The sequence below is a fragment of the Xanthobacter sp. AM11 genome (genome assembly GCF_047444035.1).
GTDB lineage: Bacteria > Pseudomonadota > Alphaproteobacteria > Rhizobiales > Xanthobacteraceae > Xanthobacter.
Genome location: NZ_JBLAOA010000001.1, coordinates 1498299 through 1552729 on the forward strand (window position 1 = coordinate 1498299; position 54431 = coordinate 1552729).

Genomic DNA, 54431 nt, shown 5'->3' on the forward strand with positions numbered 1-54431 from the left:
AAGGTGACGACGCTCAGCCCGACCGACCTTCCGGCAGAAAGCCATGCGATCCGGATCGATCGCTTCAATATCGTGCTGGGCATCCTGCCAGACGTCCCGGCCATGGAAGCGGTGCTTGAGACGCTGCGGCGCTGCCGCAACCAATGCGTCGTCGCGCGATCGTTTCTCGGGACCAACGAGACACTCGACCTGCAGTTGATGCTGATGGGGCCACGCTCGAGCGAGCGGCAGGAAGCCTGGCGTGCGATGGCCTTGATGGTCGAACGAGACGACCGGGTCGCCCGCAAGCTCGCCTGGCTGCGACCGGAGGATCCGCTCAACGACGAAGAGAGCTTCGCCGATTTCCTCAAGCGCACCTTCCTCGCACGGCCGTGGGTGCATGCCGAAGGCCAGTTCGAGGACGTCGCGCTCGATCAGTTGAGCGCGGCCGGCGCGACCGCGCCCGGATTGCCGCGGACGACGGCGGATGAATGGGAGCGCATCGCGCTCGACGAGAAGAAATCGCCGGACGATATTGTCGCGGCACTGGTCAAATCCTGGGAGCGGAGAGGACAGGCGTGAGCGATATCTTCCTCTCCCGCATCGCGATCCGTGATTTCCGGACCTTCGGCGACTTCGCGATCGATATCCCTGCGGCACCCGGACTTCTCCTGCTCACCGGGACCAACGGCCTCGGGAAAAGCAGCTTCTTCGACGCGATCGAATGGGGTCTGACCAACAAGATCCGGCGCTTCGAGCCCTATATCAACAAGGGCCGCAAGAAACTGGTTGAAAAGGATTATCTTACCCGCCGCGGCGCGGAGCCGGGGTCGCACAGCGTTGCGCTGACCTTTTCCGACGGGGATGCCATTGAGCGCAACGCGGCCGGCGGCACGGCGATGGCGGAAATCGTCGCGCAGCTCGCACGTCCCGACCGCCGCACGATCAACGATCTGGGGACCTATCTCGCCCTCACGCACTTCCTCGGGCAAGCAGCGCAGCAGCGCTTCACCAGCCGTGATCCCCAGGACCAGTGGCAGGCGCTCAAGGGTCCGAGCGGGATCGACCGACTCGAGCGGATTCGCGTCGGATTGCGCGGCCGACCCACGATCACGGCGTTCACGCGCCGGCTCGACGCCGAACAGGGCGTGGTGGCGACGCTCGATCGCCAGATCGCCGACTGGCAGGGATGGATGACGCGCCTCGAGCGGCTCCGCGCGGCGGCACGGGCCACCGGCGTTTTGACCACCGACGAGGTCATGGCGCGGATCGACCAGCTCGAGACCGATCTGCAACAGCTTGTGACGGGCCAGCCGCTGGGCGTGACCGGCGAAGGCGTCGGGCAGCGCCTCGCCGCACTCGGCGATCGGATCGGCGATGCGCTTCGCACGACCGGCGAGCGCAAGACAGCCCTGGAAGCGCTCTCGGACATGCCCGCGCAATTCGCGGTCAGCCAGGCGGAGGGACGGCTCGACCATCCGAGCCTCGTCCGGCTACGCAGCGTGGTGAGCGACGCCCAGGCGAGCCTCGATCGGGCGGCCCCGCTGGTGGGATCGGCGAACGACGCGGTGACTGCGCAGACTGCGGCGATCGCCACCATCGACCAGAACATTGCCGTGCTCGACGCCGGGCGCACCGATCTTGCCCGCCGTGCCCAGCTCGCCGGGCTAGTGTCGACCGAACAGCAGGATCGTTCGGCGCTGGTCGAGGCGATTGCTGCGCACCGCACAACGATTGCGGACGCTGACGCGACGATCAGTCAGCATGGCGAGGCCAGTGCCGAAGTCGCGCGGTTGCGCAGCCTTGCCGCGTCGGCGCGCGCGCTCAACGAGGCGATGGCGGATTGTCTCGATCTCGAAGCTGCGTCCGGCGCCGCCGATGCCGCGCTGGCCCAGGGCCGCGAGGCCGCCGCCCGCGCTGCCGCGGAACTGGTTCCACTCGAAACGCGATTAGCCGATCTCGATGGCAGGATTGCCGACGCCGAGCGGGAACGGGCGGAAGCTGATCGCCATGCGTCAGCGATCAGCGCGGCCTTGTCGCAGCTGGCGAGCCATCTGCACGAGGACGATACCGACTGTCCCGTCTGCCGGACACCGTTCGAACCAGGCGTGCTCAAGACGCTCGCCGGTGCGGCGGCGTCCGGGAGCGACAAACGCCTCGCGCAGGCGGATGATGCCCTGGAGGCATTGCGGAGTGCCCGTCCCGCGCTCAACGACGATATTCGTCGCCTGCGGGGCGTGGTAGCTGCGGTCGACGGGCTCGAGCGGGCGGCGGCCGCGGCGGCCGGTGCGGTGACCAATGCGCGTGCCAGCATCGCGAAGACGCTCGCGACCGCCCCCGATAGCGATCTCACCACGCTTGCGGCGGCACGCGCCCGAGATGCGGACGCGGCCGTTGCCGCAGCCGAGGGGGCCGCTCGAAGCGCTGGCGGCGAGCGCGGCGGCGGCGACCGAGCAGCGATCGACCGTTGCCGCCGATCTCGACGAGCTGATCGCGCGTGAGAGCCAGCTGGGAGCCCGGCTGGCCCGGTTTCAGGCGGAAGACAAGGCGTGTGCCGACCGGATCGCGGCGCGCAATCTGTCGAACGCCACGATCGGCGAAATTGAGTGGCGTCTGACGGCGGAACGCGAGCGCGGTGAAGATGCGCGTGGCCGTCTCGCCCAACTGACCGAGGCGGCGAGCAACGCGGCGGCGGACGTTCAGCGGGAGCAGACGGCGCTCGACATCGCTCAGCGCGACCTTGCGGCGGCCGAGGTCGCTCGCGGAACCTCCGAACAGGCGGCGCGGCGGATGCAGCAGCGCTGGACGCGGGCGGGTCTCGCCGACATCCCGAGCCAGGCGGAATTTGACCGCGGCCTTGCTGGCATCGAGGCGGTGCTGACGGGTCTGCGATTGCTGGCCGAAAGCCAGCTCGTGCTTGCCCGCGACAATGAGGATGCGCTGCTCCAGGGTGAGATCGACGAGATTGTCGCGTCGATGCGCAAGACCGGGGGCGACGATGCCGTCGGGGATCCGGCAGCCTATCTTGCCGGTCTCAAGGCCAAACACGAGGCGGCGCGGGCGGCGGTGAAGCTCACCATGGCGGCGCGCAGTGCGGTGAAGCGCTATTCGGAAGATCTTCAGGCGCAGGCCGACGATTTCTCGGCGCGTGTCCTCGATCCGCTGAATACGGTGATCGACGATTTCAACGAAGCGATGCTGAGCACGCCGGGCGAGAGCATTCAGTTCAAGGCGGATACGCGGGTCGACGCGACCAGCTTCGGCATGGCGCTGCGTTACCGTGAGAAGGTGGCGAATGCCATCGAGACGAAGAAGGACCTGCCGCCACAGGTCGTGCTGAGCGAAGGCCAGCTCGCCGCGAACGGTTTCAGCATCCTGTGCGCGGCCAGCACCGCCTATCCCTGGTCGCGCTGGCGCGCGCTGCTGCTCGACGATCCGCTCCAGCACAACGACATCATCCACACCGCCGCCTTTGTCGACGTGATGCGCAACATGGTCGAACTCAACGGCTATCAGCTGATCATGTCGAGCCATGACCGTGGCGAAAGCGAGTTCATCGCGCGAAAATTCGATGCGGCCAGTCTGCCCTGCTCCACGGTCCTGTTAACGGCGCCATCGGACAAGGGCGTGGTCTGGAACTCACCGGAACATAACCAGGCAGCGACACGGATATTGCGCAAGGATGCACAATCCCCGAGCGTCAGCAGCGCCTGACGCAATTTAAACAAAGGTGACTACGGCTCTGGGTTAAGTGCGGTCAGCTTGTCGAATAGGACCTGCATTCGGCCTGATGCATGTCTGCGTCAATTCGGCGACAATGCCGGTCGAACGCTCGCGGTTGCGCTGCGCATTGATGAGCAGAATATCTCGGATGATCGCGCAGCGGCCCATGTTTTAACTAGATGCGAGAATATTGTCCACTTTTGGGGCAACTCCGAAAGTGCTTAAACGTCCGACTTGGGGCGCTTTGCTGACAGACAGCTCCGGGGCCGGTGGCAGACAGTCCGCTATTGGGAACTTCGAACGAGAAGCGGACATATCGCCGACGAATGTCCGGGGCCGAGATTGACCCCTAGCCGACGTCGCGGACGTCCGCTTCTAGGCCCACGACGAAACTGCGGCGGAATGGCTGAGATGCGCCCGCTGCGCCGTTTGCAATGCCTAAGTTCGGATCTCCCGTGAGCGTGCCCGCACGATTTCGGCGCCCATCGATGTCGTTCGGCTGATCAACTGCTACTTCGTCCGAGAATGCCGGGTGGCCTGCTGATCGAGTTCCACGATCGGGCGTATCATCAGTCGCCTCGACCGGTGAGGTGCAGTGATGTGCAGCACGTGCTCACTGCACCTTCGCAAGCTCCCGCCGAATATTCGGCAGGATCACGTCCATGCGTATGGCGATCAGGCGACGTTGCTTGAGCTCGATCGTCATGCCGGCGAGCATCGGCGTCGGGGCGAGAGGCCGCGGAGACAGAAAAACCTGAGAAGGCCGACCGCAATCAACTACCAGCCCGCCGCTCAATCCGCGCGGGTAGAAGGCGTTGTCGATTACACCGCTCTCTCGACGGACCCGCTTATCGTACATCAGCTGTAGGTGATACTCGCCGGCACCCGTGAGCTTCTTTGACAGCCACGGCACCTCCTTGTGCACGGAGGTGAAGGAATAATCCTGGGCTCGCACGGCAAGCTTCTTGCTGTCGAAATCCTTGTTCTTCGAGTTGGGAAATCCGATAGCCGTAAAGAGACGTCCGGGCTCCCGGCCTACCGTATCGCAAAGCGCGCGCTCCGGCACGAATACGTCCCCGAACGCCTCGATCAGTTCCGAGGACAGTTTCGTGAAGGCGACATCGAAGTGGTCGAGTGCCCGCCCGCGTAGCTTCTGGGAAACAAAGAAGTCCCCCGTCAGCGGCATGAGTTTTCCGCCCGCCGCCACATACAAGTTTGTCTTCACATGCTCGTCGATAATGTGCGCGGCGGTCAGAAGGATGCGGTGGCCATCGATCTCCAGCAGCGCCGAAGAGCCGAGATGCGTCGGCTTGAGATTCTCTTTGACGGCGTAGATCGAGGCGACGCTACGACGGAAATGGTTGCCGCCTGCATCACCCAGCGTCTTCGAGATCATTCTCAGCCTCAGGAGATCGGCTTCGGTTAGTACAGCCGGCGTCGTCATGAGCGCTTCGCGTCCACTAGGGCTCGCACCCGACCCTGCCTGGCCATCGCTTCAAGTGCGAGGAACTCGCGACCATTTGCGATCTGCGCCTCGCTGACATCCAGACGCTGGCTTTGGATCGCTCGCATCTTCACGATCAGATCGGTCATCTTGCGGGAGATCTCGGCGTCCTTGACGTTCGGCTCCATCCTTTTCCGAACCGCGATCAAGTCGGGCGTCGGCTTGGTGCGCTGGACGAGCCACAGGAGCAGGTCCGTCGCTTGGAGACCGAAAGAGGTCGACGACGACGGCATAGTGAATTCGGCCAAGTCGTACTTCGCGATCTCCATCTCAGGGATCGCGCCCATCTTATCCTCCTTGTAGGTCATCTTTCCGAAGGTCTCGTATGCCTTTCGCATCGACTTCTTGAATTCCTGCTGCTGGTCGTGCACGAACGCGATCGGCGGACTGTTGTGCTCGGCCGCGAACTCATGGATCGCGCCGAAAACAGACGTGAACGCGATCATGTTCGGCGTGTGGCCGTGATAGCCCTCCCGCCTCTCCGCCGCCAACAACGTGAACTGCTCGGGGTGTTTGAGCACGAAATCGAAGGCCTCGCGCATCACCTCGCGGATGCGCCAGTCCGTCACCTTTCGCGGGACGTAATTCCGGATCGTCCGAACGCAGGCCTGGATTCCGGCGATGTCGTCCTTGAGGTAGGCCTCCCAGAAATCGGCCCTCGTCTTTTCCCTCATGCAGTCGTCGACGGCTTGGCAGATGGCGTGACGGAATAGCTCCAGGTTGTACCACATGGCCGGAACGGCGAGGTTCTCGCCGCTGTCGAAGACAGTATCGACGAACTTCGTCGTGGGCAGATAGGGCTTGTGGATACCGTACGTCCAAAAGGTCCATGGACCCGCGGCGTCCAGCGCGTCGCAGATCGCATTCGCGGCCTCGGCTACCTCGACCGGCTGCATGTCCTTCGCGTGCAGTCGGTTCTTCTGGAGCTTCGTGAGGATCGGCGTCATCGCCGCCGAAAGGTTCGGCTCGACGTCTGCGGCCGACATGATCGCACCCAGGCGATACCACTCCTGCGCGTCATCGATTTTCTTGCCGGAATTGCCCGTCTCGTCGGCGTAGATGAACATCTTCCCCCCGAATCCGCGGCTTCTTTGCGCCGCGTCTGGCCCATTCGTTTCTCAGATTCGCCGCCGAGACAATCACCGGGATCGCAACCGTCACGGGAGATCCCTGTGCACCTTGCTCTGCTGGCGGGATTGCTCAAGCATGTCCGGTGTAGGTCGATTTTGGCCGTGAGGCGTGTGGCAACGTAGGTCCGCTTTCGGGCGAAGCACCAACTTCCGCTTATGTGAAGGGTTTCGGATGCCGGCCCGATCACGATGGTGGGGCTGATCGCGCGGGCCGGCGTCGGAAAGCCTCCAGGGGAGGAAACCGCGGTCCGACGTGGGCGACGGTCGAGGTCGTCGCGGGGCTATGGGGATTTTGGGTCTGGGCTGGGGGCTGTGTGGTCTTGCTGGTGACGGTTGCCAGAACACCTGACAGTCCGGAACAGTGCCGTGGGGCTGCCAGCGCCCGTTGATGAGTGCGCGGCCGGGTTCCATGACGAGACTGAGCGCGGGATGGTCGGCGCGAGGACGAAGCTATCCTTTGCGCCTACGACGCGGCCTGCCGGATGCAGTTGGAGTTCGAGAGAGGTGGCGCCGCTCATGAGGTGTCGATCCTGATGGAGGCACTGGCGGGCCAGGTCTTCGGCGCCGAGCCCCGGGCGAATGTCTCGATGATGGTCATGATGCCGGCGCAGCACGGGCAGCGCAGCGTGGCCTCTGGTCGTATCGTTTCGGCAGGCGTGGCTCCCTCCGGCGAGGCGCGCACCTGCTGGTCTACGAGCAGCGCGCGGACCCTCTCGATGTTGGCGGCGCGCACCGCGCTCGCAAACAGGCCGTAGTGCCGGATGCGGTGGAAGCCATCGGGCAGGACATGGAGCAGGAAGCGGCGGATGAACTCATCCGCCGGCAGGGTCATCGTCTTGATCCAGCCGTTGCCCGTGGCCTTGGCCCGGGCGCGATAGTCCTTCCAGCGGAAGGTGACCCCGCGCTCATCCATGGCGAGGAGCCGGCTGTTTGAGATCGCCACGCGGTGCGTGTAGCGCGATAGATAGGCGAGCACTGCCGCAGGTCCCGCGAAGGGGCGTTTGGCGTAGACCATCCACTCGGCCCGGCGTAGGGGCGCAAGCATCGCCTCGAACTCACGCGCATCCACCAGCGGAGCGATGTCCCCAAAGAGGGTGAGCCGGCCGGCGGCATGGAGCGCCCGGAGCCCCTCGAGGAAGAGCCGCCGGAACAGGCGGGACAGCACCCGCACCGGCAGGAAGAAGCGGGCCCGGCCGGCGATCCAGCGGGAGCCATCGGTCGAGAGCCCGCCGCCGGGCACCACCGCATGAATGTGGGGGTGGTGGGTGAGCTCCGAGCGCCAGGTGTGAAGCACGGCGGTAAGGCCGATGCGGGCGCCGAGATGCCGCGGATCGGCGGCGATGGTGGCCAGCGTCTCGGCCGAGGACTTGAACAGCAGGTCGTAGACCGCCGCCTTGTTCTGGTAGGCGACGGCGCCAAGGATCGCAGGCAGGGTGAAGACGAGATGATAATAGGGGACCGGCAGAAGCTCGGCCTGCCGGGCCGCGAGCCATTCCCGTGCCGTGGCTCCCTGGCACTTGGGACAATGCCGATTGCGGCAGGAGTTGTAGGCGATCTCCAGATGAGCGCAGTGGGCGCAGCGCGACACATGCCCGCCGAGCACCACCGTGCGGCAGGACCTGATCGCCGACATCACCTTCATCTGGCCGCGGCTGAGATGCCCGGCATGGGCCCTCTCATAGGCATCGCCATGGGCGTTCAGGATATCCGCGACCTCCAGCGCAGGCCGCGCCATGGACCGGTACGGACTACAGAGGTGGTGGCGTCAGCAGGGAGAGCGGGCTCTCCACCTCGCGTAGGGTCTTCAGCGCGACGCGGGTATAGACGGCCGTGGTGTCGAGCTTCCTGTGGCCGAGCAATACCTGGATGACGCGGATATCGGTCTTGCGCTCGAGCAGGTGGGTGGCGAAGCTGTGCCGCAGGGTGTGCATGGAGACGCGCTTGTCGAGCCGGGCGGCGGAGGCTGCCGTCCTGCAGGCCCGGTCGAGCTGGCGGGTGGTGATGGGCTGGCCGGGATCGCGGCCGGGGAACAGCCAACCCTGCGGCCGGCGCTCCTTCCACCAGCGGCGCAGCAGGTCGAGCAGATCAGGCGCGAGCATCACGTAGCGGTCCTTGCGGCCTTTGCCCTGCTCGACGCGGATCAGCATCCGCGCGCTGTCGATATCGGCGACCTTGAGGTGGGCCACCTCCGACACCCGCAGGCCGCAGCCATAGGCGATGCTGAGAGCGGCGCGGTACTTGAGGTTCGGCGCATGGGCGAGCAGCAGCGCCACCTCCTCGGTGCTCAGCACCACCGGCAGGCGTTCGGGCGTCGGGATGCGGGCCATGCGATCACCGAAGCCGGCCCGCCCCAGCGTGATGTGGAAGAAGAAGCGCAAGGCCGTGCAGGCAAGGTTCATGCGGGCATAGCTGGCACTGAAGCTCGCCAGATGAAGCTGGTAGCGCCGCAGATCCTCGGGCTCCGCCTGGTCCGGCGCCCGGCCGAGGAAGGCGGTGAACTCGGCGACCTGGCGGACATAATCGCGCTGGGTGTGCTCGCCGAACCGACGGATCGTCATGTCCTCGATCATCCGCTGCCGCAGCGGGCTGACGGCCGGCCGTGTGCTGGTGGGGTGCTCCTGATGGTCCATGGGGCTCTCCTGTCCGAAGAAACCCCGTGATGGTCCGCCCGCCTATGCCGGGCGCCACATGGAAAGTACCCAACCGCCCGTCATGCAGGGCGCCTACCGCGGCAGCGGTTTAGTCCTATGTGAAGGGTTTCGGATGCCGGCCCGATCACGATGGTGGGGCTGATCGCGCGGGCCGGCGTCGGAAAGCCTCCAGGGGAGGAAACCGCGGTCCGACGTGGGCGACGGTCGAGGTCGTCGCGGTGCTATGGGGATTTTGGGTCTGGGCTGGGGGCTGTGTGGTCTTGCTGGTGACGGTTGCCAGAACACCTGACAGTCCGGAACAGTGCCGTGGGGCTGCCAGCGCCCGTTGATGAGTGCGCGGCCGGGTTCCATGACGAGACTGAGCGCGGGATGGTCGGCGCGAGGACGAAGCTATCCTTTGCGCCTACGACGCGGCCTGCCGGATGCAGTTGGAGTTCGAGAGAGGTGGCGCCGCTCATGAGGTGTCGATCCTGATGGAGGCACTGGCGGGCCAGGTCTTCGGCGCCGAGCCCCGGGCGAATGTCTCGATGATGGTCATGATGCCGGCGCAGCACGGGCAGCGCAGCGTGGCCTCTGGTCGTATCGTTTCGGCAGGCGTGGCTCCCTCCGGCGAGGCGCGCACCTGCTGGTCTACGAGCAGCGCGCGGACCCTCTCGATGTTGGCGGCGCGCACCGCGCTCGCAAACAGGCCGTAGTGCCGGATGCGGTGGAAGCCGTCGGGCAGGACATGGAGCAGGAAGCGGCGGATGAACTCGTCCGCCGGCAGGGTCATGGTCTTGATCCAGCCGTTGCCCGAAGTCTTGGCTCGGGCGCGATAGTCCTTCCAGCGGAAGGTGACCCCGCGCTCATCCATGGCGAGGAGCCGGCTGTTTGAGATCGCCACGCGGTGCGTGTAGCGCGATAGATAGGCGAGCACTGCCGCAGGTCCCGCGAAGGGGCGTTTGGCGTAGACCATCCACTCGGCCCGGCGTAGGGGCGCAAGCATCGCCTCGAACTCACGCGCATCCACCAGCGGAGCGATGTCCCCAAAGAGGGTGAGCCGGCCGGCGGCATGGAGCGCCCGGAGCCCGTCGAGGAAGAGCCGCCGGAACAGGCGGGACAGCACCCGCACCGGCAGGAAGAACCGGACCCGGCCGGCGATCCAGCGGGAGCCGTCGGCAGACAGTCCCCCGCCGGGCACCACGGCATGGATATGGGGATGGTGGGTGAGCGCCGAGCCCCAGGTGTGAAGCACGGCGGTGATGCCGATGCGGGCGCCGAGATGCCGGGGGTCGGCGGCGATGGTGGTGAGCGTCTCGGCCGAAGCCCTGAACAGCAGGTCGTAGACCGCCGCCTTGTTCTGATAGGCGATGGTGCCGATCGCGGCCGGCAGGGTGAAGACCAGATGATAATAGGGCACCGGCAAAAGCTCGGCCTGGCGGGCGGCGAGCCAGTCCCGCGCCATTGCTCCCTGGCACTTGGGGCAGTGCCGGTTGCGACAGGAGTTGTAGGCGACCTCCACATGAGCGCAGTCGGCGCAGCGCGACACGTGCCCGCCGAGCACCACCGTGCGGCAGGACCTGATCGCCGACATGACCTTCATCTGGCCGCGACTGAGACGTCCGGCGTGCGCCCTCTCATAGGCATCGCCATGGGCGTTCAGGATATCCGCGACCTCCAGCGCAGGCCGCGCCATGGACCGGTACGGACTACAGAGGTGGTGGCGTCAGCAGGGAGAGCGGGCTCTCCACCTCGCGTAGGGTCTTCAGCGCGACGCGGGTATAGACGGCCGTGGTGTCGAGCTTCCTGTGGCCGAGCAATACCTGGATGACGCGGATATCGGTCTTGCGCTCGAGCAGGTGGGTGGCGAAGCTGTGCCGCAGGGTGTGCATGGAGACGCGCTTGTCGAGCCGGGCGGCGGAGGCTGCCGTCCTGCAGGCCCGGTCGAGCTGGCGGGTGGTGATGGGCTGGCCGGGATCGCGGCCGGGGAACAGCCAACCCTGCGGCCGGCGCTCCTTCCACCAGCGGCGCAGCAGGTCGAGCAGATCAGGCGCGAGCATCACGTAGCGGTCCTTGCGGCCTTTGCCCTGCTCGACGCGGATCAGCATCCGCGCGCTGTCGATATCGGCGACCTTGAGGTGGGCCACCTCCGACACCCGCAGGCCGCAGCCATAGGCGATGCTGAGAGCGGCGCGGTACTTGAGGTTCGGCGCATGGGCGAGCAGCAGCGCCACCTCCTCGGTGCTCAGCACCACCGGCAGGCGTTCGGGCGTCGGGATGCGGGCCATGCGATCACCGAAGCCGGCCCGCCCCAGCGTGATGTGGAAGAAGAAGCGCAAGGCCGTGCAGGCAAGGTTCATGCGGGCATAGCTGGCACTGAAGCTCGCCAGATGAAGCTGGTAGCGCCGCAGATCCTCGGGCTCCGCCTGGTCCGGCGCCCGGCCGAGGAAGGCGGTGAACTCGGCGACCTGGCGGACATAATCGCGCTGGGTGTGCTCGCCGAACCGACGGATCGTCATGTCCTCGATCATCCGCTGCCGCAGCGGGCTGACGGCCGGCCGTGTGCTGGTGGGGTGCTCCTGATGGTCCATGGGGCTCTCCTGTCCGAAGAAACCCCGTGATGGTCCGCCCGCCTATGCCGGGCGCCACATGGAAAGTACCCAACCGCCCGTCATGCAGGGCGCCTACCGCGGCAGCGGTTTAGTCCCCTGGCGCAACCAGGACCTCCGGAACTGTAAGGCGCAAGTCTGCTTTCAGGAAATAGCCAGTCTGATCTCTACGACCGAGATGGGGGCGCAAAGCGGACGTCGCTGTAAGGCAGTCGGAGGTCGGTAAAGGGTCACGACTGCCCGTCGCTCGCCGTTCGTGCTCAGCCGACGGGGAACAGACACTGCTGATGTGTTAACGACTCCTGCCGGATCTGGCTACCTTGAAGGAGTGGGGTTGGGTTCCTCCGCCACCGGTTGTCCTGAGACGTCGTCCGGGATCTCATGCAGAAAGTTCTGTCCCTTCTGAAGTCGCTTGCCGAGCGTTTCGACGAATCCCTCGTAGCGTTCCCGCCCCTTGATCTGCGCGGCGGCCTGGGCATCGCTCGGCAGCGGCGGGGTGATGGTGAGCCAGAAGCGCACGAAGAGCGCCAGCGTGTCGGCGGTGACCCGTAGATCGCGTTCGATGCGAGACGTTTGGCGGGAGAGCCGATCAAGGCGGCGGGCGAGGGCAGCCTCGCGTTTGTCGGCGCCCTCTGGCGAGAGAAAAGAGGCAACCGCCGCCTCGACGATGGCCGAGCGGGACAGCTTCCTCCGTTCTGCGAGTTCCGAGATCTCCTTGAGCATCTGCGGCGGGAAATACACATTCATCCGGTCACGCATGGCCATCCTCACAGATTGATGCCGTCATGGGGGTCAAGCGCCGCCTGCCTTGCGACGCCGCGCATTTGCTGCCGCAGGACACGTGCTTGCTGGACTATGTCGTCCGGCTCGTCGTCGAGGACGATCGCGAATTCGTCGGCCGGGCCCTGCGGTGTCGTCTCCTTGGCGATGGCGACGTGGTCCGGGAAGCTCCGGCTCTCGGCGCAAGCCGCTGTTGGCTGTGTCCGCCTCGGCCTTGGCCAGTTCGGTGACGAGACCGGCATCCGGCTTCTGTGGCACCAGGGTCGACCAGCCATCTTCCCGGCTGGTCCTGGCGGTCCGGGAGGGGGCGGGCGGCGACAGGACCCGCTCGGTGAAACGGTGATCCTCGTAGTACCGGGCTTTCTTTGCCTTGATCGGAGGTGTGCCGGCCACCATGACGATCTCGTCGGCAGGGGGAAGCTGCATGACCTCGCCGGGGGTGAGGAGCGGCCGTGCGGTCTCCTGCCGCGACACCATGAGGTGCCCGAGCCAGGGGCTGAGGCGGTGGCCAGCGTAGTTGCGCATGGCGCGCATCTCGGTAGCGGTGCCCAGGGAATCGGAGATGCGTTTGGCTGTGCGCTCGTCGTTGGCAGCAAAGCTCACGCGGACGTGGCAGTTATCCAGGATCGAATTGTTGGCACCATAGGCCTTCTCGATCTGGTTGAGCGACTGGGCGATCAGGAAGGCCTTGATCTTGTACCCGGCCATGAAGGCCAGGGCGCTCTCGAAGAAGTCGAGCCTGCCCAGGGCCGGGAATTCGTCGAGCATCATCAGCACGCGATGGCGTCGGTCCCTGGCGTGGAGGTCCTCGGTCAGGCGGCGCCCGATCTGGTTCAGCACGAGGCGGATCAGAGGTTTCGTCCGACTGATGTCCGACGGCGGCACGACGAGATAGAGCGAGACCGGCCGCTCGTCGGCAATGAGGTCGGCGATGCGCCAGTCGCAGCGGCGGGTGACTGCGGCCACCACGGGGTCCCTGTAGAGCCCGAGGAACGACATGGCGGTGCTCAGCACACCGGAGCGCTCGTTGTCCGACTTGTTGAGCAGCTCCCGCGCTGTCGAAGCGACGACAGGATGCGGTCCCGCCTCTCCGAGGTGGCGGGTGGTCATCATCGCCCGCAAGGTCGCCTCGATGGGCCGGCGCGGATCGGAGAGGAAGGCCGCGACGCCGGACAGGGTCTTGTCGTCCCCGGCATAAAGGACGTGCAGGATGGCGCCCACCAACAAGGAATGGCTCGTCTTCTCCCAGTGGTTCCTCCGATCGAGCGAGCCTTCCGGGTCCACGAGCACGTCGGCCACGTTCTGGACGTCCCTCACCTCCCAGTCACCACGGCGGATTTCCAGTAGGGGGTTATAGGGGGAGGACACGGGGTTCGTCGGGTCGAACAGGACCACCTTGCCGTGCTGGGCGCGGAAGCCGGCGGTCAGCTGCCAGTTCTCCCCCTTGATGTCGTGGATGATGGCCGAGCCCGGCCAGGTGAGGAGCGTCGGCACTACGAGGCCCACGCCCTTGCCGCTTCGGGTCGGGGCGAAGCACAGCACGTGCTCGGGGCCGTCATGCCGCAGATAGTCCCGTCCGAGCCTGCCGAGCACGACGCCGTCCGGCCCGAGGAGGCCGGCGGCCTTGATGTCGGGCGGCTCGGCCCAGCGGGCCGATCCATAGGTCGAGACGGCCTTGGCTTCGCGCGCCCGCCAGACCGACATGGCGATGGCGACCGCGATGGCGAGGAAACCTCCCGAGGCCGCGATGACCCCGCCCCGGTTGAAGATGTCGGGGGCATAAGCGTCGTATGAGAACCACCAGGCGAAGAAGGCCGCCGGAAAATAGACCGGAATACCAGCGAGGCTGAACCAGGGCGGCCCGAGCTGCGCCTGGAAGCCGAGCCGCCAGGCGACATATTGCGTCGCCGCCCAGGTGGTGGTGAGCACGATCAGGAAGACGACGAGGATCTGGCCCCAGAGGATCTTGGTGGCGGACATGGGCGCTCCTTGTCTGCGGTTCGCGGGTGCCTAGAGGCCGAGGTCGCGCTTGCGGCCGAGGCTCCACTCGATGTCGCCGCCGTCCTTCACTGTGCCGGTGACGTGCTGACCGAGCTTCTTCTCGAGCTCGCGTGACCACGGGACGAGCTGGAACCCGAGGCCGCTGTCGATCATGGCGTAGCGGCCCGAGGCCAAGGTCAGGCGCTGGCGGTAGATGCCGGCGACATGCTCGCTTGCCGCGACCTTCTGCATCGGCAACCCGGTCTCGGCGGAGAGCCTCGCCCCGACCGCATCGAGCTCGCGCCGGCGGAGCGTCGCGAGGAGATCGCGCTGGAGGATGATGCGCTGACCCTGGCGGCGGGCGAGGCCTTCCTCGACGAGATGCTCGGCTCGGGCCTGCATGGCCTCGCGCGCCTCGTGGCCGAAGCCGCCCATGGCCATCGCAACGGGCTCACGCTCGACGAGGCGGTGATCGAGCCAGGTCGCCCCTTGTGCCGTGATCTGGCGGGCGAGATCGAAGTCGGACCGGGTGGCGAGCACCAGGGTCGGCTGGGCGTCGTCCGCGCCTCCGAAGCGGCGGACCTCGACGATGCCGCCGAGGGGAGGGGCGTGCGCGAAGGCCTCGATGCCGCGGAAGCGGACATGGTGGGCGCGGCCGTCGATGCCGTCGATCACGGCATAGGCCTCGCCCGTCAGCTCGTTGTGCAGGCCTCGGTCGACCAGCCGGCCCAGAATGGGGGACGGGCTCGCCGCGCCATCGATGACATAATCGGCGACGCCGCGCTCCTGGCCGCGTTCGGTGAAGGCGCGGTGCATGGTCTTGATGATGTCGCCGCGCATGCCGAGGTCGCGCAGCGCCCGCTCCGCCTCGAGCCCGACCATCCACTCACCCGGTCCGGCGGGAGCGGCGAGGCCCATCTTCTCCAGATGCTGGAGCCGACCGATCATCAGCCGGCGGATCTCGGGATCGGAGGCGCCGGAGGTCTCGGGACGCAGGTCGATGTGGCCGGTGTCATCCGCGGCAATGCGGATCTGGGCGTCGAGGCGGGTCCAGCGCTCGGCGGCGACCTCCTTCTCGAGCGCGTGCCGGACCTCATGCTCGGGCTTTGGGCCGAGCTCGATCTCGACCAGCTCCTGGGCGCGGGCGCGCAGCCCCTGGCTGATATAGTCGCGGGAGATGACGAGATCGGCGCCGGTCTCGTCCACGCCGCGCACCAGCAGATGGACGTGAGGGTTGTCGGTGTTCCAGTGGTCGACGGCGACCCAGTCGAGACGTGTCCCCAGATCGGCTTCCATCTGGCGGACGAGGTCGCGGGTGAACGCCTTGAAGTCGGTGAGGTCGGCCGCGTCCTCCGGCGAGACGATGAACCGGAAATGGTGCCGGTCGTCCTGGCACCGCTCGGCGAAGGCGCGATCGTCCGCACGATCCGAGCCCGCGTCGAACAGGATGCCCTTGTCTCCCTCTCGGCTGACCCCGTCCCGCTTCAGGTAGGAGAGGTGCGCGGCGAGCGGCGCCGAGCGGAAGGCCTTGCCGGAGTGCCGGGCGATGCGGGCCGCTACCACCACGCGCCGGCCCGGCGAGAACAGCCGGCTGCGACTGAAGCCAAGGCGGCCGCGGCCGAAGGTGGAGTGCCCGGGCGTGCCGGCGCCCCCACGCCGGCCGGATGCGCCCGGCGCTCCGCCACCCACATGGCCGGCCTTCTTCGCGGCCCGCAGCACCTGGTTGATGAAGCTCTTCGGGCGCGGCGTCCGGGTCGAGCGGATGCGGCCGGGCCGGATGCGGAGGTCGCTGTCGCCCTCGCTCATGCCGGCCCCCTCGTGGAGGTCAACCGCCGAGCAGTGCCGGAAAAGCCCTTGAAATCGCTGCTGAAAGTGAAGGGCGCGGCACGCGCCCCGACCGACCGGCACGCCGGAACCCAAGCCATGTCAATGGCTTGCGGTTCGGCCGGCGAGCCGCTTTTATCTTGCACTCCTAATCGGTCGAGTAAGCGTCCGGCCCCTGCACAGTATTGGCGTGGTGCAAAATCGAGGCATGTCGGATTCCTTCGTAGCATGGAGGATCTCCGATGAATTTGAGACATTTCGAGAACACGGCGCGGCAGTCCTTTTGGGTTGTTCACATCGAGGCGTGGCGGCAGAGCGGGCTGGACCGGACGAACTATTGCCGCCAGCACGGACTCTGGAAGTGCACGTTCGATCGCTGGCTGAAGTATCTGGCCGGCAAGGAAGCGGCCCGTAAGCATGTGGAATATCAGGCGGAACTGCGCCGGTCGAAGCGCCGTGAAGCCGAGGAAAAGCGCCAGAAGAGACGCGCCCGGCTGCGCTTCAGCGTGAGCACGGATGAGCGCAACCGTGCGCTTCAGGCGTTCTGGGCGATGCATGTCGAGGCGATGAACTGGAGCGGGATGGGCATGCGGGAGTACGCCGCTGCGCTCAATCTGTCGCCGACGAGCCTGCGCAAATGGCGCGACCGGCTGGACGAGGGCGAGGTGGAGATCGACTGGCGCGCGCATCTTCACCCCTCCGCCCGTCCGGTCGTTGGCACTAGTGCCAGCAAAAAGCCGGCGGACGGCCTCTTGACGGCTCCATCGAAAGGTGAATCGGAGGCGCCGCGGCAGCCGATCCGGCGTGTCTTCAGCGACGAGGAAAAACGCGCCATCGCACTCGAGAGCGACCAGGCGGGCGTCAGCGTGTCGAGCGTGGCGCGCAAGCACGGCATCGTCACGGGACTGCTGTTCCGCTTGCGGGTGCAGTTCGGCGTGGCGCAGAAGAAGCGCGCGAAGCTGGCGCCCGTCGCGCTGGACGAAGGTACGCCGGCGGCACGTGTGCTGCAGGATCTGATGCAGCGGCCCGACGGCATGATAGCCGTCGAATTGGCCGACGGGCGGCGGGTCTTCGCGCCGGTCGGCAGCGATCCCGATGCTGTGCGGGCGCATGTCGAGCGCGGGGAGATCGCACCATGATGATCGTTCCCGCCGGCGTGAAGGTGCATCTGGCGCTGGGCTACACCGACATGCGCAAAGGCCTGGACGGGCTCGCCATGCTGGTGCAGCAGACGCTGAAGCAGGACCCGTTCTCGGGCCACCTGTTCGCCTTCCGGGGAAGGAAGGCGTCGATGCTGAAGATCCTGTTCTGGGACGGCAACGGGCTCTGCCTGTTCACCAAGCGGCTCGACCAGGGCAGCTTCGTGTGGCCGGTGATGGCGGGCTATGACGGCGCGATCACGTTGACGCCGGCGCAGCTGGCCATGCTGATCGAAGGCATCGACTGGCGTGCGCCGGAACGTGTCTGGAAACCGGCACTGGCGGGATGAAAAGGCAGGCAAATGCTGACAGATGAAGGCTTCTAAGCTTGGGCGCGACGCGGTTTTGCAGTAGAATCGCGCATGCGGCTCGATCTGGATAACCTGCCCTCCGATGTCGACCTCCTGCACCAGCTGGTGCGCGAGATTGTGGGCGTCGTCGAGAGCCGCGACGGCGAGATCGAGCGCCTTCAGTCGATCATCAAGAAGCTGCAGCGGGCGCAGTTCGGCCGCCGTTCCGAGCGCCTCGATCCCGACCAGCTGGCGCTCGCCCTGGACGATCTCGATGCCGATATCGCTCGCATCAGGGAGAGCCGTCCGGACGTCGCGAAGCTGCCGTCGGAACGCACGTCTCATCGCAAACCGCTGCCCGATCACCTGCCGCGCCAGGAGGTTCGGCTCGACATCGAGAGTGAGGTTTGCGCGTGCTGCGGCGGCGCGCTCCATGCGATTGGCGAGAGCCAGGCCGAAATGCTCGACTGGGTGCCGGCGCAGCTGCGGGTGATCCGCATCACCCGCCCGAAATATGCCTGTCGCCTCTGCGAGAGCGTGGTTCAGGCGCCGGCGCCGGAACGGCTGATCGCCGGTGGAGTGGCCACGCCGGCGCTGCTCACGCAGGTTCTCATCAGCAAATATTGTGACCATACGCCTCTCTATCGGCAGTCGGAGATCTTCGCGCGGCACGGCATCGATCTGGCGCGCTCGACGCTCGCCGGCTGGGTCGGTGGCGCATGCTGGTGGCTGGAGGCGCTTCACGACAGGCTGGCGAGGAATATCCTGGCTTCCGACTATCTCTTCGCCGATGACACGCCAGTTCCGGTGCTCGATCCCGGCCGGGGACGCACCAAGACCGGAAGGCTGTGGGTCTATGCCCGTGAACAGCGCGGGTGGAGCGGACCGGAACCTCCAGCCGCTATCTACATGTTCGCACCCGACCGGAAGGCCGAGCGCCCGGCCAGACATCTGGCGTCCTATAGAGGCGTACTGCATGTCGATGGCTATGCCGGCTTCGAGACGCTCGCGAAGGCCGGGACCATCAAACTTGCCGCCTGCTGGGCGCATACGAGGCGCAAGTTCTACGATGTCGCGCAGGCCACCGGCTCGCCCATCGCCGAAGAGGCCATGCGCAGGATCGGCGATATTTACGTGATCGAAGCAGAGCTTCGCGGGCAGTCGCCGCCGCACAGGCTGGCGGCACGACGAAGCCGCTCGAAGCCACTGGTGGCAGCACTGGAGGCCTGGCTGAAGGCACAGCTGGCGCTCATCCCGGCTGCCGGGGAACTGGCGAAAGCCATACGCTATGCGCTCTCCAGATGGGACGGCCTCACCCGGTTCCTGACCGATGGCCATGTCGAGATGGACACCAATCCTGTCGAGCGGGCGATCCGCCCCGTCAGCCTTGGGCGGAAGAACCACCTCTTCGCCGGCAGCGACGGCGGAGGGGCGAGATGGGCGATCCTTTGTTCGCTCATCGAAACCGCCAAGCTCAACGGAGTCGAACCCTACGCCTATCTCGCCGACGTTCTCCAGCGCATGGTCGACGGCCATCCCGTCAACCGGCTCGATGAACTCCTGCCATGGGCATGGAAAGCAGCGAATCTTGCCAAGAGCTGACATCATGTGCAGCCCCCGGACGCATACTCGGTCGAGTTTCCATTGCTCTTGCCATCCCGCCCTTCCTATCCAGGGGAGCGCATCAGGCCGCAAGGGTACGAGCGCAACCATAGGGGCTCTCCTGCCGCCGTTCGGCGAGTCGGATTGCGCCGGGTAGCATCCGTGGCGCCTTCCTACAGGAGGAACTTCTGTAGGAAGAAGCGTGCGGGGGCGACGGTTGGCAACGACATGAGCGTGCACGATCACGGCCGTCCTCCCGCACCCGGAAGCGCAACGAAGAGATCCATGGGCTGCGGTCCGAGCCTGGGTGCCGCGGCCGGTGCCGGAGCGTTCGGCGCGCTGCCGATTGGTCTGGTGGTCGCCGCCGCATCAGCTGAAAGAGCGTGCTCCGGCCGAGAGACGAACAGCGGTGCGCCACGCCAGGATTGCGGGTCGGCGCCAGGTGTGGCGGCCGTTGGGGCCTGTAGCTCACCGCCGCCGAAGGCCGGCGCGAGCATGGCGACATAGGCGCGGGTCTCGGCCGGCAACTGGCGGCCGGCGAGATACGCCTCGTAGCGCGCCGGCCCCGCATGGTAGGCCGCGAGCAGGCCCGGAGCGCCGTAGCGGTCGTTGAGTTCGCGCAGATTGGCGGCGCCGGCGAGGATGTTGTCGCGCGGATCAAAAGGATCATCGCCAAGTCGGTGGCGCCGACGCAGCTCCGCCCAGGTCTCGGGCATGATCTGCATCAGGCCCATCGCACCCTTCGGGGAGACGGCGGTCGCATCCACGGCGCTTTCGGCCCGCATGACGGCCCGGACCCAGGCCGCCGGAATGCCGAAGCGTTGTGCGGCCTCGGCAATCGGAGCGTCAAAGGAATCGCTCACCTCAAGCCGACCGACCGGCGCGTTCTGCGCGCGCAAGCCGACCGGTGCGGTCGTGGTGGCGAGCAGGCCGGAAAGGAAAAGGAGGCTCAGGCTGCGGGCGGCGGAGGACCGCTCGGCGAGGGGCCGCCGGTGCGGGACAGTCATGGGTTCAGTCCCGCTCGCCGCGCTTGGAAGGCCGGGTCCAGTGCAGGCCCCATGCGGTTCGGTCGATGAGGGACTGGAAAAGATGGGCACGGATGGGCTGGAGAAAAACGGGATCGTCGATCACCAGGGAGACGTAGTCCCCGGCCTTTTCCCCGATGCGCTTCCAGCCCGCGCCGATCTCCGGCCCATCGTCGTCCAGGAGATGAATGCGATAGTCCGGCGCATGCTCGGCGTCGGACTGCTCGGCCGGCACCAGGACGATCTCCGCGTCGATGGAGAGGGTGCGGATACGCCCGGCATAGCCGTTGCGGGTGCGGCTGAACTGACCGATGAGGGACATGGGGGGCTCCTTGCGGTTGGAGGCGAAGCGGGTTGCGGGTGCGGCGTCACCGTGTCGGCGCGCGCCAGACGAAATGGCCGTCGCCGGCTTCGTCGGTGTAGAGCGGCATGGCCTTGCCGATGACGGCGCGCGCCGGAAGTGGGCCGAAGTAACGGCCGTCGAGGCTGTCGGCGGACTGCCAGTTCATGAGGAAGAGCTCGCCGTCAGCGACGACGTGGCAGCCGCTCCAGGTGGGGAGGTCCCGGCCTTGGCGATCGCGGCCCAGGGCCCGTCCCACGGCGATGCCGTCGACGGTGATCTCGCCGCGCAGCCGGCAGACGCGCTGTCCAGGCAGCGCGGCGATCCGCTTCATCAGCGGCACGCCCTCGGCCAGATAGCCGCGGGCGACGAGGAAGCGGCCGAGCCAGTCGGGCGCTGCGACGGCGACGAGGTCGGTGACCTCCAGGCGTTCCGCAGGCCCGATGGTGTAGAGACCGATCGGGACGCTCGGCGAGGCATTCCACACCAGCTTCAGCGAGGTCGGGACGAACGCCGCGCCGGCGACGCCCATGGTCACAAAGTACGTCGCCATCACATAGCCGAAGCGCGTCATGGCTGCGCCCTCCGGCGCAGCAGGAAGGCACGGTGCTGCTCGATGGTGTAGGCGCGGGGCTCCTGGCCGGCGGCAAGCCGGTTGTGGACATGGCGCCAGTGATCCGGCGAGACATCAGCGGGATCGATGCCGCGTGCATCGACGGCGTCGATCATCTGCAGCATCCGCTCGACCTTCGGCCAGCCGGCGATCTTCAGCAGGATGTCGCCGCCCGGCCGGACGAAGGGCACGGTCTGGCAGGGTTCGCCGGCGCCGACCGCGCGGACGATGTCGAGCCGCGAGACGATGGTGCCGAAGTCGTTGGACGCCCAGCGCACGAACGCGAAGGCAGCACCGGCCGGGAAGCCGAGGATACGCCGGTGACGGTCGATGATCTTTTCCGAGGTGTGGTGGCCGAAGCGGATCCAGGTCTCGATCCGTCGCTCGAGCCAGGTCAGCTCGACGAACGTGCTTGCTGGCGCAGGGACGTCATTGGACAAGCGGTCCCTGCGCGCGGTGGAAGCCCCAGTGTCGGTCATGGAGCGTCTCCTTCAGTGGCGGAGGGGAATTCGCGTGCGAGGAGATCGCGCAGCATGTCGGCGACGGTGACGCCACGCCGGAAGGCGGCGACCTTGATGCGCCCGCGCAGCTCGGGCGTGACGTCGATGGTGAGCCTGGCGCTATAGGCATTGGCGACATCACCGCGCGCCGGCGGCGTGTCGGCGGCCTTGATCCAGCGCTCCGGGTCGTTCGGTCGGGCGACGAAGCCGCGCCGGCTCATGCCGCGATCCTCCCGATGCGCAGGCGGTCGATCTCGGCGGCCAGCGCTGCGATCTCCCGCGCGGCCGGGCTCGTCTCGTCGATCTCGAAGGCAAGTCGGCCGGTTTGCGCGGCGTCGGCGAAGACGACACGCTGGCCGACGGTGGTGGTGAGCACCGGCGGGTCGTGATCGGCCAGCGTCTCGGCGGTCTCGCGGGCGATGACGGTGCGGGTGGCGCACCGGTTCAGGATGAACCGTGCGGCGAGCTGCGGCCGGTAGATGCGCGCTTCCCGCAGCAGGGCGAGCATCTCGGCCGAGGCCCAGCCGTCGAGGGGAGACGGCTGGACCGGCAGCAGCACCAGGTCGGCCGCCAGCAAGGCGGAGCGCATGAGGCTGGCGATGCGAGGTGGTCCGTCGATGACGACATGGTCGGCATCGCGGGCGATTTCCGGGGCCTCGCGGTGCAGCGTGTCGCGCGCAAGGCCCACGACGCCGAACAGACGCGGCACCCCCTCACGGGCGCGCTGCTGCGACCAGTCGAGCGCCGAGCCCTGGGGATCGGCATCGATCAGGGTGACGCGCTGGCCTTGGCGCGCCCACGCCCCGGCGAGATGCAAAGCGAGCGTCGTCTTGCCGACGCCGCCTTTCTGGTTGGCCAGCATGACGATTATCGCTGGCCTCCCGGCGTGCGTCCGGAAGGAGACCTCCCAAGGACGTAAGCATCTTGTGCCGTAGAATCGTCTTTACGGAAAGACGTATCGGAACTATACTTTGAAACAGTCGGTATAGAGGCGTCTTGAGGATCGCTGTCCACATCGCGCACACGCGTCTTAAAGTTAGAGTCTACGTTAGCCGGGGTACTGACCAGTGCCCCTTCGCCGGCGATCTGGCGGTGGCGATGATGCCCTCCTGCGATCCAGGACTGCGGGGCGTGGTGCTCCGTCCGGATTGGCGACGGAGGCGAACCATGGACGTCTATGCGGGACTGGATGTGTCGCTGGAATCGACCAGCGTGTGCGTGGTGAATGCCGAGGGCAAGGTCATCCGGGAGGGGAAATTGCCCTCCGATCCGGATGCCATCGAGCTGTTCCTGGCCGAATGGGGTGTCCACCTGAAACGCGTCGGGCTGGAAGCCTTCTCGTTCAGCGCCTGGCTGTTCTCCGCCCTCGACGACAAGGGTCTGCCGGTGTTCTGCATCGAGACCCGCCACACCAAGGCGGCGCTGAACGCCATGCTCAACAAGACCGACAAGAACGATGCGCGCGGCATCGCCCAACTGATGCGCACCGGCTGGTTCCGGGCGGTCCACGTCAAGTCGCGCGAGGCGCAGGCGTTGCGCGTCCTGCTTGCCGGCCGCAAGGCGCTGCTCGGCAAGGTGATCGACATGGAGAACATGATCCGCGGCGTGATCCGCCCGTTCGGACTGAAGGTCGGCGAAGTGTCGACGGGCAAGTTCGAGGCGCGGGTGCGCGAACTGGTCGCCGGCCTCGGCGAGCTCGAACAGATCATCGCGCCGCTGCTCGCGGCCCGTTCGGCGATGCGGTTCGAGTTCGCCCGCATGCATCGCATGGCGCTGGCGGCGGCCCGCAACGACAAGGCGGTGCGGCGGATGATGACGGTGCCCGGCGTCGGCGCCATCGTGGCGCTGACCTTCCGCGCCACCGTCGATGATCCCACGCGGTTCAAGAAATCCACGACCGTCGGCGCCCACTTCGGGCTGACGCCACGCCGCTACCAGTCGGGCGAGACCGATTGGTCGGGCCGCATCTCCAAATGCGGCGACGAGGCGACGCGGGCGATGCTTTACGAGGCGGCGATCGCCATCCTCACGCGCATCCCCAAGAGCTTCAAGCTGCGGCTCTGGGGGCTCCGGCTGATGAAGAAGAAGGGGCTGAAGAAGGCGGCGACCGCGGTGGCGCGGGCGCTCAGCGTTCTCCTGCACAAGATCTGGGTCGACGGCTCGACCTTCCGATACGGCGCCGGCCTGAAGGGCGGCCGGCTCGCTCGCGCATGATGAGAGGCTGAGCGATCCGGCCGCCCCCACCAGCGGCGTCACCAGGTTCCGCCACGGCGGAGCGGCGTCTCCCGGGGAGACGGGGATTTGGGCGAGATCGAAACTTGACGTGCCGGCGTCCGCCTTCGGGCGAAACCGTACGGCGCTTGTTAGCCTGACCGCCTGGTCTCCAGATCCCGGAATGTGGCGGACACCATGCCGACCACGGACGTTAGCGAGTGCTCCTCGGAGAGACATGCGCCGCACCTCAGCGTGACGAAGTTGGACGGGACCGGCCGCAGCGCGGGCAGACGGCGGCGCCCGCGCGCTCCGGCGCGCGGCTGCGTGCGTCATCGCAAGTAAAAGCGGCTTTACGGATCAGTCTGTCAGTGGCAGACTGAAATGGAGAGGCATCGTCTCCACAGCTTGTTGCTGAACAACAACAAGTTAGAGTCAGTACGTTAGACTCTAAGTTAAGGGTGCGATTTCGCTTTTTCTCCCCGCGATTTAACCCCGATTCTGGTTCCCGATAGCACGATCGTGCGGTTCCCGATGGCACGATATCGGGGGTTCCCGATAGCACGAGGGGATCCACAGCTTGTCCACAGGGCGCTGACGGCTCGAAGGCGAGCAGCAGGCGCCCGCCGATCTCCACTTCGAGGAACAGCAGGTAGCCCGGCAGCGGCTGGCGGCGGATGACGTCCCGAAGCTCGAAGGCGAAGCGCTTGAAGGGGGAGAGGCTCCCGGATTTCTGGTGAAGGTGGCGGAGTTCAAAGCGCCAGCCGTCGCGCTGCCGCCCGCCATGCTTGCGCACCAGGCGGTAGAGCCAGCGGTCGAGGCCGCCAGTGAGATCGAAATAGGCCCGGTCGATGGTGAGCACGAGGGCATCGTCGAGCACGGCGCGATAGAACCAGTCGGGAACGATCAGCTCGATGCCCATGGGCCGGCCGGCGCCGTCCGTGCGCTCCTGCCATTCGTTGATCCAGGAGAAGCGGTGGCGGCGCCCTTCCGCGGTCTGGCGGATCGAGGTCGAGACGGTGGTGGACTGCAGGCGGTCGAGGGCTGCCTTGAGGCGCTGGTAGTCCCGCAAAGACACTCCACGGCGGACGAACGTCAGGATCTCGTAGGGGGTCGCTGCCATCAGGCGCGAGGTGCGCAGGCCGGCGTCGCGCGCCTCGACGATCTGGCTCGCCGCCCAGATCAGGATGTCGGCATCCCAGATGGTGGCCATGCCATGGTCGGGCACGGCCTCGACCCGGATGGCGACGTCACCGGCCGAGAAGTCGATGGGCGCGATGCGGTGCGACTTGGCGAGGGAGAAGAAGGGATAGGCCATGAGATCCTGCGCATCGCGGGGCGCGAAGTCGCCGGGACGGGCGTGGAACAGGTCGAGCTGCTCACGCTCCGGGGAGGGACGGTGGTGCGCCGGCATCGGGAAGCCGCCTCTGGATCAGCGGGCGTAGCGGCCGGCAGAAGCCGGCGGGGCAGGGGCGTGGCGCTTGGCAGGCAGGACGGTGCCGCGGGGATCGGAGGTGGAGGTGACGGCGCCGCGCTCGGCCCAGGCCTTCAGATCGTCCACCGCATATACGACGCGCCCGCCCAGCTTGCGGTAGGCGGGGCCGGTTCCATAGGTCCGGTGCTTCTCCAGGGTGCGGGCGGACAGGGAGAGGAATTCCGCGGCTTCCTTGGTACGCAGGTAGCGCGGAGGAAGAATGGCGAGATCGGGTCGCATGGATCGGGTCTCCGTGAGGGTCGCTCAGACCGCTGGGGGAGGGCGGTCGGTGACGGTCACGATGGCGAAGCGCGACTGGCGAGTTGCAGTGGGATTTTGGGGGGACCTGAATTCCCACACCGGGGACGGCGCCCAGCTGGTCTAGGATCGCCGACGATGACGAAGCAGCTTGCGATAGCCGCCGGCGATCATGGCGCGGGCACCGCGCAGCAAGCCCATGACGGCGTGGCGGGCCGAAGAGGCCTGCCATTCGTCGCGGCTGAGACTGCCGCTGTCGAGGACGACCTCGGCGATCTCCTTCTGGGTCGCGCCAGTGCGGTGGCCATCGGCGGCCTGCAGCATGCGGCGAGCCCGTGCCAATTGCTGCGGCGTCAGACGCGTATCGCGCGGAACCTCGCGACCGTGCAACGAGGCGAGGAGCCGGGCGACGGCTTCGAGGCGATCGAAGCCGTCGAGGCTGAGCGGCACGACGGCCGCAAGCGGCCGACCCGGCGCGGCGTCGGGTGGAAGGGCGAGGTGGAGGCGCTGGCCGTTGGCCAGGTCGCGCAGATGGTGAAGCCCGTCATCGGCACGGACAAGATCCGAGCCCTTCAGCAGCGAGAGCACGTCGCTGGAGGAACGGAAGGCCGGCGGCGCGAAGGTGAGGATGACGCTGCTGGTATCTTCCTCTGGCAGCCAGAAGATGTCCGCGTCGGTTGCCCTATGCGCCGGATCGACGGGGAAATCGCAGTCCCCACTTTCGCGCTGCACCTTCCGTCAGCGCTGGAGCAGGATGTTCGGCCTGGCTGAACGCGGCATAGCTGCTCTGGTAGTCTTCGTTGCGCCTCAGCCATTCCCATCCGATGTCGGGGGCGGTCAGCGTGTCGACATAGTCGTAGGTGGATTGTGATCGCCAGCGGGACGTGTCCAGGGACATTGCATTCTCCGACCGTCAGTCTGGGGCAGACTCAGCCGACTACAATTCTCGCGTGTGCGACGATGCGGAAGCCCCGGATTGTGCAACAGGTGTTGCCGTCGGCGCATCACGAGGGCGGGTCGCGATGGCCTTCGTGAACGAGCAGGCGGTAGCCGTCCGTGGTCATCCAACGGGCGCGGGCGAGATGGCTGTCATGGACGCGGCGGGCCCGCTCGGGCTCACGATCCGGGTCGAGCCCGAACAACACCGAGACCACCTCGCGCCAGTCCGCCCCGTCTGTCGCGGCGTCCAGGAGGCGCAGATAGAGCTTCATGTGCGTGCGGTCGTAGTCGGTGAGCGTCGAGCTTCTCCGGTGGCTCGTCGAGGAAGGTTGGGTCGCTCATCCCTTTTGTCCCAAGGCTTCATTGAGCTCCGGTGCAGGTTGGGACCCAACACCCACCGTCTCGATCTGGTCGTTGAGGGACCGGCCAATGCGGTGCCCCTGGCATGAAACCGCGGTCGTTCGTTTTGTCATGTAACCAGGGTCCCCATTCCCTGATTGATGGCGGGACACGCTTGGCTTATTCCCGCCGATCATCGCCCATGGACCATACGCTGATCCTCTTTCAATGGCGAGATTACATATTAAAGTTGATAAACCCAAAGTATGTAAATTGCCATCCGTCTGCGCATGGACATGCGCAAACTGGTCGGACGGAACTTCGCCCGCCTGCGTCGGGAGAAAGGCCTGACTCAGGAGGAGGTCGAGGCGCGTTCCGGCTTCAGTCAGCAATATCTCAGCGGTCTCGAGCGTGGCAGGCGGAATCCGACCGTCATCACGCTCTACGAACTGGCGCAGGCGCTCAATGTCAGTCACGTCGAGCTGGTCAAGCCGGACGACGAGACCTGACAGGCGACTCCCGTCGGCGAGGGTGGATTGAGGCGGCGGCCTCTACCGTCCAGGCGAACACTCCTATATTATTCTCTACGAGGAGAATGATTATGGCTACCGACCGCATCTACACCCCGACTGAAGCCGCTGCCGTGAGCGGCATGGCGGTGAAGGCGGTCCACAATGCCATCGACAAGAAGATCGTCGAGACGAAGCCAGATCTTCGGCCGAGCGGCGCGGCCCGACGCGCGCTGACCCAGGAGGGACTGCTGCGCCTCAAGCTCTGGCATGGCGTCGGATCGGCCTTGAGCGCGGAGCGGCGCGAGAAGCTGTTCGAGGCGATCGCGGCCATGCCGAACGCCAAGACGGTGAGGGCCGACGAATTGCTGATTGTCGATGTGGGAGCCGCGCGCAAGCAGCTCGACGCGCAGATCCGGACGCTCGATGAGGCGGAAGCCGCGGTTCATCGTAGGAAGGATACGTTGGGTGGCGAGCCGGTGTTCAAGGGCACGCGTATTCCCGTGCGCATGGTCGCCGCCATGCTGGAGCAGGGGGCGAGTGCCGAGGAGATCCTCGAAGGCTATCCGGCACTGGCGCCGCGCATGCTGGAGCTGGCGGCGATCTGGGTTGCTGCCCACCCGGCGCGCGGACGGCCGAAGACGCTGGACGAGCAGGGAGTGCGGCTGAAGTCCTCGCAGCGTTTGACGCTCAAGGGCGATCCCAGGTCGCGCCGGTCCGGCACGGCTGCATGAAGTTTCTGATCGACGAGTGCCTACACACGTCCCTCGTGGCCGTGGCGCAGGCGCGAGGACATGACGCCACCCATGTGACCTGGCTGGCCCTTGGCGGCGAGACCGACTGGAACCTTATGCCTCGGATCGTCGCCGAGGACTTTACCTTCGTGACCAACAATGCCCGCGACTTCCGCAAGCTCTATGCGAAGCAGGAGCTGCATGCGGGTCTCGTCATCATCGTCCCCCAGGTGGTGCCGGCCCGCCAGCGCGAGCTGTTCGACGCGCTGCTGGAGGCGCTCGCGGCCGAGGAGGAGCTCGTCAACGAGGTCCTGGAGATCCTGGAGGAGGCCGGCGCGGTGATCCTCAGACGATATGCGCTTCCGGGCTGACATCCCCAGGTGCCACGGCGCGGGGTGTTGGAAGCCCCGCCCGGACCGTCCGGGCGGGGCATGTCGCGGGGGCCTCAGTCCGTGCTGCGCCGGCCGTTGGGGCGGGACCAGATGAGGCTGTAGCCCTCGGCATCCTCGTCCTCGAAGAGGTTGGCGTAGATGGGGGCGTTGAAGCTCGGGTCGTCTAGCTTGAGGCCCAGATAGTCACGGCCCTCGTTGGAGCGCTTGGCCCAGGCCGCCCCGATCTCGGCGCGGCCGACGAAGACCCGGTGGCTGGGGGCGTTCTCGCCGGTGGCCCGGACCTCGGGGACGATGCGCACGCCCCGCGCCTGGACCGAAAGGGTGACGATCTCGCCGCTGAACTCGTTCGCGCCGGTCTTCTTGAAGGTGCCGATGGTCGCCATGTTACGTCTCCTGATGTCTGTCCCGAGCCCGCACCATGCGGCCTCGATGGGGATCAAAGGGCCGGAGGCGATCGACGCCGCACCCCGCCGGGGTCCCCGCTGCGCTTGCGCAACGGGGTGGCTCTGGGGCCGCAGCGCCAGCGAAGGATGGCAGCCAGGCGACTTTCTTGGTTCGCGCGAGGAATGGGGGATCCGGGGTCCCCGCACGGCGTGCCGTGTGGGGTGGTCGCCCAGGGGAAGAAAGTCGATCGGCGCCATTGCGGCACAGGCGATCGAGGCGCAGCCGTCGTCTGGCCAGATCCACCCATCGCAGAGGCCGCTTCGGTGCGCTCGGACCGACGGGAATCGATCAAGGAGACGTGGCGAGGCTCGCTGTACCGCCCCAAGATCGGCGTGAAGCTCACCGGATCGGCCGCCCACCCAGGTCCGGGCATGGCTTGCATCGTCCCCGATGTCCCCGCCGGCCCGGGGGTTCGACCCCTCCCGAGGTCACCGGACGGTGGGACGGAACGGCTTCCGGGCAACGCATCGACGGGCCGGTTTCGGGGCGGAGCCGGCTTCGAGCTGAGCTTGAACACCTCGTCGTTGCCTGACACCGTGGCGATGACCGCAGAGTCGAAGCTGCCTTATGCCCGCCGATCCAGCCGAGAAAGAGGGTCAGGCCCCGGTGATGCCCCGCCCGGGCGGTTCGGACGGGATCAATGCCGTCAACCGCACGAATGCCACGATGCCCACGGCGACCGCGCCGACACCTGAGAAGACCAACTGCCAGGTCTCCGACGGCGTGGTGTGCTTCACGATGCCATGGGTGGCGGCGTAGCCGGCGACGACAGCAGGGGCGACGAACGCCAGCAAGACGACGAGCTTCAGCCAGAGTGGTCGCACGAGGGCGAGCAGCAACTGACCGGTAGTGAATGTCGCACCGGCGGCGACCAGGCCGACGATGACGGCGCCGAGCCAGCCTGCGCCGGAGCCGTAGGCCAAGGTGCCGGCGGTCAGCCCTAAGAAGAACGGCAGGGCAAAGACGGCGAGCGTGAACAGCAGCCAGCACAGAACGCCGATGGCCGCGAGCGACCCGAGGATGGAGAGGACGATCATGGTGGTGGTCTCCCGTGCAAAAAAGCTGACGGTTGCGCCTTCCACCACCACCGCCTCGCAGCCAGAATGATAGCCGAAATCGCACCGTTCCGGGAGCGGAGATCGTCGCGATTCCCGCTCATCGAAGTGGCCGCCCCGATCAAGGGGCGAAGGGATCGATCTCGCACAGGATCGCGGTGGCATCGCCATCGAACTCGTTGGCCGGCGTGACCGAGAGGCTGCCGTCGCCGGCTTCGAAGATGACGATGGCGACCATGAGCGTGGTGGCGAGGCTGAAGGCGAAGGCGTGAGCGTCTTTGAGGGACATGGTCCGGCTCCTGTTCCGAGCGGAGGGCCATCCCCCGCTGACAGGCGCCCGACGTGTCGGGCCGAGAGCCGCAGTCACCGCGAAGGCGTCAGCCGATGCGGCGGCACGCATCGCGTTGCCGACCCCTTGTGGGTTGATGGCCCGAGGCGATCGGTCCGACCAAGGATCAGCGCCCGAAATGCGGGGTGGACCTGCGCGGACAGCGAGGCGTATCCGGACGACGCGGTTCAAAGCCTGGGCTTTGCTCGCTACAAGAGGGGGCTCGGGGCCGATGCGGCGAAGGGGCCCTCGGCCGACCACATGGTGACGAGAGGCATGACCTACGAAGAGTTCAACGCCTTCTGCGCGAGGTTGCCGGCCACGACCCATGTGGTGCAGTGGGGCGGATCACACGTCTGGAAGGTCGGCGGCAAGGTCTTCGCCATCGGCGGATGGCAGGACGACGAGGCGAGCTTCACCTTCAAGGTCAGCGACATCTCCTATGAAGTGCTCAAGGCGCAGCCGGGCCTGCGCCCGGCCCCCTATCTCGCCTCACGTGGCCTGAAGTGGATCCAGCACCACGCGAAGCCAGGCCTGACGGATGCGGAGCTATGCGACTACATCCGGCAGTCGCACGCCATCGTCTCGCAGGGCCTCTCGAAGAAGATGCGCGCCGAGCTGGGGCTTCCATCGGCATAGAGGTGACGTCGCAGCGCGCAGCGGCGTGCGCAGACATTGGCGGAAGGTTGGAGAACGGTGGCGCTCACGCGCCACCGAACCGCCAGAGCGGGATGCCGAGCGTCTTTGCCTTGTCGGCGAGGTTCTGCTGGATGCCGGTGCCTGGGAACACCATGACGCCGATGGGCAGCACCGCGAGCATCTGGTCATTGCGCTTGAAGGGCGCGGCGCGGCCGTGCCTGGTCCAATCGGGCGCGAAGCCGATCTGCGGCACCTTGCGATGGTCGGCCCAGCGAGCGGCGATCTTCTCGGCGCCCTTCGGCGACTTGCCGTGCATCAGCACCATGTCCGGGTGCTTGGAGTGGACCTTGTCGAGGGCGTCCCAGATCAGCTGATGGTCGTTGAAGTCCAGCCCGCCGGTGAACGCAACCTTCGGCCCCCGCGGCAGGAGCACCTCTTGCTCGGCGCGCTTCCTCGCCATCATGAAGTCGCGGCTGTCGATCATCGCCGCCGTCATGGCCTTGTGATTGACCATCGACCCGGTGCGCGGACGCCACGGTGCGCCGCTGTGCTGCTCGTAATGCTCGGCGGCCTGATCGCGCATCAGTTCGAAGGCGTCGCGGCGCTCGATCAGCGTCTGCCCTTCGGCGGTGAGGTGTTCCAGCTCGACGGATCGGACCTCGCTGCCGTCCTGTTCCTGCTGCGAGCGGCGCTGGGCCTGCTCATTGTCGTCGAGGGCGCGTTCGATCCGGCCGGTGGCGCGGTGGAAGAGGTTGACCGTCGACCAGAGGAGGTCGTCGAGGTCGGGCTCGAGGCGGGTGTCACTGAACGTGGCGATCAGGGCGTCGAAGATGTCGGCGACGGCGCCGGCGAGATGGTTGTCTTCGGGCAGGGGCCGGGGGTCGGGCTCGTCCATAGAGGGCCGGTAGCCGTAGAGCTGGAGCTCGGTCAGGACTTGGTCGGTCGGGCAGGAGGCGTGGTGCGGTTCGTCGTGCTCGCTCATGGGAGGTTCCATCGGTTGGACCGCGCCCGTCGCGGCCTTCATGGCGCCGGAAGCCCACGGGCGGGACGGACTGGCAGTCCGAGCGAAGCGAGGGCCTTGATGGCCAAGGCCGGCGATTTTGTTTCGCGATGGAACGGCACGCAGTGCCAACGGAAAATCGTTGGCCGCCGCCATTGCCGGGCCGGCCCGTTTGTGGGCTCGATCGCCCTCTGGAAGGCCGAGGCGCGGTCCTCTCCGGCGGTGGCCGCATCCGAGCGATGCCGGTGACGGCGGGCCGCCTCCCGCGTTCCTGTTCCGGCTATGCCGCGAGAGCCAGGAAGCGACCGACATCCTGTGGGGCGAGCTGGACCCGCGTTTCTGCCCGCAGCGCATCCATGCCGAGCATACGGAGATCCTCGTTGAAGTCCCCGAGCCGAGGTGACAGCACGATCGCCTCGATCCCGGCCGCATTCGCTCGTTCAATGAGACTGTCCCGTGCCGCGTCGCCGGCCGGATCGTTGTCGCGCACGATGTAAAGCCGTCGCAGGGTGTCGGGGAACCGGATGGTGACGAGATGGGCCGCGGAGAGTGCTGCCGCCATCGCCATGTCGGGCAGGACGGTTCGCAGCGAGAGCACGGTCTCGATGCCTTCGCCGGCCGCCATCACCTCGCCCGGCGCACCGAAGCGCACGGTATTGCCGAGCAGGTCGCCCATGGCACGTCGGGGGGTGTCGATCGGCGCCTTGCCGAGGGTAGCCTCGCTGAAGCCGCGGGGATCGAGCCAGGTCCGATGCACGCCGGTGAGGGTGCCGTCGAGGTCGGTGACGGCGGCGATCATCGCTGGCCAGGTCTCGGTGGGCGAAGAGTCGTCGGGCCGGTAGTAGCAGCGCGGGTGAAACCGCAGGGAACCGGTTCCGTGCAGAAGCGTAATGCCGCGGTTGTGTAGATACGTCTCTACGAGCGTGCCCGAAATCGGCTGCGCCATGGCGAAGAGACGCCGCGATGCCTCGGGTGATCTGCTTGGTATGGGAGCGACGCCCCGTGTCAGTGTGGTTGCGTCCGGATGCGGCAAGGCGAGGAAGCGCCGGGCCTCCTCGGCGACGTCCTTGAAGTCGACGAAGCCGAGCGCCTCGCGGATGACATCGAGCAGGTCGCCATGCTCAGCGGTGGCGCCGTCGGTCCATTTGCCGGCCGGGCCTTTCGGAGTTTCCCGCAACCGCACGAACATGGAGCGGCCGGGCGTATTGCGGACATCGCCCACCTGCCAATAGCTCCCATGTCGTCGGCCATTGGAGAGATAGTGGCGGCACACCGCTTCCGCGCGCTCGGCGAGACGGCGCGCCAGATCATGGGGCGATTGCGCCATGATGGCCCTCCATAAGAAAAGGCCCACCGTCGCCGGTGGGCCAGTCGTGCAGGTCGCAGGCGCTATTCCGCGGCAGAGGGGACGGGAGCGTCCGAGGCTTCGTCAGTGTCGTCGAAGTCCTCGCCTTCGACCACGGCCGTTTCGCCGTCGTTTTCCGCCGTTTTCTCGACGACGGAGTCCAGCGCCGTCGTCTCCCCGGTTTCGGGGCTTTTCATGCCGGCCGTGCGCAGCGGCTCGGGCAGCCACCCGGTGTCCGCGAGCAGGGTCTCCGCCTCGGTGGCCATGTCGCCCTTCTTGAGGTGGGCGATCCGCTCGGCGGCGTGCTGGCCCTTCGCCTCCGTGACCGCCTGAAGAATGCGGGCCTTGGTGACGCGGCCGAGAAACGTGTCCACGGTCGGTCGCCAGCCGGCCGCCGCCATGTCGAGGCCGACAGCCTGGGCCAGCCGGTCGGCATGGGCGAGCGCGCGCGGCCGGCGGTTCCAGGCCTCTTGCACGGCATTGACCGAAAGGCTCACGACATGCGCGAAGAGGGCGGACCGACTATCGGCGTCCCAGCCTTCCAGGATGTCCCACAGCTCTGCGGACTCCTTCGGCAAGGCCTTGGCCCAGCTTTCATGCCGCACCCGGATCGCCTCGGCGGCCGCACTGTCGTTCAGGCCCGGCGCCTGCGTGCCGAAGCTGACGCTCTTGAGATCCAGCTCCAGGCAGCTGTCCAGGCCGTAGGGATAGAAGGCCTTGAGGGTCAAAGCGTGGAGCGCCGCGAGGAAGGCCACGTCCGGCTGCTCGCCGAGCGCCTGGCGCAGGCCGAGGGTGTGATGGGCGGTGAGCTCCGCCAGCAGCCGGTCCGAGATCGACGACAGGCCGTCATCCTCCTCGGGTTCCGGCGCCAGGGCATGGGCGGAGACCGTCTCGTCGATGTCGTGGGCCGCCGCCGCCGCGGAGACCTCGCCGATGTCCTCCGCGTCGGGGTCCGCCTCGACCGGCAGTTCGTCCTCCGGCCGGACGTAGCCGCGCTCGATCCGCAGGCGGCCCTCAGGACCGATGCTCACGAACGCGCCGGCACGGGCGACCCCGGCAGGATCAAAGGCCAGCGGCCGCGCGTCCATCGCCTCCAGAGCCGCCTCAAGCTCGCCCAGGCGCGCGTCGACCTCGTCGGGCAGCTCGTCGGCGTCCTGATACGCCTCGGACAGGCGGTTGACTTCCGCCTGTACCGCAATGCGCTCCACCTGCTCCTCGGCGGTCATGGGCACCGGATCGCCGCGCAGCTGGCGCAGGCCGAAGGTGTGGCCGTAGGCGAAGTCGGGAGCAGCCTCGATCCACTTCCAGCCCTCGGCGGCGACCGCTCCAGCTTCCACCTTCAACTTGTCGGCCACCATCCGGTCCACGAGGGTGACATCCTGCAGCCAGCCGCCGTCATCCCCCTGGAACAGGTCGCGCAGCACCGTGCCGCCGGCCTCGACATAGGCGTCGACGCCTATGAACCGCGCCCGCTTGTCACAGGCGCGCACGGCGCCCTCGGTAAGCATCCGCCGGATGACATAGGGCTGCTTGTCGTAGGCCTGCTGCAGCCGATCGAACACCTGCTCCTGGCGCTCATGATCGCCCGACACGGTGAAGGCCATGAGCTGGTCCAGCGACATGCCGTCCTCGGCATAGGTGTCGAGCAGCCTCTGTGAGACCGAGGCGAGCTTCAGCCGCTGCTTCACCACGCCGACGGAGACGAAGAAGGCGGCGGCAATCTCCTCCTCGGACTGGCCCTTCTCGCGGAGTGCCAGAAAGGCGCGGAACTGGTCGAGGGGGTGCAGCGGCGCGCGCTGGACGTTCTCGGCGAGCGAATCCTCCTCGGCGATACCGCCCTCCCGGATGACGCAGGGCACCGGCGCGGTCTTGGCGAGGCGCTTGCGCTTCACCAGCAGTTCCAGCGCCCGGTAGCGCCGGCCGCCGGCTGGGATCTCGAACATGCCGGTCTCGACGCCGTCGGCATCGACGACGGCGCGGACGCTGAGGCCCTGCAGGAGGCCGCGCCGGGCGATGTCTTCGGCCAGTTCCTCGATCGAGACGCCGGCCTTCACGTGCCGGACGTTCGCCTGGCTGAGCATCAGCTTGTTGAAGGGGATGTCGCGCGAGGGCGACAGGGTGATCTTGGCGACGATAGCCATCGGGATGGTCTCCGCGACGGGCGGCCGAAAGCCTCTCTCTCAGCATCGCGTCCGTCACGAAGCGCAGCGCCGCCCTCTGCCTCTGAGGACGGCGCCGCAAAACCGGCGATCCGGAAAGCCGGGACCACACGGAGCCGGAGACACGGCAATCCGCATCTCCGGCTTTCCGGAACTCAGGCAGCCCGGTCGAGCAGCTTCTTCGCCCGCGCCTCCAGATCGAGCCGGGCGTCCTGGTGGGGCTTGTCCCGCGCGACGGCGGTGATGCCCTGCACGAAGTCGAAGACGCTCTCGGGTGGACGGCCCTCCTCCATCAGCACCGTCTCGATGATCCTGGCCGTCTCGGCCTTGGAGAAGCCGCGCTTGCGCAGGAACGCGCTGCGGTCCTCATCCGAGCGGGCCACGATCTTCTGGTGAGCCGCCTTGATGCCATTGACGAAGGGGAGGGGGGAGGAATTGGCGAAGCGGGCGAGAGCAGGCGCTGCCTCATGGGCGAAGCGCGAGGCAGCGTATTTGGAGTGGCGGATGGTGATCTCCTCGAAATCCTCGACGCCCCACAGATTGCGGTTCTGGCACACGGCACGCAGATAGAAGCTCGCCATGCCCAGCGTCTTCGCCCCGACCTCGGAATTCCAGCAATAGAAGCCGCGGAAATAGAGGTCGGGTGAGCCGTTCGGCAGCCGGCCGGCCTCGATGGGGTTGAGGTCGTCCACCAGGAACAGGAAGACATCCCGATCCGAGGCGTAGAGGGTCGTCGTATCCCTGGTGATGTCGACCCGGGGATTGTAGATGCCGGTGGACCAGTCGAGCACCCCCGGCACCTTCCAGCGGGTGTCGCCGGTGCCATCGCCGGCGATCCGCTGCACGGCGGCGACCAACTCGTGGTCGAAGATGCGGCCATAGTCGGGACCGGTGACGGCGCGCAGTTCCACCCGTCCGTCGTCGATCTCCAGCGTCTTGACCTGCTCGGCACGATGGGACGTGAGGCCATATTGCAGGTTGATGCCGGCGAGCGGCGCCGGGAGCTGGCGCAGATAGGCCGCGGGTGCCCCGACCAGGCTCGCGAGCTGGCCAAAGCTCCAATGGGTGGGCGCAACCGGCGCGTCCGACCCCGGAAGCATCAGCGTCAGGCGCTCGGCGTCCTCTCGGCTCGCTTCGACGCGGATCGCCGCGCTCTCCACCGTCCGCGTCCGGCTGCGCTCGGTCCGGCCGCGGACGGACGCGAACAGGTCCGACAGGGACAGGTAGCGCTCGTCGTCGGGCCGGGAGAACCACTCCGAGGACACGCGGCCGATCCGCTCGCCGCGCCTCACATCCACCTTGTAGCCGCCAGCACCATCGCGCGCGGCGTCCAGAATCTCCACCTGGGTCATGGCTCGTCTCCACGACGGGCGCCGGGAACCTCTCTCCCAGCCCGCAACCCGTCATGGCCGAACCGGCCAACCTCTCACTCTCGACTCGTTGCAGGACAACCCCGCTGACGGGTCGCGCGGGAGAGAGGGCTAAGACCATCTTTCCCCGGTCGGGGCTATGGAATTGGAGAGGTCGGACGAATCGCGTGCTCCGAGGAGGTCAACGAGGTCCTTTTGGAGCCTCGGCGATCTCGGCTGTTTCTCTGAACCATCTCCAAGGCTCCCTGAGCGAGACAATTGAAAGAATCCCCTTGAATGTCGGAAATTCCAACATTAGGATACATGCAAGTAGCGGAAAGCCACTCGGATGACAGTCTCGACGATCGCGCCGTCAGCCACGCCGGCAAGTCCGGCTACAGTCATTTCGTTCCCGAAGATGGCAGTCGAGGCATGTCTGCGCGACGAATTGATCGAGACGGTCAAAGCGGAAGCCGGCATCAGGGGGATCACGCTTCCGAGCACGGAAACGGGTATAGGCAAGACGCCTTTCCAAGTGGATTCTCTCGTGGTGGTATCGATTCTGTGCACCATCGAGCCAATCGTGGGATTTGAACTCCCAGACAGTGTTGTTCGGGCAGGTGGATATACCTCAGTTGATAGCGCCCTTCAGCACCTCGTTCCGCGCATTGAGGCACAGTGGGTTAAGAAGACTGGAGGCAAGCCATGACGCAACTCACGGCACGCCAGGAGAATGATGACGAGGAGCGGCGCCGGCTGGGAGATAGACTCCGCGAGGCCCGAAAATATCTTGGGCTGAAGCAGGAGGAAGTCGCGACATATCTCAAAATTCCGCGCACGGCGCTCACGGACATCGAGAACGGCCAACGCCGGGTGGAGGCTATCGAACTCACACGGCTGGCTAGGCTGTATCGGCAACCGGTAGCCTATTTCACTGGTGAGGACGACGCGGCGGCTGCCTTGCCGATCGATGTGGCGCACCTCGCCCGCAGGGCAGCGAAGCTATCCCAGCAAGACCGGGATGAGTTGAGTCGCTTTGCCGAGTATCTACGCGAACGATCGCGCGTAGCCCGGGGGTGATGCATGGCGGCGAGCAGCTACGCGGGTGCGGTACGAGCAGGCACGATGGCCGCCGCCCGACTCCATCAGCAACTCGGCTTCCGCGGGGATATCGAAGCACGGGGTGGGAACGTCGATGTGTTCCGGGCGATCAACATGCTGGATCTGCCGCTCCTGTTGCGACCCTTGCATGGTCTGCTTGGTGCCTACCTCAGCGAGCCTGCGCCTGGTGTGCTTGTGACGACGCAGCGACCCATGAGCATCCAGCGTTTCACCGCGGCCCACGAGCTCGGCCATTTCGCGATGCGTCATCTGCCGAGCCTGGATGACGAGAGCATTCTCCGGCGTATGCCGATGGCAGGCGAACCAACCGCGGATTTTCAGGAGATTGAGGCGGATGCCTTTGCGGTTGAGTTCATGATGCCGCGCTGGCTGATCCTTTGGCACTCGGCTCGACAGGGCTGGATGGCTGATGAGTTCCGCAAGCCCAATCGTGTCTATCAACTCTCGCTCCGGATCGGGGCGAGCTATGAGGCGACGTGCTGGACGCTGGTTAGGCATCGCCTGATTACGTTGCCGGTTGCGCGCGATCTGTTGGAAACGCAGCCGCGCGAGCTCAAGGTCGCGCTGCTCGAAGCCCATAAGCCGAAGGACTATCGCGGGGACGTTTGGCTGCTGACCCAGCGGGACGCTGGCACGCGGATTGATGGCAGCCGCAATGATCTGTTTGTGCTCCGGCTCGAAGAGCACAGCGGCGGCGGGTATCTCTGGGATATTGATCAACTCAGGGCGAGCGGGTTTGGTATTGTCCGCGACGAGGTTGAGGCTCTCGATAGAGAAGGCATCGGCGGACCGGTGATGCGGCGGGTGACGGCGCAGCCAACCGAACTCTATCGAGGTCGGATCGCGATCGACGAGCGACGCCCGTGGGAACCGGATGAACCGATCGCCAGTCTAAATGTCGATATCGATCTGACTGGGCCCGAGGAGGAAGGTCTGTCGCGTGCAGAACGTCGGAGCCTGCTCGAGGCCGCATGAGCGATATTGTTGCCCACGTCGATCTGAGGCCGTCTTTCGGTCCGGTCCGCAACCAGGGGCCGCGTCCTACATGCATGGCGTTTGCTGTCAGTGACGCACATGCTGGCCTCCGCGCAGGTTGGACGCCTCTTTCCTGTGAATTTGCATTCTATCATGCTCAGCGTCGGGCAGCGAGGTTACCAAGCCAGGGGGCACTCCTCTCGGCGATGCTGGATGCACTGCGGGAAGATGGTCAGCCCCAGGAAATGGGTTGGCCGTATTTGCTGGCGACGCCAACGGACCCGGCTTCGTGGACGCCGCCGGCTTCCGTTGGCACGCTGTTCGGCCGCGACGGCGAGAAAACCGTCGCCTCTGTTGATGATGTGATTAGAGAACTCGATACCGGGCGGCCGGTGATTATCCTGCTCATGCTCTCCGCCGCCTTCTATCAGCCAGGGCCTGGGGGAGTGGTCCATTCCGGGCCAGGTGAAAGCCCGGAGCCGCAACGCCGACATGCCGTGATCGCCGTAGGCCATGGCAAGGCCAATGCGCACCGTGTCATCCTTGTGCGCAATAGCTGGGGTGAGCGCTGGGGTGACAGAGGTTACGGCTGGCTCACCGAACCTTTCTTGGAACCGCGTCTGTTTGCTGCGGCTAAGCTGACGGAGGACGTTGATGTATTTGCCGGTTCCGTCGCAGCCTGACTGCGTCAGTGCTTGGCGTGAAGCAGTGCGGCTGGTGGACGCTGAGCCGCACCACGAAGCCTATAATGTCGTCATCGATGTCCAAGACCCGGTGTCGAACGCTAATCGTCAGGACTCGCGCGTTGCAGTGGTCGACGACTTCCTATCTGGCTGCGACAAGTCGGTCGAGACAGTGGCAAATACAATTTTTCCAGCGAGCCTATACTACCGTCATGGCGCACCGGCATTTTTCGACGTGTTTCGCGATCGCGTGCTGAACAAGGTTCGGCGCAACGAGCGGTGGTCCGGCTACTATTTCGAGCGGATGATTGACTATCCCGTGCCATTGGGAGAGCCGCCGAACCAACTTTGGGACATTGTCACGCGGATGAAAAGTGAAAAGGTCAGTGCACTCAATAAATATGAACTCTCACTTTTTGATCCCGTGCGTGACGTCGATAATTCCCCCTATGGTGGGCAGTGCCTGAGTTTCATGAGCTTCAAGATTATCCCAGATACGAAACGGACATTGACGCTCACCGCCATGTACCGGAACCATTTCTACGTTGAGAAGCTGCTCGGTAACCTGATTGGTCTCGGCCGACTGATGACGTTCGTGGGCCGGGAGGCCGGCTTGCGCGTCGGCGCACTTACCGTGATCTCAACACATGCCGAGATTGACCTTCCGAATCGCGGACGCCGTTCTGACCTCGCAGCCATGCTCGCCCAGTTCGATCAGGCGGCAGCGTCGCTCGCGGCATGTACGCCGCCAAGCGCCAGCAGCCCCGACTCCGTCGCTGCCGTGTCCTCTGTAATTCCATAGAGCGAGTAAATGCCCGCAGTGAATTCCGCCTGTCCGCCGTAACTCGGGTGGCGCACAATGTGGACCGGAATATCGAACGACGAGAGCGCCAATCCCGCATCCCGACCGATCGCTACGATCTGTTTGGGCCGGATCATGTCGATTAACGCAGTCAACAACGGCCATGTGGCGTCACGCTCAGCCCGGGTATGACAGCGGTTTGAGAAAGGATCCCCCGCTTCGTGGGGGTGAAAAGGAAAGATGTTCCATAGGGCTACGGGTTGCCGAATGTGGGAGAGCACTCGCCAGACGACCGCCGCGGTGCGTTCCGCAATGGCCGGGCCGCGCGTCGCGCGTTCAAGCTCGATTCCGCCCATGAGGCCTCCAGCGCACGCCAAGTGGACCTCATCGGTAAGCGGCACACCGGTGCGGCGGCCACCGCGATAGCCGAGGTCACGCGCAATCCAGATCGTATCCACGCGCGCATCGAGGGCCGCCTCCAAATAGCGCTGTAGGTTGCGCCGACGCACGGTTGCCGCGTTGGGGCGGTCATGGAGGGAGCAGGTTTCCCAATAAGGATTGAAGACGGATGGCAAGCGGGTTTCGGCAAGGGAAATAGTAAATGTCTTAGGGGTTTTCATGATAGCGCCTCAACAGAAAGCCGGCGGTTGTTCATATCAATATGCAGTTGTCCGCGGCGGTGTTCGCGGAGGAAGCGAAAGGCGGCGTACCCTTGGAGGATGGCTTCTTCCCAGAGCCAGAGAGGGCATTGGTCGGCCTCGTATCCGGTGACGAACTGGCGAACATGCTTCAAAAGGTCGAACGGGAGGTCCCCAGGTTTCATATCCGCAAACAAGTCAAGATCGACTGCTTGCCCGAATATCCAGGTGGTTATGCCTTCTTCGATCAGGATCGCGCGGGCCCCATCCTGCGCCTCGTCGATTTTCGGCGCACTCTTGCGCTTCAGCCGAAAAAGCGCGCGGATAACGGGCGACCAGCTCAGAACTGCGACATAGGCGAAATGAAAAACATCATGGAAGCGATAGTCGTCGGCGCGCATCGCATTGTCGGTGAGACGATCACCGATGTTGATGCTGTTACAACGTTGGAAAACGTACGTCCGGTCTCGGACCTGACGCTCGAAAATCTCGACGTGAAAGTCGCGGGGAAACCGTTCCTCTGGTTCTGCGTCAGCATCGAGCGGCTTTGGATAGATGCGCTCGCGAGGCCAACGGTCGAGGATTTTGGCAAGGTTTTTGACAGCTGCGGCTTCGAGGGTCACGCCAGCTTCGTTGGCGGCCTGAATCAGGGTTCGGGTGATCGTGACCAGTCTGTCCGCGAGAACCGTGGGTTCGGCCAAGTGGCCGGCTTCGTGATGGGCGACGAGTAGTCCGACATCCCCTGCGAGTTTCAGCAAGGTATGCTCAAAGGCTGCCGTTGGCTCCGAGGATCTACGCATGATGGCCGGCTGAAGGCTGGCCAGGGTGCGGGGTGTTTGGCCGGCGTCTGCACCGCCAGAGGCCGCGCTTGCCATGATCGTCTCCAGGCTAAGGTCACCCCGAGCTGCGACTACAGTGAGGTACCATAGCACGTCTCCGAGTTCCTCGACGACCGCTTCGGCGTACCCGATGTAGGATGCCCGATCGCGTTGCTTCTTCTTGACTTCGCTGAGCAGGCTTCCCGTCTCGCCGAAAAGTCCAAGAAGCGGAAACGTCAGTGAGGCTTGATCGCTGCGCTGGTCCGTGCTCAGGGCCTGCGCGGCGTAGGCCGCGATCGTGAGCGGTGAAAAATCGCCAGGTTCTGTCGACATCATGGGGCCATACTGAGACGGAGAGGTCCCTGTTGGGCCTGCCCTGATTGGTGTGAAACGCTTCAGCACGGAGCTTTAAGCCGGCTTCATCGCCTCGGCAACTATTGCCTTCGTTGGTGCTGCATCCGTGCCCAGCGATGCGGGGGAGAGGATGGTAGGCGGCATAGCCGTTGCAGAAGCCGGTAAGGTGCCGGGCGGGATGGTCACTCGCACGACAGTCCTCAAAATGGTAGGCGACTACAGGTGGGCCAACGCTGCCGAAGGGGTGGTCGTCGCGGGCGCGGGTCGCTACACCAAGGAGGCCGACTTCTGCATCGAGGCCCCGGTGGAGGCCTTGTCCCGGTTCGGGCGGCCGGGCATCTTCAACATCGATCAGGGTAGCCAGTTCACCATTCCGCGGTTTACCCAAGTGCTACTGGACGCCGGCGTGCGGATCCGGATGGATGGCTGCGGCCGGTGGATGGACAACGTGTTCATCGGGCGCCTCTGGCGGTCGCCGAAATACGAGTGCATCTACCTCAACGCCTTCGAAGCTGGCTTCGAGGCCCGGGCCCGGATCGGCCGATGGATCACCTCCTACAATCGCGCGAGTCTCCACTCGGCTCTCGGCGGCAGAACGCCGGAGGAGGTCCACATGGCCTGCGACGGCATCAACATGGCGGCGTAAGAGCCCGACTCGAAACTGCTTTAAGGATAGCAATACCTTGCCAGACGCCGCGTCATGAGGCGGAGGTTTGCGACGAAGATCCATGCCTCGGCGCTTTCGATGGTTCTCTCGAGATCCTTCGCCAGCCTGCGGCAGCGGTTCAGCCAAGCGAAGGTGCGCTCGACGACCCATCTGCGGGGCAAGACCTCAAAGCCCTCGGCGTGATCCGGGCGCTTGACGATCTGGCAGGGTCCAGGACCCCATCCTGACGAGGCGTCCCCTCAGCTTGTCTCCGCCGTAGCCGCCATCGGCGAAGACGTGACGCAGCCAGGGATAGCGATGGCGCACGCTGTCCAGGACGGCGACTGCGCCGTCGCGATCCTGGATATCCGCGCCGTGGACGACGAGGGCGACCAGGTGACCCAGCGTGTCGGTGACGATGTGGCGCTTGCGGCCCTTGATCCTCTTGCCGGCGTCGAAGCCGCGCACGCCGCCGCTTTCGGTGGTCTTGACGCTTTGGCTGTCGATGACCCCGGCAGTCGGGCTCGCCTCCCGGCCCTCCATTTCGCGCGCCGCCGCCACCAGATGGAAGCTGATGGTTTTCAGAAGGCCACGGTCGCGCCAATCGTAGAAATAGCGCTGGACGGTGGTGAAGGGGGGAAAGTCCCGCGGCAGCAGCGACCATGCGCACCCGCTCGACGCCAGATACAGGATCGCGTTCACCACCTCCCGCAACTGCGTCGTCCGGGGCCGGCCCAAGGGCTTGGCTTCAGGCAGGAATGGAGAGATCAGCGCCCATTCCCGATCGGTCAGGTCACTTGAATAGCGCAACCCTTGGCGCGCATGATCGCGCCGGGCGGTTTCAGTCCAGGCCATCGTGCCCTCCATCACGTCTCGCAATCGAGATGGAATCACAACCTGCTGAAACCGCTCAACTCTTTTCGGGTTGGGCTCTAAGGCACACCAGAACCAAGCTTGGAAATGCTGCCAATCTGTCCGCCGAACGGGGACCTCCTCATCATTTCTGTCCTTGCGCCGCAGCGCACCTGTGTTAGTTTCTTGCCGCTATACCGTTTGGGAAGTCCGTTATGGACAAAGAGTCCTTCAATACTGATGGTTTTCTGATCGCTCGCGACATGCTGTCGGACGAGGCGATCGAGGCGATCGACGAACATCTCAGTCGTGCTCAGCTGAAGACGAAAAAGGAATTTGGCGTTCGATTTGCAACGCAATGTATTTGTGGCGACGAGGATGTTTCTAATCTGATTATGGATTCTGTACGGGCGATATTTAACTGTGAAGAGGCGGTCCTTCACGACGAGGTGGTTGAAGTGATCAACACCTATTCGGGAGCATACCCGATTCATCAAGATTCTGCATATTTTTCGGATGCTTCGTTGAGCATTGTCGTGGCACTTTCGCAATTGGGGGATGAGCGGGGCGGGCTGTGGGCGGCCTCGGGTTCGCATCAGAAGGGCTTGTTGAAGCATGATGAGGGCGAATTCGGTCCTGAACTGGCTGGTGATCAGTCGAGTTGGGGCTTGAAGCCATTGCGTCTCGAAAGGGGTGACGTGGTGCTGATCCATCCGCATCTCGTTCATACGATGGTTGGTAATCCCACGACCCAGCTTGCCCGGTTTTTCAGCGTGACGATCAAATGAAGAGCGGGCAATCAATCGAGGCGATCGGAATGACGATGAAAGTGGAGCCGAACCCGTCGCCGGAAGCCCCTTCGAGTGGGAGGGCGAATTTGGAAGCGATCGGTGAGGTTGAGGAAACTGCTCTTTCGAGGTACTCGGATGCTGAGCTCGACCAGCTGTTCGAAGACATCCGCAGATTGGACGAAGACGGATATGCAGGCGTCGCACACAGCGCGGCGGTCAAGGACTGATCGCAGATGACGCTCGCCTCGTTGGAGGAAATGCGTTCGGGCGATTGGAGTACGAAGACGTCTCTGCGCTCAGCTCCGCTCGAACATACCTTGTCCCTTCTCCAATCGAGCATGTCGGCTTTCGGCGCGACACGCGTCACCGACACGACTAGGCTTGACGTCATTGGGTTGCCGGTCTTCGCTGCCATCAGGCCTCGAGCAGGTGCTGGCTCCATTTCAGTTTCGTCGGGCAAGTCGCTGGATGTGGCGGCTGCTCGTGTCGGTGCGCTCGCCGAGGCATTCGAATTGCATTCCGCTGGCTATGTGCCTGGGCAGAGCAATCTAATCCGCCTTAGATATGAGGATTATCGAGAAGGTTGTGGCTATTCGCCCTGGCGTCTGCCGTTCAGAGCTTCTCAACTGAGTTTGGTGCGTAAAGGATCACCTTTGGGTGAATTCACTTTCGTGCCATGTGAGTTGTTGGACGATCCTGCCCCATCGCTACTGCCTGCGGTCCTGGTCTATTTCCCTTATCATCCGGATCTCGGCGTCGATCTGCACGGAATGTCCACCAACGGTCTCGCTTCCGGGAACTGCCCCGATGAAGCTGTATTGCACGCGCTGCTTGAAGTGATCGAGCGCGATGTGATCAGCTTCGTCACCCTCGGCGCCGAAACTCGTAAGGTCGACGCAGTTGAGTGCCCGGATGTTCAGATGGTAATCGAGGCGGTCGAGCGCGGCGGCTGCCGTCTCGAACTACTCTTCGCTCCCAATCAGTTCGGTTTGCCTACATTTGCGGCCTATCTGTTCGACGGTGGAGCCGACGTGCCCATATTTGTCGGCCACGGCACGCATGTATCTGCGAGCATCGCTGCCTTGCGAGCCTGCACTGAAGCTGTTCAATCGCGCTTGACCCACATTCACGGTGCGCGCGACGATGTGATCGAATATCATCGCCGCTGGCGTGGAATGAGCTGCGAGGGCCGGCAACAGGTTGCCGAGGGCCTCAATGCGCGGATTCGGCGAGCTGAGCCCATACGGTACGGAGAAATCATCGACGCCGATCCTTCTTCTAGTATCACCGCAGCACTGGAGGTGACCAAAGGGGCGCTACGAAGGAACGGCTTCAAACACATTTGTGTGTTCCGCTACCCCGAAATCGTGAAGGGGATGCATGCCGTCCGAGTTGTGGTTCCGGGTCTGGAATTTTACACTTCCAACCGAATGCGGGTTGGCGAACGGCTGCTGGCTTATGTCCGCTCGCGCGCCTGACATAGCTGTTTTTGTCGGACCAACGGGTTCTGGTGTCGACGAGATCGAAATTGCGATGCGCGATCCGCGCATTCTACGCAAACCACCGATAGCGCGTGGTGATTTGATGAGCTTGCCGGAGACGGCGAGCACAGTGTTGATCGTCGATGGCTATTTCGGCGAGGTTCCTTCGGTCGGGCATCTTGAACTGTTAGATACCCTTCGCCGTAAAAGGATTTTCGGCTGCTCGTCCATGGGCGCAATTCGTGCGTTCGAGCTGCGAAACGACGGCATGATCGGATTGGGAAGGGTGTACGAAAAGTTTGCCTCGGAGACTGACTTCATGGACGACGAGGTCGCGCTGCTCCATGCTCCAGAGCCTTATTTTTGGAAGCTGAGCATCCCGCTCGTGAACGTGAGATTCGCATTGGCTGCACTCCAGGATGCCGGCAAATGCGACGATGATTTTGCCAGATCGATAATTAATGAGCTGAAACGTAAATATTTCGGCGAGCGCACACTCGATGCGGTGCTCGGACTGGCGGAACTATCAGGCGGACCTTCATCGAGCACAGCCCTCGAAGCTGCTCTTCGCCAGAGCGACGTAAAGTGTTCGGACTTTGCTGATGCACTTCGTCACGTGCTCGCTCTTGCACCTCACAATAACCAAGAGGTGGCAGTTTGACCACCACTCCAGCCTCCAGTGTGCCAAGAGTACCGCTTGAGTCCTTGGCCGAGCAGATCCCGGCCTTTTGTCGGATGGATATGAGTGAAGGGTGTCTGTTTGTCGGAGCTGGCCGCAAATGGCTAGACGCCATTACCCTGAACGACATTGAACGTGCCATTTCCGTTCAGGGCGTTGAACACCATCAATTTTCGCTACTCGCCGAGGATGCAGGGCTGAAAACGATCAATGCCTATCAATATGTGGAGCGGTTCAACCGGCTGGCCTCTCCGGCGCTGCTTCTGGAAGAGCTGATCAAGCAGAAGCGAACATTGCTTTTCCGCCACTTTCATAGACGCTGCCCGGCAGCTGCTGCAGTCTTTACCTCGCTGGTCAACGCCGGATTTCTGCTCGATGATGTTGTGGCGATCCTATCTCCGCCAAATTCGATCGCCACAACCCCTCACGCCGATGGTCATGCCATTCTCCAACTCCAGCTCAGCGGCGAAAAGGTGTGGAGATACTGGGGCATTGTCGAAGATGAGCGTATTGAAGGGGCCAAAGTGGTCGAAGAGTTAAGGCACATATTTGACGAGAAAGCCGCCAACCAGCCTGCCACGCAATTAACTCTGAGGCCCGGCGACATGCTCTTTCTGCCAAAAAGGATGCTGCATCACGCGAAGAACGGGGATGCGTTTTCCCTCAGTCTAAGTTTTCAGTTCGCATCGCGCTGGTCCAATTCCCGTCCGTCAAAATCGACCTACGGTCCGTCCGACGTGTTTGGTGGAGCAATTAGGCGATGATCTCAGTTCGCGCCGTCGAGTTGTTCGCGAATGCACCTCGTTATGAAGGGACTTACGTGCGCCGCGCCGAGGCGTGCCTGCTTCCGTGGTCTTTAGGGATCGAGGAGATCGAACGATTACTCTGCATCGTCGGTGTGCGAGAACCATTCTTCTCTCTCAGTAATCCTGACGCGGGCATCGACCCCTTCAACTCTTGGCGTTTTCACGACCCACACGGATTTTACGCCGATCCTCGCGCCGTGATGCGAGAAGCGCTCAGAGGTACCAGCACCCTGATTGTACGACACGCCCATCTCCTGATCCCAGAGGTTCGAGCGTGGGCATTAGCACTGCAGAACGAAAACTTATCTGTTCACGCGAACTGCTACCTCACTCCCCCCAACTCGTCGGGAATGCCCATGCATTCCGACCCACGAGACACGCTCCTTCTTCAGCAGCATGGCTCGAAACATTGGCAAGTGCGCTCGCTGAACGACGGTGCAGGCCTCGCGTCACCCGTCCAACAGACTGTGAATCCCGCGCCGCTTCTGGACGTGACCTTGAACCCGGGTGATGTTCTTTTCATCCCAGCCGGATGCTACCATCAATCAACGACTGGAGATGCGCATTCAATGCACCTCACATTAGGTCTACGCAGCCTATCGGTGATCGCCGGCGAAAAACCCAGTCAGAGCTGGCCCTGCGAACTTCGACGGATAGTCTGAAAATGCTTTGCTTCACCCGTGCTGATCTTAATAATGTTCTCAATTTCAATGATCTGCGGGCGAGCGAGGTGACGCTGTGCCTAAATGGACGAACTATCCCTGCTCGTGAGCTTTCTTCCCGCTTTATCTCTAATATCGATGTCGTTCTCGATCGCATCGATCCAGCCAAGCTTGCTGCGAAGATTTGCGATCAGTCCAATTTTACAATTGAGTTTGAGCGGGCCTATCCTTTTCATGAGGTCTTCATCGGGCCTTGCTTGGAATTAAGTCTCCGCCATCGCCACGCCTATTCGCCAGTGCTGTGGGCCGGCCGGGAGGCAAATCTCTCGTTAGCTGGAAGACATGTGGCATCGCTTCCGATCTACGGAGTGGTGTTTGAAGGACATGCGGATCGCATACCCCGGCTCGAGCTCGCGCTGATCGAAGGGGAGGCGGTCGAGTTAGGCGAACTGACGATAGGAGCTCTGTTCGTTCCCAACCCGGATATTCAGGCAGAGGCCATTCGACGTGAACAGCTGACGTTTAAGGCTGCGGCGGCATCAGGTAGAGGCCCCTCAACTCCCGAAGCTGGAAGTGATTGGCCGATTGATTTCTTCGAAAGGGCGCTGAAATCGCTATGGCCCGCCGAAGCCATGGGGCGTCTTGCGACGTATGTGAACTTGCGAGAGAACCGTGCGGACATTCGAGCTTTCGGTGTAGAAATCTCCCGTAAGGGAGTGCCGATCGAGGGGCGTTTGGGCGAGCTCTACGAAGAGGTCGAGCTCACTTCCAACATCGTCGCGAGCAAGGCCCCGGGCGCGTCCTTGCCAAGAAGCTCGGAAGTGGACTCTCTGGCATTACGCGGGGTGTTGTCATATCGGCGTGGCGATTGGCCCACGGTCGCGGGCTGGCCCCTTTTTGTGTCTTCAAAGGACCCGGCCGTGATGGTTAGGTCGAATGGCGTGGTTCGCTGGCTAAGGCTGGCGCATGGTGACTTTGAGTCAATCGAACGCATCAAGGACCAACGAAATCTCGCGCTCGGAGCGCGAACGGCGTGGGATCTTTATGGCCATCTCGCGCCGGACCGGCGCGTCCTGTTTGCCGGTCTTGGGCTGGGTGTTGTCCAGCGTGCGAACGTGCTCGATTCCACATCCGTTACCTGCGAGATCAATGAGGGTGTCATTGATGCATTCGCGTACATTTACCCAGACGTCGCACACCGACTCGAGATCCAATGCGTTGACTTTTACGATTATGTAGAGAGGGTGCGAGGCAAGCAAGCATTCTCAATGGCGTTCTTGGATTTCTATGATCCAGATGATAGGTTTTTCCGCCTAGATGTACTTGAAGGAATTCTTCGCATTGCTCCACTTGCTGTCATAAATCGCCTAATTCGAGACGCAAGCGACTTAAACGATTGCCGCGGTGCGATCGCAAGACTGCCCTTCCCGGTGGAGGAGCATTTCGTCGAGGGCAAGCAGCTCGTAATCGCAATTGGCGACACAAGCAAAAATGGACGAAGGACGTCGGCCGTGTCCCTTTCGGCGCCATGAGACTAGAATGTATATTCTTGGCTTAAACTCGAGTGTCCGCGTGCCTAGTCAGGATTCGCTTCCCGGCTGGTCCAATCACGATGCTGCCGCGGCGCTGCTCCACGACGACGTTATCATCGCCGCAGTAGAGGAGGAGCGGCTGGACCGAATAAAGCATTCCAGTCATTTCCCGTACCAAGCGATAAATGCATGCTTGGATATTGCGGACATAACGCCAGGCCAGCTCGATGTGATTGCGGTCAATTTTGAAGGACGCGGACCAGTCCAAGCGGATGGTGGTGAGGCTGCCGCACTTTCAGCGTATTTTCAGAAATACGTCGGGAACGTCAGTAACGCCAAGCTGAAGTTCGTTCATCACCAGCTAGCTCACCTGTTCAGTGCTTACATCCCGTCCGGCTTTGATGAATGCATTGCACTTTCGCTGGACGGTGTGGGTGACAAAGCGGCAGGCGCAATCGGCTTGGCGCGAGATGGCGAGATTGAAATTCTTGATGTCGTCGCGGCCGAACATTCACTCGGAGAGTTCTACCGCGATACTATTCGTGTTCTGGCATACAATCGATTTGACGAATATAAGGTGATGGCGCTGGCCGCGCTTGGTGATGACAGGGCTTACGCAGACCTTTTCTCTTCCTTTTTCGAATTGAGAGAGGGGGGGCGTTTCACTCTCGCTCATGCAGATTTGCGACGGCTCGCAATTTCCGAATGCATACAGGCGCGTCGGTCGCCGAAGGATCAGTTCACTCAGTCTCACTACGATTTTGCTGCATCATTGCAGACCATGATCACTCGCGTCGTGATGCATCACGTCGATCACTTTCGCGGGTCGACTGGTATCGATCGAATCGCCATGGCCGGCGGAGTGATGCACAATTGCGCCATAAATGGCAGCTTGCTGGCGAGCGGACTTTTCAGCGAAGTTTTTGTCCAGCCGGCTGCTCATGATGCCGGTGGTGCTTTGGGTGCGGCGTACGCCTCGTTGCCTGGATCGCAAAGACAGGCAGGTCTGCGCGCTGCCCGCGGAAGTCTTTCGTTCCATTTGTCCCTGGGCAAGCCCTTGCCCGCTCCAATGCATGTTCAATCAGCCCTTTCGAAATGGTCCGATCTCGTCGAGATCGAGAAGCTCGAGGATCCTTTCGATGTAGCCGCCCACGCTCTAGACCGCGGCGAGGTGATAGGATGGATGCAAGGTCGGTCGGAATTCGGTCCGCGTGCACTTGGATATCGTAGCATACTGGCCGACCCGCGTCGCACAGCTCTGCGGGATCGAATTAACAGCGAGATCAAGCAAAGGGAGCCATTCCAGCCTTTTGCTCCTGCCGTGCTCGAGGAGCAGGTCTGGTCAATCTTTTCAAAGCCAGCAGCGTGTGCGCGGCTGGATTACATGACATTCCTGCTGAAACTGTTGCCCAACATGGAAGAGCTATATCCGGCCATCACGCATGCCGACGGTACGGCTCGGGTTCAATCGGTTGGCAAGGACTCCAACCCGCGCTTGCACGCGCTCATCTCGAGGTTCTATGATTTGACAGGTGCGCCGTTGCTGTTGAACACCTCATTCAATGCTCGAGGGGAGCCTATCGTAGATTCCGTCGACGATGCCGTGAGCTGCCTGTTGCTGACCGGGATCGACCTTCTCGTGATTGACGACTTCGCCGTTCGCGCGATCCCAGGCAAGTTGGAGGGGCCGAGCCTTGGACGGCTCTCGCCGGCTCTGCCGCTGTCACGAAAGATCGTTTTCAGATCCATTCCGGGAGAAATCGACGGGACGCGCAGCTATTTTCTCGAAACGACTTTCAGCCGTCATTTTGGAGGAGGAAATGTTCGAATTCCTGAAGCCGTCGCGCGAATGCTTATGATTGCGGATGGAAGGAAAACAATCTCATCTTTGCGTGATCACGTCAGTCTACTCGACGACGCGGCGAGCGATTTCAACCAGACTATAATAGAGTTGTGGCGTGACGGGCACGTACGGTTGCGGCCTATTTCAACGACGTAAGAGTGCGTTTGAGAAGGGCATTGGTTCATTGCCATCTGCGCAGCAGCGTCGCTGAAGCGGCGATGGTGATGAGGGTTTCAGCAACGGCGGTGATCTGCTCATAGTCGCGGACGAGGCGGCGGTTCTTGAAGATCCAGGCGAAGGAGCGTTCCACTACCCATCGGCGCGGCAGGACCTCGAAGCCTTTGGCCCTGGTACCACGGCGGATGATTTCGAGGGTGATGTGGGCCTTGTCCGCCGCCCATGTGACAAGCCGCGCGGCATAGCCGCCATCGGCGAAGACGCGGGCGACGAACGGGTAGCGCCGGCGCGAGGCCTTCAGCGGCAGCTTGCCGCCGTCGCGGTCCTGGATATCGGCGCCATGGACACACACGCAGAGCAGGCGCCCGTCTGTGTCGGTCAGGATGTGCCGTTTGCGGCCGGTGATTTTCTTTCCGGCGTCGTAGCCCTTGGCGCCCCCTTTTGATCGGCGGTGCGCACCGACGTACGCCTCCGCCGAAGGCCGCCTTGCGGGCTGTGGCGGAGGGATGAAGGTATGACCTTAAGTTCAAACTTAAGGTGATCAGGTCGATGAAGGTCGAGGTGCTCGGGGCCGAACGGCGACGGCGTTGGCGGGACGACGAGAAGGCGCGGATTGTCGCGGAGACGCTGGACGGCACCGCGACGGTCAGTGAGGTCGCGCGCCGACACGATGTCTGCCCGAGCCTCGTGTTCACGTGGCGCCGTCAGGCGCGCCAAGGGCGGCTCGGAGGCGTCACCGAGGTCTCCTCGCTGCTGCCGGTGATGATCCAGGCCGAGACGCCGCCCGTGGTGAACGAGACTGAGAGCGAGCCGACGCGATCTCGGCGCGCGACAGGGGTGATCGAGATCGATCTCGGCCGCGGCAGGCGGGTTCGGGTCGATCGGGACGTTGATGCCGCTGCCCTGCGTCTCGTCCTTGATCTGCTGAGCGCTCGATGATCCCGGTTCCGGGCGGCGTGAAGGTCTAGCTCGCGACGGGCCACACAGACATGCGCAAGGGCTTCAACGGCTTGGCGCTGATCGCGCAAGAGACGTTGAAGCGCGATCCGCACGCGGGCCACCTGATCGTGTTCCGGGGCCGCCGTGGCGACCTGGTGAAGATTCTCTGGCACGACGGACAGGGCATGTGCCTGTTCGCCAAGAGGCTGGAGCGGGGGCGGTTCCTGTGGCCGTCGACGGTCGACGGCACGGTGACGATCACGGCCGCGCAGCTCGGCTACCTGCTCGAAGGGATCGACTGGCGGATGCCGCAGCAGACCTGGCGGCCGACCGCGGCGGGATAAGATAAACCATTGCTTCGGCACTGCTTTGTGGCAGAATCATCGGCGTGATCGAAGCTCCCGATTTGCCCCAGGCTTTGGCCGCCGCCCACGCGATGATCCTCGCGGAGCGGGAGGCGCGGCTGGCCGTGGAGCGGGTGCAGGCGGGCGAGCGCCTGCTCATCGAGAAGCTCCGCTTGGAGATCGCCCGCCTTCGTCGACAGGCCTTCGGCACCTCCTCCGAACGGGGCCGCAAGCTCGAGCAACTGGAGCTGATGCTTGAGGACGCCGAGGAGACCCTGGCGGCGGCAGAGATCGCGGCACAGGTGGCGGTGGCCGCCGTAGAGCCCTCCGGAAAGGACGCCCGCGAGCGGCGCCGGCCGATGCGCGGTCCGCTGCCGGAGCATCTGCCGCGCGAGCGTGTGGTCGTCCCGGGACCATCCGTCTGCCCGTGCTGCGGCGGGGATCGGCTGTCAAAGCTCGGAGAGGACGTCACCGAAACGCTCGAGCGGATCCCAGCGCGTTGGTTCGTCGTCCAGCACGTGCGCGAGAGGTTCTCCTGCCGCGCCTGCGAGGCGATTGCCCAGGCGCCAGCCCCGTTCCATCCGATCGCCCGTGGACGGGCCGGGCCGAACCTGCTGGCCGAGATCATCACCGCGAAGTACGCCATGCACCTGCCGCTCCACCGGCAGGGCGAACGCTACGCCCGCGAGGGTGTGGCCCTGACCGACAGCACGCTGGCCGACTGGGTCGGCGCCGTCACCGTCTCGCTCGCACCCCTGGTGGAGCGGATCGAGGCGCATGTGCGTGCCGCCGAACGCATCCACATCGACGACACGCCGGTCCCGGTCCTGGCGAAAAGCAAGACCCGCACCGGACATCTGTGGGCCGTGGTGCGCGACGACCGCCCCTTCGCCGGTGCCGCGGCCCCGGCCGCCGCCTACTTCTACTCGGCCACGCGCTCGGGCGAGCACGTCGAGGCCTGGCTCAACGGCTATGCCGGCCCGATGCAGTGCGATGCCTTCGCTGGCTACAACCGGCTCTACGACGCCAACCGCAAGCCCGGCCCGATCCTCGAAGTGGGGTGTTGGGCTCATGCGAGGCGCAAGTTCTTCGAACTCGCGGATCTCAAGCGAGCCACCATGGCGGCGGCGATCGTGAAGGCGATCGACACCATCTTCGAGATCGAGCGCGAGATCAACGGCAGGCCTCCCGATGAGCGGCTCCGCGTCAGGCAGGATCGCAGCCGCCCTCTGGTCGCCGACCTGGAGGCCCGGCTTCGCGCCGACCGCGCCAGGCTGTCCTCCAAAAGCGATACCGCCAGGGCGATCGACTACATGCTGAAGCGCTGGCAGGCCTTCGCCCGGTTCCTGGACGACGGACGCCTCTGCCTCTCGAACAATGCGGC

General features: G+C 64.6%; 55 protein-coding genes and 4 pseudogenes (2 of these 59 cut by a window edge). 28 read left to right on the forward strand and 31 right to left on the reverse strand.

What is annotated here, in order from left to right; translation table 11 throughout:
* The 3 genes in view from ACI7BZ_RS06995 to ACI7BZ_RS07005 are tightly spaced (each overlapping or abutting the next) and all read left to right on the forward strand, a layout consistent with a single transcriptional unit that may run on beyond the window.
* Positions 1 to 561 carry the 3' portion of an ABC-three component system middle component 1 gene (locus ACI7BZ_RS06995; RefSeq protein ID WP_414116457.1) on the forward strand. It extends 135 nt beyond the left edge of the window, so the window shows 561 of its 696 coding nt (coding positions 136–696); its start codon lies off the left edge, out of view; it ends in the stop codon at positions 559 to 561.
* On the forward strand, positions 558 to 2480 hold the full coding sequence (locus ACI7BZ_RS07000) for an AAA family ATPase (RefSeq protein ID WP_414116458.1): 1923 nt from the start codon (positions 558 to 560) through the stop codon (positions 2478 to 2480). The genes ACI7BZ_RS06995 and ACI7BZ_RS07000 overlap by 4 nt, the downstream gene beginning before the upstream one ends.
* Positions 2374 to 3693, forward strand: a complete 1320-nt coding sequence (locus ACI7BZ_RS07005) for a coiled-coil domain-containing protein (RefSeq protein ID WP_414116459.1) — start codon at positions 2374 to 2376, stop codon at positions 3691 to 3693. The genes ACI7BZ_RS07000 and ACI7BZ_RS07005 overlap by 107 nt, the downstream gene beginning before the upstream one ends.
* 622 nt (positions 3694 to 4315) lie before the next feature.
* Here ACI7BZ_RS07005 and ACI7BZ_RS07010 read toward each other — a convergent pair.
* The 9 genes and pseudogenes from ACI7BZ_RS07010 to ACI7BZ_RS07050 all read right to left on the reverse strand — a co-directional run bounded on the left by ACI7BZ_RS07010 (position 4316) and on the right by ACI7BZ_RS07050 (position 16141).
* A complete protein-coding gene (locus tag ACI7BZ_RS07010; protein ID WP_414116460.1) occupies positions 4316 to 5098 on the reverse strand; it encodes a hypothetical protein in 783 nt (260 codons plus the stop codon).
* Positions 5099 to 5142: 44 nt separating this feature from the next.
* Complete coding sequence (locus ACI7BZ_RS07015) at positions 5143 to 6273, reverse strand: DUF3800 domain-containing protein (protein ID WP_414116461.1); 1131 nt, start codon at positions 6271 to 6273, stop codon at positions 5143 to 5145.
* Positions 6274 to 6850: 577 nt separating this feature from the next.
* Positions 6851 to 8071 (reverse strand): IS91 family transposase, encoded by a 1221-nt coding sequence (locus ACI7BZ_RS07020; protein ID WP_414116462.1) that lies wholly within the window; start codon positions 8069 to 8071, stop codon positions 6851 to 6853.
* Between the two features lie 13 nt (positions 8072 to 8084).
* Positions 8085 to 8966: a tyrosine-type recombinase/integrase gene (locus tag ACI7BZ_RS07025; RefSeq protein WP_394009557.1), complete on the reverse strand. Its 882-nt coding sequence runs from the start codon at positions 8964 to 8966 to the stop codon at positions 8085 to 8087.
* A gap of 475 nt (positions 8967 to 9441) precedes the next feature.
* Positions 9442 to 10662: an IS91 family transposase gene (locus tag ACI7BZ_RS07030; RefSeq protein ID WP_414116463.1), complete on the reverse strand. Its 1221-nt coding sequence runs from the start codon at positions 10660 to 10662 to the stop codon at positions 9442 to 9444.
* Between the two features lie 13 nt (positions 10663 to 10675).
* Positions 10676 to 11557 (reverse strand): tyrosine-type recombinase/integrase, encoded by an 882-nt coding sequence (locus ACI7BZ_RS07035; protein WP_394009557.1) that lies wholly within the window; start codon positions 11555 to 11557, stop codon positions 10676 to 10678.
* A gap of 333 nt (positions 11558 to 11890) precedes the next feature.
* Positions 11891 to 12334 (reverse strand): ribbon-helix-helix domain-containing protein, encoded by a 444-nt coding sequence (locus tag ACI7BZ_RS07040; RefSeq protein WP_414116464.1) that lies wholly within the window; start codon positions 12332 to 12334, stop codon positions 11891 to 11893.
* An 8-nt stretch (positions 12335 to 12342) separates the two neighbouring features.
* Positions 12343 to 14335, reverse strand: a pseudogene (locus tag ACI7BZ_RS07045) (conjugal transfer protein TraG).
* 30 nt (positions 14336 to 14365) lie between these two features.
* Positions 14366 to 16141 carry a relaxase/mobilization nuclease domain-containing protein gene (locus ACI7BZ_RS07050; RefSeq protein WP_414116465.1) on the reverse strand — a complete coding sequence of 592 codons (1776 nt, stop codon included), beginning with the start codon at positions 16139 to 16141 and terminating at the stop codon, positions 14366 to 14368.
* A 260-nt stretch (positions 16142 to 16401) separates the two neighbouring features.
* Between ACI7BZ_RS07050 and tnpA (ACI7BZ_RS07055) the strand changes: the two genes are divergently transcribed.
* The 3 genes from tnpA (ACI7BZ_RS07055) (at position 16402) to tnpC (ACI7BZ_RS07065) (ending at position 19250) form a co-directional block, all read left to right on the forward strand.
* The gene (gene tnpA / locus ACI7BZ_RS07055) at positions 16402 to 17298 is read left to right on the forward strand and encodes an IS66 family insertion sequence element accessory protein TnpA (protein ID WP_414116466.1); all 897 of its coding nucleotides are present in this window, start codon (positions 16402 to 16404) and stop codon (positions 17296 to 17298) included.
* Positions 17295 to 17648 carry an IS66 family insertion sequence element accessory protein TnpB gene (tnpB, locus tag ACI7BZ_RS07060; protein WP_274775252.1) on the forward strand — a complete coding sequence of 118 codons (354 nt, stop codon included), beginning with the start codon at positions 17295 to 17297 and terminating at the stop codon, positions 17646 to 17648. Before tnpA (ACI7BZ_RS07055) ends, tnpB (ACI7BZ_RS07060) begins: the two co-directional genes overlap by 4 nt.
* 72 nt (positions 17649 to 17720) lie before the next feature.
* Positions 17721 to 19250 carry an IS66 family transposase gene (tnpC, locus tag ACI7BZ_RS07065; protein ID WP_414116467.1) on the forward strand — a complete coding sequence of 510 codons (1530 nt, stop codon included), beginning with the start codon at positions 17721 to 17723 and terminating at the stop codon, positions 19248 to 19250.
* A gap of 242 nt (positions 19251 to 19492) precedes the next feature.
* On the opposite strand, the gene ACI7BZ_RS07070 is transcribed toward tnpC (ACI7BZ_RS07065), so the two are convergent.
* The 6 genes from ACI7BZ_RS07070 to parA are packed head-to-tail and all read right to left on the reverse strand — an operon-like array spanning position 19493 to position 22599.
* On the reverse strand, positions 19493 to 20257 hold the full coding sequence (locus ACI7BZ_RS07070) for a lytic transglycosylase domain-containing protein (protein ID WP_414116468.1): 765 nt from the start codon (positions 20255 to 20257) through the stop codon (positions 19493 to 19495).
* A 4-nt stretch (positions 20258 to 20261) separates the two neighbouring features.
* Positions 20262 to 20597, reverse strand: a complete 336-nt coding sequence (locus ACI7BZ_RS07075; protein WP_229646718.1) for a DUF736 domain-containing protein — start codon at positions 20595 to 20597, stop codon at positions 20262 to 20264.
* A gap of 46 nt (positions 20598 to 20643) precedes the next feature.
* Entirely contained in the window at positions 20644 to 21189 is a 546-nt protein-coding gene (locus tag ACI7BZ_RS07080) for a S26 family signal peptidase (RefSeq protein ID WP_414116469.1), read from the reverse strand.
* Positions 21186 to 21707 carry a DUF2840 domain-containing protein gene (locus ACI7BZ_RS07085; protein WP_414116470.1) on the reverse strand — a complete coding sequence of 174 codons (522 nt, stop codon included), beginning with the start codon at positions 21705 to 21707 and terminating at the stop codon, positions 21186 to 21188. Before ACI7BZ_RS07085 ends, ACI7BZ_RS07080 begins: the two co-directional genes overlap by 4 nt.
* On the reverse strand, positions 21704 to 21949 hold the full coding sequence (locus ACI7BZ_RS07090; RefSeq protein ID WP_414116471.1) for a hypothetical protein: 246 nt from the start codon (positions 21947 to 21949) through the stop codon (positions 21704 to 21706). The genes ACI7BZ_RS07085 and ACI7BZ_RS07090 overlap by 4 nt, the downstream gene beginning before the upstream one ends.
* Positions 21946 to 22599, reverse strand: a complete 654-nt coding sequence (gene parA / locus ACI7BZ_RS07095; protein WP_414119106.1) for a ParA family partition ATPase — start codon at positions 22597 to 22599, stop codon at positions 21946 to 21948. The genes ACI7BZ_RS07090 and parA overlap by 4 nt, the downstream gene beginning before the upstream one ends.
* Positions 22600 to 22895: 296 nt before the next feature.
* On the opposite strand from parA, the gene ACI7BZ_RS07100 reads away from it, so the two are divergent.
* Positions 22896 to 23942, forward strand: coding sequence for an IS110 family RNA-guided transposase (locus ACI7BZ_RS07100; protein ID WP_414119107.1), 1047 nt, complete (start codon positions 22896 to 22898; stop codon positions 23940 to 23942).
* Between the two features lie 247 nt (positions 23943 to 24189).
* Here ACI7BZ_RS07100 and ACI7BZ_RS07105 read toward each other — a convergent pair whose 3' ends face one another.
* From ACI7BZ_RS07105 to ACI7BZ_RS07125, 5 genes and pseudogenes are all read right to left on the reverse strand, one after another.
* The gene (locus ACI7BZ_RS07105) at positions 24190 to 25353 is read right to left on the reverse strand and encodes a replication initiator protein A (protein WP_414116472.1); all 1164 of its coding nucleotides are present in this window, start codon (positions 25351 to 25353) and stop codon (positions 24190 to 24192) included.
* A gap of 18 nt (positions 25354 to 25371) precedes the next feature.
* Positions 25372 to 25653 (reverse strand): helix-turn-helix transcriptional regulator, encoded by a 282-nt coding sequence (locus tag ACI7BZ_RS07110; protein ID WP_138400840.1) that lies wholly within the window; start codon positions 25651 to 25653, stop codon positions 25372 to 25374.
* A gap of 141 nt (positions 25654 to 25794) precedes the next feature.
* A complete protein-coding gene (locus ACI7BZ_RS07115) occupies positions 25795 to 26403 on the reverse strand; it encodes a DUF2285 domain-containing protein (protein WP_414116473.1) in 609 nt (202 codons plus the stop codon).
* Positions 26354 to 26569, reverse strand: coding sequence for a transcriptional regulator domain-containing protein (locus ACI7BZ_RS07120; RefSeq protein WP_414116474.1), 216 nt, complete (start codon positions 26567 to 26569; stop codon positions 26354 to 26356). The genes ACI7BZ_RS07115 and ACI7BZ_RS07120 overlap by 50 nt, the downstream gene beginning before the upstream one ends.
* Before the next feature lie 106 nt (positions 26570 to 26675).
* Positions 26676 to 26952: pseudogene (locus ACI7BZ_RS07125) on the reverse strand (DNA -binding domain-containing protein).
* Positions 26953 to 27239: 287 nt separating this feature from the next.
* Here ACI7BZ_RS07125 and ACI7BZ_RS07130 point away from each other — a divergent pair.
* From ACI7BZ_RS07130 to ACI7BZ_RS07140, 3 genes are all read left to right on the forward strand, one after another.
* On the forward strand, positions 27240 to 27458 hold the full coding sequence (locus ACI7BZ_RS07130; protein WP_229646708.1) for a helix-turn-helix domain-containing protein: 219 nt from the start codon (positions 27240 to 27242) through the stop codon (positions 27456 to 27458).
* A gap of 89 nt (positions 27459 to 27547) precedes the next feature.
* Positions 27548 to 28192, forward strand: coding sequence for a DUF433 domain-containing protein (locus tag ACI7BZ_RS07135; RefSeq protein WP_414119108.1), 645 nt, complete (start codon positions 27548 to 27550; stop codon positions 28190 to 28192).
* Positions 28189 to 28563, forward strand: a complete 375-nt coding sequence (locus ACI7BZ_RS07140) for a DUF5615 family PIN-like protein (protein ID WP_229646707.1) — start codon at positions 28189 to 28191, stop codon at positions 28561 to 28563. Before ACI7BZ_RS07135 ends, ACI7BZ_RS07140 begins: the two co-directional genes overlap by 4 nt.
* Positions 28564 to 28637: 74 nt before the next feature.
* Here the strand turns inward: ACI7BZ_RS07140 and ACI7BZ_RS07145 are convergent, their stop codons facing one another.
* From ACI7BZ_RS07145 to ACI7BZ_RS07155, 3 genes are all read right to left on the reverse strand, one after another.
* Positions 28638 to 28967, reverse strand: coding sequence for a DUF736 domain-containing protein (locus tag ACI7BZ_RS07145; protein WP_394064993.1), 330 nt, complete (start codon positions 28965 to 28967; stop codon positions 28638 to 28640).
* Between the two features lie 657 nt (positions 28968 to 29624).
* Entirely contained in the window at positions 29625 to 30065 is a 441-nt protein-coding gene (locus tag ACI7BZ_RS07150) for a hypothetical protein (protein ID WP_414115174.1), read from the reverse strand.
* Between the two features lie 139 nt (positions 30066 to 30204).
* Complete coding sequence (locus ACI7BZ_RS07155; protein WP_282642730.1) at positions 30205 to 30372, reverse strand: hypothetical protein; 168 nt, start codon at positions 30370 to 30372, stop codon at positions 30205 to 30207.
* Positions 30373 to 30687: 315 nt separating this feature from the next.
* Here ACI7BZ_RS07155 and ACI7BZ_RS07160 point away from each other — a divergent pair, with 315 nt between their 5' ends.
* The gene (locus ACI7BZ_RS07160) at positions 30688 to 31050 is read left to right on the forward strand and encodes an MmcQ/YjbR family DNA-binding protein (protein WP_229644806.1); all 363 of its coding nucleotides are present in this window, start codon (positions 30688 to 30690) and stop codon (positions 31048 to 31050) included.
* A gap of 64 nt (positions 31051 to 31114) precedes the next feature.
* Here the strand turns inward: ACI7BZ_RS07160 and ACI7BZ_RS07165 are convergent, their stop codons facing one another.
* From ACI7BZ_RS07165 to ACI7BZ_RS07180, 4 genes are all read right to left on the reverse strand, one after another.
* Positions 31115 to 32074, reverse strand: a complete 960-nt coding sequence (locus tag ACI7BZ_RS07165) for a DUF2493 domain-containing protein (RefSeq protein WP_414115173.1) — start codon at positions 32072 to 32074, stop codon at positions 31115 to 31117.
* Between the two features lie 256 nt (positions 32075 to 32330).
* Positions 32331 to 33377 carry a DUF7146 domain-containing protein gene (locus ACI7BZ_RS07170; RefSeq protein ID WP_414115172.1) on the reverse strand — a complete coding sequence of 349 codons (1047 nt, stop codon included), beginning with the start codon at positions 33375 to 33377 and terminating at the stop codon, positions 32331 to 32333.
* A gap of 62 nt (positions 33378 to 33439) precedes the next feature.
* Positions 33440 to 35536 carry a ParB N-terminal domain-containing protein gene (locus tag ACI7BZ_RS07175; protein WP_414115171.1) on the reverse strand — a complete coding sequence of 699 codons (2097 nt, stop codon included), beginning with the start codon at positions 35534 to 35536 and terminating at the stop codon, positions 33440 to 33442.
* Positions 35537 to 35709: 173 nt separating this feature from the next.
* Complete coding sequence (locus ACI7BZ_RS07180; RefSeq protein WP_414116475.1) at positions 35710 to 36906, reverse strand: DUF932 domain-containing protein; 1197 nt, start codon at positions 36904 to 36906, stop codon at positions 35710 to 35712.
* Positions 36907 to 37252: 346 nt separating this feature from the next.
* Here ACI7BZ_RS07180 and ACI7BZ_RS07185 point away from each other — a divergent pair, with 346 nt between their 5' ends.
* From ACI7BZ_RS07185 to ACI7BZ_RS07205, 5 genes are all read left to right on the forward strand, one after another.
* The gene (locus tag ACI7BZ_RS07185) at positions 37253 to 37612 is read left to right on the forward strand and encodes a hypothetical protein (RefSeq protein WP_229644800.1); all 360 of its coding nucleotides are present in this window, start codon (positions 37253 to 37255) and stop codon (positions 37610 to 37612) included.
* Positions 37609 to 37983, forward strand: a complete 375-nt coding sequence (locus tag ACI7BZ_RS07190; RefSeq protein ID WP_414116476.1) for a helix-turn-helix domain-containing protein — start codon at positions 37609 to 37611, stop codon at positions 37981 to 37983. Before ACI7BZ_RS07185 ends, ACI7BZ_RS07190 begins: the two co-directional genes overlap by 4 nt.
* Positions 37984 to 37986: 3 nt before the next feature.
* The gene (locus ACI7BZ_RS07195; protein WP_414116477.1) at positions 37987 to 39000 is read left to right on the forward strand and encodes an ImmA/IrrE family metallo-endopeptidase; all 1014 of its coding nucleotides are present in this window, start codon (positions 37987 to 37989) and stop codon (positions 38998 to 39000) included.
* A gap of 206 nt (positions 39001 to 39206) precedes the next feature.
* A complete protein-coding gene (locus ACI7BZ_RS07200; RefSeq protein WP_229644796.1) occupies positions 39207 to 39683 on the forward strand; it encodes a C1 family peptidase in 477 nt (158 codons plus the stop codon).
* Positions 39655 to 40485 carry a hypothetical protein gene (locus ACI7BZ_RS07205; protein ID WP_229644795.1) on the forward strand — a complete coding sequence of 277 codons (831 nt, stop codon included), beginning with the start codon at positions 39655 to 39657 and terminating at the stop codon, positions 40483 to 40485. Before ACI7BZ_RS07200 ends, ACI7BZ_RS07205 begins: the two co-directional genes overlap by 29 nt.
* Here ACI7BZ_RS07205 and ACI7BZ_RS07210 read toward each other — a convergent pair.
* Both ACI7BZ_RS07210 and ACI7BZ_RS07215 read right to left on the reverse strand, forming a co-directional pair.
* Positions 40398 to 41105, reverse strand: a complete 708-nt coding sequence (locus ACI7BZ_RS07210; RefSeq protein ID WP_229644793.1) for a uracil-DNA glycosylase — start codon at positions 41103 to 41105, stop codon at positions 40398 to 40400. The two genes, ACI7BZ_RS07205 and ACI7BZ_RS07210, sit on opposite strands and share 88 nt — an antisense overlap.
* Positions 41102 to 42277 carry a nucleoside triphosphate pyrophosphohydrolase family protein gene (locus tag ACI7BZ_RS07215; protein WP_414116478.1) on the reverse strand — a complete coding sequence of 392 codons (1176 nt, stop codon included), beginning with the start codon at positions 42275 to 42277 and terminating at the stop codon, positions 41102 to 41104. The genes ACI7BZ_RS07210 and ACI7BZ_RS07215 overlap by 4 nt, the downstream gene beginning before the upstream one ends.
* Positions 42278 to 42566: 289 nt before the next feature.
* Here ACI7BZ_RS07215 and ACI7BZ_RS07220 point away from each other — a divergent pair.
* Positions 42567 to 42941, forward strand: a pseudogene (locus ACI7BZ_RS07220) (integrase core domain-containing protein); the annotation flags it as partial.
* 20 nt (positions 42942 to 42961) lie between these two features.
* Here the strand turns inward: ACI7BZ_RS07220 and ACI7BZ_RS07225 are convergent.
* Positions 42962 to 43796, reverse strand: a protein-coding gene (locus tag ACI7BZ_RS07225; protein WP_414116480.1) for an IS5 family transposase whose coding sequence is annotated in 2 segments (ribosomal slippage) — positions 42962 to 43165 and positions 43167 to 43796 — 834 coding nt in all. Because the reading frame shifts where the segments join, the coding sequence is not laid out codon by codon here.
* A 212-nt stretch (positions 43797 to 44008) separates the two neighbouring features.
* Here ACI7BZ_RS07225 and ACI7BZ_RS07230 point away from each other — a divergent pair.
* Genes ACI7BZ_RS07230 through ACI7BZ_RS07265 form a run of 8 tightly spaced genes read left to right on the forward strand, consistent with a single transcriptional unit; the run spans position 44009 to position 51743 of the window.
* The gene (locus ACI7BZ_RS07230) at positions 44009 to 44581 is read left to right on the forward strand and encodes a phytanoyl-CoA dioxygenase family protein (protein ID WP_414116481.1); all 573 of its coding nucleotides are present in this window, start codon (positions 44009 to 44011) and stop codon (positions 44579 to 44581) included.
* A 29-nt stretch (positions 44582 to 44610) separates the two neighbouring features.
* Positions 44611 to 44811: a hypothetical protein gene (locus tag ACI7BZ_RS07235; protein ID WP_414116482.1), complete on the forward strand. Its 201-nt coding sequence runs from the start codon at positions 44611 to 44613 to the stop codon at positions 44809 to 44811.
* Positions 44812 to 44817: 6 nt separating this feature from the next.
* Positions 44818 to 46062: a YcaO-like family protein gene (locus tag ACI7BZ_RS07240; RefSeq protein WP_414116483.1), complete on the forward strand. Its 1245-nt coding sequence runs from the start codon at positions 44818 to 44820 to the stop codon at positions 46060 to 46062.
* A complete protein-coding gene (locus tag ACI7BZ_RS07245; RefSeq protein WP_414116484.1) occupies positions 46043 to 46726 on the forward strand; it encodes a TfuA-like protein in 684 nt (227 codons plus the stop codon). Before ACI7BZ_RS07240 ends, ACI7BZ_RS07245 begins: the two co-directional genes overlap by 20 nt.
* 44 nt (positions 46727 to 46770) lie before the next feature.
* Positions 46771 to 47508 carry a JmjC domain-containing protein gene (locus ACI7BZ_RS07250; RefSeq protein WP_414116485.1) on the forward strand — a complete coding sequence of 246 codons (738 nt, stop codon included), beginning with the start codon at positions 46771 to 46773 and terminating at the stop codon, positions 47506 to 47508.
* Entirely contained in the window at positions 47505 to 48212 is a 708-nt protein-coding gene (locus ACI7BZ_RS07255) for a JmjC domain-containing protein (RefSeq protein ID WP_414116486.1), read from the forward strand. The genes ACI7BZ_RS07250 and ACI7BZ_RS07255 overlap by 4 nt, the downstream gene beginning before the upstream one ends.
* Before the next feature lie 2 nt (positions 48213 to 48214).
* Positions 48215 to 49744: a hypothetical protein gene (locus ACI7BZ_RS07260; protein WP_414116487.1), complete on the forward strand. Its 1530-nt coding sequence runs from the start codon at positions 48215 to 48217 to the stop codon at positions 49742 to 49744.
* Between the two features lie 7 nt (positions 49745 to 49751).
* Entirely contained in the window at positions 49752 to 51743 is a 1992-nt protein-coding gene (locus ACI7BZ_RS07265; RefSeq protein WP_414116488.1) for a carbamoyltransferase family protein, read from the forward strand.
* A gap of 25 nt (positions 51744 to 51768) precedes the next feature.
* On the opposite strand, the gene ACI7BZ_RS07270 is transcribed toward ACI7BZ_RS07265, so the two are convergent.
* Positions 51769 to 52272, reverse strand: coding sequence for an IS5 family transposase (locus ACI7BZ_RS07270; RefSeq protein WP_414119109.1), 504 nt, complete (start codon positions 52270 to 52272; stop codon positions 51769 to 51771).
* Between the two features lie 41 nt (positions 52273 to 52313).
* On the opposite strand from ACI7BZ_RS07270, the gene tnpA (ACI7BZ_RS07275) reads away from it, so the two are divergent.
* The 3 genes and pseudogenes from tnpA (ACI7BZ_RS07275) to tnpC (ACI7BZ_RS07285) all read left to right on the forward strand — a co-directional run.
* Entirely contained in the window at positions 52314 to 52703 is a 390-nt protein-coding gene (gene tnpA / locus ACI7BZ_RS07275) for an IS66-like element accessory protein TnpA (RefSeq protein WP_414116489.1), read from the forward strand.
* A gap of 41 nt (positions 52704 to 52744) precedes the next feature.
* Positions 52745 to 53047 (forward strand): annotated as a pseudogene (tnpB, locus tag ACI7BZ_RS07280) (IS66 family insertion sequence element accessory protein TnpB); the annotation flags it as partial.
* Positions 53048 to 53139: 92 nt separating this feature from the next.
* On the forward strand, positions 53140 to 54431 hold the 5' portion of the coding sequence (gene tnpC, locus ACI7BZ_RS07285) for an IS66 family transposase (RefSeq protein ID WP_414119110.1). 244 nt of this gene lie beyond the right edge of the window; only the first 1292 of its 1536 coding nucleotides appear in the window; its start codon is at positions 53140 to 53142; the stop codon falls past the right edge of the window.

Bases quoted from the DNA above. Each gene is read 5' to 3' on its own strand.
- ACI7BZ_RS07015 (WP_414116461.1), bottom strand. From the start codon at position 6,273: ATGTTCATCTACGCCGACGAGACGGGCAATTCCGGCAAGAAAATCGAT.
- ACI7BZ_RS07010 (WP_414116460.1), bottom strand. From the start codon at position 5,098: ATGATCTCGAAGACGCTGGGTGATGCAGGCGGCAACCATTTCCGTCGT.
- ACI7BZ_RS07080 (WP_414116469.1), bottom strand. From the start codon at position 21,189: ATGACGCGCTTCGGCTATGTGATGGCGACGTACTTTGTGACCATGGGC.
- ACI7BZ_RS07075 (WP_229646718.1), bottom strand. From the start codon at position 20,597: ATGTCCCTCATCGGTCAGTTCAGCCGCACCCGCAACGGCTATGCCGGG.
- ACI7BZ_RS07205 (WP_229644795.1), top strand. From the start codon at position 39,655: ATGTATTTGCCGGTTCCGTCGCAGCCTGACTGCGTCAGTGCTTGGCGT.
- ACI7BZ_RS07140 (WP_229646707.1), top strand. From the start codon at position 28,189: ATGAAGTTTCTGATCGACGAGTGCCTACACACGTCCCTCGTGGCCGTG.
- ACI7BZ_RS07145 (WP_394064993.1), bottom strand. From the start codon at position 28,967: ATGGCGACCATCGGCACCTTCAAGAAGACCGGCGCGAACGAGTTCAGC.
- ACI7BZ_RS07265 (WP_414116488.1), top strand. From the start codon at position 49,752: ATGTATATTCTTGGCTTAAACTCGAGTGTCCGCGTGCCTAGTCAGGAT.
- ACI7BZ_RS07200 (WP_229644796.1), top strand. From the start codon at position 39,207: ATGCTGGATGCACTGCGGGAAGATGGTCAGCCCCAGGAAATGGGTTGG.
- ACI7BZ_RS07030 (WP_414116463.1), bottom strand. From the start codon at position 10,662: ATGGCGCGGCCTGCGCTGGAGGTCGCGGATATCCTGAACGCCCATGGC.
- ACI7BZ_RS07210 (WP_229644793.1), bottom strand. From the start codon at position 41,105: ATGAAAACCCCTAAGACATTTACTATTTCCCTTGCCGAAACCCGCTTG.
- ACI7BZ_RS07255 (WP_414116486.1), top strand. From the start codon at position 47,505: ATGATCTCAGTTCGCGCCGTCGAGTTGTTCGCGAATGCACCTCGTTAT.
- ACI7BZ_RS07195 (WP_414116477.1), top strand. From the start codon at position 37,987: ATGGCGGCGAGCAGCTACGCGGGTGCGGTACGAGCAGGCACGATGGCC.
- ACI7BZ_RS07185 (WP_229644800.1), top strand. From the start codon at position 37,253: ATGACAGTCTCGACGATCGCGCCGTCAGCCACGCCGGCAAGTCCGGCT.
- tnpA (WP_414116489.1), top strand. From the start codon at position 52,314: ATGAAGGTCGAGGTGCTCGGGGCCGAACGGCGACGGCGTTGGCGGGAC.
- ACI7BZ_RS07050 (WP_414116465.1), bottom strand. From the start codon at position 16,141: ATGAGCGAGGGCGACAGCGACCTCCGCATCCGGCCCGGCCGCATCCGC.
- ACI7BZ_RS07110 (WP_138400840.1), bottom strand. From the start codon at position 25,653: ATGCGACCCGATCTCGCCATTCTTCCTCCGCGCTACCTGCGTACCAAG.
- ACI7BZ_RS07085 (WP_414116470.1), bottom strand. From the start codon at position 21,707: ATGACCGACACTGGGGCTTCCACCGCGCGCAGGGACCGCTTGTCCAAT.
- ACI7BZ_RS07025 (WP_394009557.1), bottom strand. From the start codon at position 8,966: ATGGACCATCAGGAGCACCCCACCAGCACACGGCCGGCCGTCAGCCCG.
- ACI7BZ_RS07035 (WP_394009557.1), bottom strand. From the start codon at position 11,557: ATGGACCATCAGGAGCACCCCACCAGCACACGGCCGGCCGTCAGCCCG.
- ACI7BZ_RS07170 (WP_414115172.1), bottom strand. From the start codon at position 33,377: ATGGCGCAATCGCCCCATGATCTGGCGCGCCGTCTCGCCGAGCGCGCG.
- ACI7BZ_RS07155 (WP_282642730.1), bottom strand. From the start codon at position 30,372: ATGTCCCTCAAAGACGCTCACGCCTTCGCCTTCAGCCTCGCCACCACG.
- ACI7BZ_RS07230 (WP_414116481.1), top strand. From the start codon at position 44,009: ATGGACAAAGAGTCCTTCAATACTGATGGTTTTCTGATCGCTCGCGAC.
- tnpC (WP_414116467.1), top strand. From the start codon at position 17,721: ATGCGGCTCGATCTGGATAACCTGCCCTCCGATGTCGACCTCCTGCAC.
- ACI7BZ_RS07160 (WP_229644806.1), top strand. From the start codon at position 30,688: ATGACCTACGAAGAGTTCAACGCCTTCTGCGCGAGGTTGCCGGCCACG.
- ACI7BZ_RS07175 (WP_414115171.1), bottom strand. From the start codon at position 35,536: ATGGCTATCGTCGCCAAGATCACCCTGTCGCCCTCGCGCGACATCCCC.
- ACI7BZ_RS07180 (WP_414116475.1), bottom strand. From the start codon at position 36,906: ATGACCCAGGTGGAGATTCTGGACGCCGCGCGCGATGGTGCTGGCGGC.
- tnpA (WP_414116466.1), top strand. From the start codon at position 16,402: ATGAATTTGAGACATTTCGAGAACACGGCGCGGCAGTCCTTTTGGGTT.
- ACI7BZ_RS07240 (WP_414116483.1), top strand. From the start codon at position 44,818: ATGACGCTCGCCTCGTTGGAGGAAATGCGTTCGGGCGATTGGAGTACG.
- ACI7BZ_RS07090 (WP_414116471.1), bottom strand. From the start codon at position 21,949: ATGAGCCGGCGCGGCTTCGTCGCCCGACCGAACGACCCGGAGCGCTGG.
- ACI7BZ_RS07120 (WP_414116474.1), bottom strand. From the start codon at position 26,569: ATGTCCCTGGACACGTCCCGCTGGCGATCACAATCCACCTACGACTAT.
- ACI7BZ_RS07245 (WP_414116484.1), top strand. From the start codon at position 46,043: ATGTCCGCTCGCGCGCCTGACATAGCTGTTTTTGTCGGACCAACGGGT.
- ACI7BZ_RS07190 (WP_414116476.1), top strand. From the start codon at position 37,609: ATGACGCAACTCACGGCACGCCAGGAGAATGATGACGAGGAGCGGCGC.
- ACI7BZ_RS07215 (WP_414116478.1), bottom strand. From the start codon at position 42,277: ATGATGTCGACAGAACCTGGCGATTTTTCACCGCTCACGATCGCGGCC.
- tnpB (WP_274775252.1), top strand. From the start codon at position 17,295: ATGATGATCGTTCCCGCCGGCGTGAAGGTGCATCTGGCGCTGGGCTAC.
- ACI7BZ_RS07100 (WP_414119107.1), top strand. From the start codon at position 22,896: ATGGACGTCTATGCGGGACTGGATGTGTCGCTGGAATCGACCAGCGTG.
- ACI7BZ_RS07235 (WP_414116482.1), top strand. From the start codon at position 44,611: ATGACGATGAAAGTGGAGCCGAACCCGTCGCCGGAAGCCCCTTCGAGT.
- ACI7BZ_RS07260 (WP_414116487.1), top strand. From the start codon at position 48,215: ATGCTTTGCTTCACCCGTGCTGATCTTAATAATGTTCTCAATTTCAAT.
- ACI7BZ_RS07165 (WP_414115173.1), bottom strand. From the start codon at position 32,074: ATGAAGGCCGCGACGGGCGCGGTCCAACCGATGGAACCTCCCATGAGC.
- ACI7BZ_RS07105 (WP_414116472.1), bottom strand. From the start codon at position 25,353: ATGCCGGCGCACCACCGTCCCTCCCCGGAGCGTGAGCAGCTCGACCTG.
- ACI7BZ_RS07040 (WP_414116464.1), bottom strand. From the start codon at position 12,334: ATGCGTGACCGGATGAATGTGTATTTCCCGCCGCAGATGCTCAAGGAG.
- ACI7BZ_RS07070 (WP_414116468.1), bottom strand. From the start codon at position 20,257: ATGACTGTCCCGCACCGGCGGCCCCTCGCCGAGCGGTCCTCCGCCGCC.
- ACI7BZ_RS07020 (WP_414116462.1), bottom strand. From the start codon at position 8,071: ATGGCGCGGCCTGCGCTGGAGGTCGCGGATATCCTGAACGCCCATGGC.
- ACI7BZ_RS07150 (WP_414115174.1), bottom strand. From the start codon at position 30,065: ATGATCGTCCTCTCCATCCTCGGGTCGCTCGCGGCCATCGGCGTTCTG.
- ACI7BZ_RS07130 (WP_229646708.1), top strand. From the start codon at position 27,240: ATGGACATGCGCAAACTGGTCGGACGGAACTTCGCCCGCCTGCGTCGG.